This is a genomic window from Corallococcus terminator (genome assembly GCF_049194865.1).
Taxonomy (GTDB): domain Bacteria; phylum Myxococcota; class Myxococcia; order Myxococcales; family Myxococcaceae; genus Myxococcus; species Myxococcus terminator_A.
Genome location: NZ_JBLZWL010000063.1, coordinates 57,672 through 115,342 on the forward strand (window position 1 = coordinate 57,672; position 57,671 = coordinate 115,342).

Consider the following 57,671-nt stretch of genomic DNA (forward strand, 5'->3'; position numbering starts at 1 on the left):
CAGTCCGGTGAGTCGACACCTCGATCGAAACCCCATGACCCCATTCCGAAGTCTGTGGCTCGCGGCCGCCCTACTGATGGCCGCCTGTGGAACGACTGAGCTCGCGCCGCCCGACGACGTACAGGATGCGACGACGGCCCAGGACCTCTCCACGCTCTCCGTGCGAGGAACCACCAGCGCGAGCGGCCTGGCCACCACCACCCTCTCTATCCCCACCCCCGTCGGTACCGCCGCCGGAGATGTGCTGGTGGTGCAGCTGAGCAATCGCGAGGCCGTCACCGCCGTCGCCACCCCACCCGCTGGCTGGACGCTGCTGCGCTCCGAGCAGAGCGCCTCGGCCATCAAGTCCTGGCTCTTCCTGCGCGTAGCCAGCGCGGCCGAGCCGAGCAGTCACACCTTCACCCTCGACCTCGCCAGCTCCATGGCGGCCACCCTGGTCGCGGTGTCGGGCGCGGATCCGCTCCAGCCGATCGACGTGCACGTGGGCCAGAAGAATGGCAACAGCGCGAGCCTCGCGCTGCCCGTCGCCACCACGTCGTCCGCGAACGGCCTCGCGGTGTGGTTCTCGGCCCAGGTCTGGGGAGGCGCCGCGTGCCCCGCGGTCCACACCCCTCCGACGGGCTTCACCGAGCAGCTCGACACCTGCCTCGTCTCGTCGTCGCGCGGCGTGCTGCACAGCGCCGCCACCTCGGAGCTCGGGGCCGCAGGTCCCCAGCCCGCCTTCACCGGCAGCTCCACGCTCCCCAACACCAACATCACGTACGCGGTGGTGCTGCGTCCCCTCCAGCCGCCGTCCACCGGGGAGATCACCCTCGTCGGCACCACGCACGCGAGCGGCAAGACGGTCACCAGCCTGACCCTCTCGACCCCTCCGGGCGTCGCCGCCGGTAACGTGCTGCTGGCGCACCTTGCGAACCGGAACCAGATCGGCGCCGAGCTCACCCCGCCCGCGGGTTGGACGCTGGTGCGCACCGACATGAGCACCTGGAGCATCCGCGGCTGGGTCTTCGTCCGCGTCGCCACCGCCAGCGAGCCCGCGAGCCACACGTTCCAGAGCTCCATCGCGAGCTACCTCGTCGGCAACCTCGTGGCGTATGCCGGCGTCAATCCGGCCAACCCGATCGACACGCACGCCGGCAAGAGCAACAGCGGTTCGACGGCCTTCACGACGCCGCAGCTGAGCACCTCGACCGCGGGCGGGGCCGCCGTCTGGTTCGGCGCGCAGACGTGGACCGGCGCCGCGTGTCCGACCCCGGCGATCGAGCCCCCCCTGGGCTTCGCCGAGACCTACGACACCTGCCTGGTGTCCTCGTCCCAGGGCCTCGTCTTCAACGCCGCCTTCATGCCCCTCGCCGGCGCCGGCCTCCAGGGACCGTTCAACGGGAGCTCGACGTTCGCCGAGACCAACGTCGCGCAGGTCGTCGCCCTTCGCCGCGCCGAGGTCGCGCCGTCCTCGGGGATCGCGTTGCGTGGGAGCTCGCGTCACAGCGGCCTGTCGCTCGCCTCGCTGTCGATCCCCAAGCCGTCGGGGACCGCGGCCAACGACGCGCTCATCGCGCGGGTGACCGTGCGCAACAACATCTCCGCGACCGTCACGCCGCCCGCCGGCTGGACGTTCCTGCGCTCGGAGCAGAGCGCCTTTGCCATCCGCACCTGGATCTTCTACCGCGTCGCGGGCGCCTCCGAGCCTGCCAGCTACACGTTCGGACTGGACGCGACCACCCACATGGCGGGGAGCGTGGAGGCCTTCAGCGGCGTCGATCCGATCCAGCCAATCGACGTGCACGCAGGCCAGAAGAACGGCGACTCCGCGTCGTTCACCGTGCCCGACGTGGTGACCGGCAGCGCGGGTGGACTCGCCGTCTGGTACGGCTCACAGGTCTGGCCGGACGCCACCTGCCCTGCCACCGGCATCGAGCCGCCGCTCGGCTTCACCGAGGCCTTCGACGCGTGCCTGGGTCACACCAATGGACTGCTCTTCAATGCGGCCTACCGGTCGCTCACCGCGCCGGGCCTCCAGACGGGCCTCTCCGGCAGCTCCGCGTTCGTGCAGACCAACACCGCGCACGTGATCGTCCTGCGCGCCGCCAACGCCCCCAGCTGCATGGTCGGCGACACGTACGCGAGCACCTTCACGCTCCAGGGCACCGTGACCGCGACGGAAATCGTGGAGCCCTCGGGCTTGGCCGCGAGCCGCGTGGTCGGCAACGCGCTCTACGTGCACAACGAAGACACCACCGCGATCGTCGCGATCAACACGCTCAACGCGAGCACGATCGGCACGTTCAACGTGACCAACGTGACGCCGGCCGACTGGGAGGACCTCGCGACCGGGCCCTGCCCGAGCGGCTCGTGCATCTTCATTGGTGACATCGGGAAGTGGAGCGCCAACTTCCCTCCGGGTGGCAGCCCCACGTCGTTCACGATCTACCGCGTGCCCGAGCCGGATCTCGCCAACGGCCAGACCTCGGGGGGGCTCGTCGCCGAGGCCTTCCCGTTCGTCTATCCGGACGGCTCGAAGGACGCGGAGTCGCTGATGGTGCACCCCACCACCGGGGACATCTACGTCGTCACCAAGGACGGGGGCACGGGGAAGAGCGGCGTGTACAAGTTCCCCCAGCCGCTGACGCCGGGCGTGCAGGCCACGCTGATCCACGTCCACACGATCCAGCTGCCGCTGAACGGAGACGCCAACTTCTCGTCCGCGACCGCGGCGGCGATCCACCCATGCGCGGATCGCTTCCTCCTTCGCACCTACCGCACTGTCTACGAGTTCCGTGCGACGCCGGGACTTGGCTTCGAGTCGGCCGTCTTCGCGACGCCCGTCACGCTGACCGACACCACCGAGGGCCAGGGTGAGGCGATCGAGTACGAGGCCAACGGCGCGAGCTACTTCACGATGAGCGAGAGCCCCTCGCCCTTCAGGCTCAAGCGCGTGCCCCTGCGGTAGGACCGCGTCGACACGCCGAGGAGCAAGGCCGGTCGTGGGGCACGTCCCCATGGCCGGCCTTGCTGTTCCGAGCTGGGAGCTCGCGCTCGGCGCCGCCGTTCACACGGCGTCCCGCCTGAAGCCCAGGCACACCCGCGGACCGGAGCATGAGCACCGGTCCCCGCGCGCATCGCCGGGCCTGATGCCTCTCCTCGGAAGCGACGTGCGGCACGGAGGTCTCCGCGTCAGACGTAAGCGACCGACGGCCGACGTCCTGAACGTGGGTGGACCTGCCGCGATGACCCAATCCGGATGAGTGGAAGCAGTTTGTGGAAGAGTTCAAGGCGAGCGGGCTGACGCAGCAGCAGTTCGCGGACAGGCAAGAGGTCTCGCTCAGCGCCTTCCAGTACAGGCTGTGGAGGTGTCCGTCCTGCGGTGGCACGGCGTTGAAGCCGCTGGGCCCTGGCAAGCGAACAGACCTCATCGAGTATGTGCCCGCGCACGTGGAGCGGCAGGTCCATCTTCAGGAGACGCTCGTCTGCCCCTGCGGCGCGGGCATCGTCACCGCCCCCGCGCCAAAGGCCATTGAGCAAGGCCAGTACGGCCCGGGCTTCCTGGCGCACGTGGTGACGGCGAAGTGCTGCGACTCGATTCCGCTGTATCGCCAGGCCAAGACCCTGGCCCGCGCGGGCATGCCCGTGGCGCGCACCACGCTCTGCGATGTCTTCCACGAGGTGGGCCGGGCCACCTCGCCGCTCTCCGAGCGCCTCTTGGCCCTGGTGAGAGAGGCCCGCCTGGTGCACGCCGACGAGACACCCCAACGCGTACTGGATGAAGGCAAGACGCGCCGGGCCTACGTCTGGACATTCCGCACCGATGAGCTCGTCGCCTACGTCCACAGCGCCAGTCGCTCCGGCGTGACGCCTCTGGAAGTGCTCGGGGGCACCCAGGGCTTCCTGCTGGTGGATGGCTACACCGGCTACAACCGAGTGACTTTGCCAGAGGGGCGCGTGCGCGTGGGGTGCTGGGCCCACGTGCGCCGCAAATTCTTCGACGCGCTCACCACCGCGCCCGAGTCCAAGACGGCGCTCGACTTCATCCTCGCGTTGTACCGCGTCGAGCATGCCGCCCAAGACTCCAGGACGCGAAGATGTCGCGGCGTCATGCCCAGGTCCGCTTCGATGGGCGGAGCTTCTGGGTCACCGACCTGGGCAGTCAGAATGGCACGTTCGTGGACGGTGAGGCTTCTCCCAAGGGGACGGTCCATGAGGCGAGGCGTGTGGTGCGCATGGGGGACTCGCTCTTCGTTCCCTGCCAGGACCTACGGCCGTTCCAAGCCGAGGGGGTCCAACTCGTGGAGGGGTTCGTGCGGGGGCCGGCGATGCAAGGTCTGCTCGCGCGTGGCGCGCACCTTCCACTTCCACTCTCACCGGCGAAGTGGCCCTTTCATCGCCGTCAACTGCGCGGCCATTCCCCTGAGCATCGCGGAGCGACTGCTGTTCGGCGCTCGGCGGGGAGCGTACCCAGGGGCCGACGTGGACGCCCCCGGTTACCTCCAGTCCGCGGATGGAGGCACCTTGTTCCTCGACGAGGTCGTGGAACTGGACCTGTCGGTCCAGGCCAAGCTCCTGCGGGTACTCGAGAGCAGGGAGGTGCTCCCGTTGGGGCTTGGAAGGCACAGCCGATAGACTTGCGAGTCTGCTGCTCCAGCAACAAGGACCTGCGCGCCCTGGTGGCCAACGGGCAGTTGCGCGAGGACCTGTACTTCCGCATCGGCCGACCGGAGGTCACGCTGCCGCCGTTGCGCCAGCGCCCCGAGGAGATTCCCCTGCTGCTCGAGCAGGAACTCCAGCGGATCTCGCCCGGGATGGGCCTGCACGTCTCGCTGGTCGAGGAGTGTCTGCGGAGGCCCTGGCCCGGCAACGTCCGCGAGTTGCTGGACGAGCTGCGCAGCGCGGTACAAGCCGCGCTCATGCAAGGCGCGTCTCGTGTCGAGGCACGTCATCTCGGTCCTGGCGCCGGAGCGAGCTTCGGGCCGGCCTTGTCACGGGCTCCCGAAGCGCAGCGAGAACCTCCTCGGCAGCGGGCGCCATCGAAGGCGATGCCCCTGCCTCCCGACGAGCGTGTCCGCATCGAGCAGGCCCTGCTCCAGAACGGAGGTAACGTGACCGCCACGGCGCGAGCGCTCGGCATCCATCGCACGCAGCTCCGGAGGCTGCTCGAGCGCCACGCACTCACCCCTCCCGATGCGGACGAACAGGAGTGAGTCAGGGAGACGGCCGCCCACCTCGAAGGCTCTATCAACGGAGGGGCGCTGGGGCCGGATGCGTCCTCCTCTGCTCATGAAGAGGCTTCGGCTGAAGCCGAAGCGGCAGGACGCTGGGAGCGCTCCTCTTCGCAGCATGAGGGAGGCTGCTCTTCCGTAGGGCTGCTGGGGGGCCAGGGAAGATGTCGCCTCGGCTGACGTGCCGAGCTGACCACCCGATGGGGGCGATGCAGAGATGAAGCGCGGCCCCGCGTCCCACTCCGGGCTCCGGCGCTCGCGGCGGGCTTTCGTCCAGGGTGCTTGGGGTTCTCGTCCTTCATTCGAGTGGGAGCATCGATGAACATGTCCACGGACATGTCCGGACATGTCCACGGGACCGCCCGGAGGCCCCCTGGAAATACGAATGCCCGGCCCGCCCCCTTGAGCGGGAGCGGAGCCGGGCATGACCAGGACAGCCCATCCTGCGCCCTGGGTGTTACGGGCTGATGTAGGACGCGATGCCCTGGAACTGATCGACGACACCGCCAGCACGCACGTTGAGCGACGTCACCACGTAGGCTTGCGGCGCGATCTCGCTGTAGGAGTAACCACCGCTGCCGCCCACCTCCGGAGAGAAATACTGCACCGCCGTCGAGGCCCGCCAACTGGCGATGGTGGAGCAGTAGAGACCCACACGATCCACGTACCTGTCGGCTCTGCCGCGGAAGCCCACCACGGCCTGGTTGGCGAGGCACATCAATGAGAACGCCTCGCCGCCGCCGCCGCCCACGGCGCCCGTGGTCACGTACTGGGCGCCCAGGTTTCCATCCGAGCCCATGTACGCACAGACGAGCGCCAACTGGTCGAGGGTCCCCCCTGCGCGGCCGGAGAGCCCGACGGCGACGTAGCTCGGAGGGCAGCGCAGGACATGCGGGTTGCCACCGTCTTTACCGTGAGTGGCGAGCGCGAACGTATCCCCCGACACATGGAGTTCGGATTGCGAGGCGCCAATCGAGTCACCCTCCGGCTCCACCGGAGTGCTGGAGGTCTCATTGGCCATCCCCTGGGACAACTCATCCTCGGGGCCGCAGGCGGACAGCAAGGCGAGGCTGGTGACACACATGGCCAACAGAAACGGGGACTTCTTCATGGTGCTTTCCTCTAGCGAGACTGCGGTGGGTGTCTGCGTCCCGGATGAGACGCTGCGCGGTCCTTGAGCACGTGCCGTGCCAGCGTGACCAAAACCCCACGTGTGCCTACCCAAAACTCGGTCGCTGCGTCATGAGTGCGTCAAAGCTGCGTCAAAACGCGCGTCATGACGTGAGCGCTGCGCATGACGAGCCGCTCGGGGGCGGGCCATGTCTCCCAGGCCAGTCGTACGGAGGGCGCTCACCGGGCCTGGATACGCATCTCCTTGACTGGAATCCGGCGACCCCTTCACGCGCATGGCGTTCCTCCACGTCTGGATTCAAGCGCAGGCTCGACAGTCAAGGCATCTTCCCAGGTCCGCAAGGCCTGTAAAAATACGGCAAACCCAGCTCTTTCCGGAAGACCATCACTTGACATATGACAGGCATCGGCCCCGATGACCGACGACACCCTCAGCGCCGAACACGCCCCTTCGTTTGAAAGTGGAACCGGTGCGGCGACGCTCTTCCTTGCCTATACGCGCAACGCGTTCATCGAGGATGAGCGTCATGGACTTGGCAGCGGCGCGACGCTCCTGGGGCGTGGCGCCCCCCTCTTCCCCCGGGTCGCCCTGGACGACGCCCGGCTCTCCCGGGGCCATGCGCGCATCGAACACGCCGGGGGGACCTGGTTCGTGGAGGATTTGGGAAGCCACAATGGCACCCATCTCAATGGACGACCGCTCACGGGACGCGCTCCCCTCGCGTGGGGGGATGTCCTGCGAATGGGGGACACGTTGTTTGTCTTCGCCGAGGCCTCGGAGGCCCCCCATGACGAACACCCGGTTGACGGACTGGTGGGCAGGAGCGCCGCGCTGACGCGGCTCCACCGCGACCTCGAGCGGGCGGCGCGGCAGGTGCAATCCGTGCTCATCCTGGGGGAGACCGGGACGGGCAAGGAAGTCGCCGCGCGCGCTCTCCATGAACGAAGCGGCCGACAGGGGCCCTTCATCGCGCTCAACTGCGGAGGGGTCGCGGAGAGCGTGCTGGACAGCGAGCTGTTCGGGCATGTGCGCGGCGCGTTCACGGGCGCGGCATCCGCCCGGGACGGTCTTCTGCGCGAAGCCCATGGGGGCACGCTGTTCCTGGACGAGCTGGGTGAGATGCCGCCCATGCTCCAGGTCAAACTGCTCCGCGTGCTGGAGACGCGGCGGGTCCGCGCCCTGGGAGGAACGCAGGAGGTCCCCATCGACGTGCGGGTGCTCGCGGCCACGCACCGGGACCTCGTCTCCCAGGTGAATGAGGCCGCCTTCCGCGCGGACCTCTACGCGAGGCTCGTGCAATGGCGCCTCCTGATGCCCCCCTTGCGCGAGCGCCGCGAGGACATCGCGCCCATCGCGCGCCACCTGCTCGGACGCATGAAGGCCGAATCCCGGCCCATCGACGTGAGCCTCGCCGAGCCGCTGCTCCTGCACGACTGGCCGCTCAACGTGCGAGGCCTGCTCAACGTGCTCTCCATCGCGGTCATCGCTTCAGATGGCGGGCCGTTGAAGTGGGGAGTGCAGGTGGAGCATGAGCTGGAGGCGGAGCGGCGGATGCGGACAGCCCGGCCCTCCACGCAGCCGTCAGTGGCGGAGGTCTCCTCCCAGCCTCCTGCTCCGCGTTCGGCGCGCGCCTTCGATTCCACCCCCCAGGAGTTGGAGACCCACCTGCGCGCGCACCAGGGGAAGGTCGCCGAAGTGGCCCGGCACCTCGGGTGCTCGCGGCAGCAGGTGTATCGGTGGATCGAGGACTTCGGACTCGAACTGGACCATTACCGCGCGCCCCCGCCGCGCCTCAGCTGAGACGTCCCAGAGGGTCCCATGCGTTCTCTCCTCCCCCTGACGCTGATGGCCTGGATGGCGACGCTGAGCGCCAGGGACTGCGTTGCGCCCATGGCCTTCGAGCCGCGGGCCCAGGAGTCCCGCGAGGCTCCGCTCCCCCAGCCCGAGCACGTCAATCCTCAGGCACCCAGCCTGACCGGATGGACCAGCGTCAATGGCGGCAGTGTCTTCTTCGAGAGACAGTTCGACGGAGGCGCCGGCCCCTGGGTGGGAAGCGATGGCAGGGCCTATCAAATCCGCGAGAGCCCTCCCTCGGACCCGTGCCTGCCCGCCCTCCTGAAAGACGCGGGCGCCCAACTCAAGCTCTATACCGTCACCGATGTCGACCTGAACCACAACGTCTGCGCGGACCAGGGCTACGTCACGCGGAACCCCCAGGAATGCTCAACCCCCACGAGCCACTTCTATGAAGGGAAGGCGGTCGTCATTCCCGGCTGCTGGATGCCGGATGGAAGCTTCAACGACGGAAGGGGCGACACGCCCTGCTTCACGGTGAGCTGCACGACGGGCGCGGTCGGCGTCTGCGCGCACTGGGGCTACCTCCCCCACCAGGAGTGGGCTGGCGGGCCCCCGTTCACGCGGCTGTTCCAGGCGTGTGTGCGGGCCGCGCGCGCCGACTACAACGGCGACGGAGAGCCCTTCACGTGCCAGGGCACCTACGTCGACTTCGTCGATGGGTATGGCATCCAGACCCAGGACACCTTCTCCGGAGGGCTTCCGCCGTTGCTCTTCGAGGCCGCCTGGAATGAGCACGGCGCCCTGCCCTTCGGCGTGACGCCGCACGGGGAGAGCTGCGTGCGGCCGCGTTACTTCCCCACCCCCCGCTGGAAAATCCGAGGGGAGCCAGGAGCCCCGGTGAGGGCCAGCTACGACTGCCGCCAACCCGGTGACCCGGAGACCCCCTTGAAGGATTACTTCGACGGGGGCGTGCCCTTCCTGCTGCTGACCCAGACCTGGCAGAACGAGTACTGCCCCTCTGACGATGGACCGGGTGGCGAGCTCTGCACCCAGTGCCCAGTGGGCACGGGGGAGCCCCTGGGGCCAAGGACCTGTCCTGGGGGGCGCTGCGTGTGCCCTCCGTTGCCTTGAGCGCCCCCACGCCAGAGGGTTGGGAGCCGCCCCCGGCCTTCGACGAGTACCGCCTCATCCGCCTGCTGGGCCAGGGGGGGATGGGCCGCGTCTACCTGGCCGAGGACACGGCGCTCCAGCGGCGAGTCGCCATCAAGTTCATCGGCGCGGAGCGGTCCGGCCCGGGACAGCGGGACCGGCTCTTCGCCGAGGCCCGGGCGCTCGCCCGCCTCCGCCACCCGAACGTGGTGACGGTGTACCGGGTCTCGGAGGTGGGCGCCCAGCCCTATCTGGTGCAGGAGTTCCTCCCCGGCGTCTCCCTGCGGGACCTGGACACGCCGCTCCCACCGGACCGGGTCCTGGCCATCGCGCTGGGACTGGGACGGGGACTGGCCGCCGCGCACCGCGCACATGTGCTCCACCGCGACATCAAACCGGACAACGTCATGGTGCTCCCGGAGGGCGAGGTGAAGCTCGTCGACTTCGGGCTCGCGCTCTCCTGGGCGGCGGAGCAGGCAGACGCCGCGGCCAGGGCCACGGGCCCCATCGCCGGCACCCGTGGGTACATGGCGCCGGAGGCGCTGCGTGGCGAACCGCCCGGCCCCCGGGGAGATGTCTATGGGTTGGGAATGGTGCTTCACGAGTTGCTGGAGGGCCATCGCCCCGTCGACACACCCACCGCGAGCGGCGCGGTGGACGAACCGAGGACGCCAGAAGCGCGTCCTCCCCGTCTGGAACCCTCCGGAAGCGGGCTCGGCGTCCGCCTGCGCGCCGTCATCCTCCGGTGTCTCGAATACGATCCGGCGCGGCGCTTCGCCTCCGCCGACGCGCTGTGCGCGGAGCTCGAGCGCCTGAACGAGGACAGCGATGCGGCGCCGGTTCCTCCCGGCAATCCCTATCGCGGGCTGCAGTCCTTCGACGCGGAGCACCGGGCCGTCTTCTTCGGACGTGGCGCGGAGGTCCGCGCCATCCATGAGCGGCTTCGCGCCCAGGCGCTGGTGCTCGTCGCGGGGGACTCGGGCGTGGGCAAGTCCTCGTTGTGCCGGGCGGGCGTGTCGCCGCTCGTCATGCTCGCGGGGCTCGACGACGGCTGTGCGTACACCGTGCTGTCGCTCATGCCCGGGCGCCGGCCCTTCACGGCGTTGGTCGCCGCGGTGGCGGGACGGCTCGGGCTGTCCGAGCAGACACTGGCGGCCCAGGTGCGGCAAGAGCCCGCGGCGATGGCCCGGACGCTGCGCGCCGCCGGGCCCACGCGAGGCACCCTGCTGTTCATCGATCAGCTCGAGGAGCTGTTCACCCAGAGCGAGTCGGACGAAGCCGCCGCCTTCACGCAGGTGCTCGGGCACCTGGCCATCCTGGCCCCAGGTGTGCGCACGCTGGCCACGGTGCGAGGCGACTTTTTCACCCGGCTGGCGGCGCTGCCAGGGCTGGAGGATGAAGTGGCGCGCGCCCTCTTCCTCATCAAGCCGCTGGGCCCGGAAGGGACGCGCGAGGCCGTGGTCGGTCCGGCGCGCGTGACAGGCGTCGCGTTCGAGACAGAGGCCCTGGTGGACACGCTCGTGGCGTCCTCCGCCCACGCTCCGGGAGGACTGCCGCTCCTCCAGTTCACGCTCGCCGAGCTGTGGGATGCCCGCGACCGGGCGAACCAGCGCATCCGAGAGGCGTCGCTGGAGGCGCTCGGGGGCGTGGCCGGGGCCCTGGGTCGTCACGCCGACGGAGCGCTGGCGGCGCTGGCACCCGAGGCGCGCCGGGCGGCTCGCGACCTGCTTTCGCGCCTCATCAGCCCGGAAGGCGCCCGGGTCCGACGGACCACCGGGGAGCTGGGTGCCGAGACCTCCGCGAATCGCATCGCGCTGGAGGCCCTGGTCCGGGCGCGGCTCGTCGTGGTGAGGCAGGACGGTGAGGCGCACGTCCACGAGGTGGCGCACGAGGCGCTGCTCGAGGGGTGGTCCACCCTGCGCGGATGGCTCGAAGCGGCCCGGCAGGAGCGGCAGGTGCTCGAACGGGTGAGGCTCGCCTCGGCAGGATGGGAGCGCGCGGACCGCGCCACCTCGGCGCTGTGGAGCCGGCGTGAGCTCGACGCGGTGACCGCGGCGGGCGAGCTCGCGCTGACGCGGCAAGAAGTGGCTTTCCTCAAGGCCTCGCGGAGGGCGCTCCGGCGCACCTTCGCGCGGCGCCTGGGGCTGGTGCTGGCCCTGCCCCTCACCGCGCTGGTGGCGGGGGGCGCGGCTTGGATGAAGGGCCGCCACGCGCTGGAGCGCACCGTGCAGGAGCACCTGGATGAAGCCCGGGTGTCTCTCACCGAAGCCCGCGTCCACCATGCCGAAGCGAAGGCAGCGCGCGCGGACACCTTCCAACGCCTGGACGCGCGCGGGGAGCGCGTCCTCACCGGCGCGCTGGCCAAGGCAGACGCAGGGGAACCCGAGCAGGCCTGGACCCAGGCACGAACGAGCGATGGCCACGCGGACGAGGCCTACCAGCGCGCCACGCAGGCACTCGACACCGCCCTGCTGCTGGACGGCTCGCGGAGGGAGGCCCGCGGACTCCTCGCGGAGGTCCTGACCGGGCGCATGGAGTTGGCGGAGTGGTTCTTCCGTCCCGGACAGCGACGCGAAGCCCTGCGCAGGCTGGCGAGCCTCGATGACGACGGTGACGGGCGACGCAGGCTCCTCGCTCCGCCGGTCCTGGAGCTCGCCACGGAGCCCCCGGGAGTGGAGGTGCTGCTTCAGCGTGACACAGGCCTGCCCGGAGCACCCCGACTGTCCGCAGGCATCTCCCTGGGCCCGACGCCCATCGCGTCGCATGCACTCGATACGGGCCCGGGGTCCTATGTCCTCACCTTCCAGGCACCGGGCCTGACGCGCGCCGTCCTGCCGGTGGTGTTGTCATCGGGAGAGCGCCTCCAGGCGCGCATCCCCCTGCCGCGGTCGGCCGACATCCCGGAGGGCTTCGTCTACATCCCGCCGGGCCGTTTCCTCTTTGGCAGCAGCGACGACGAAGCCCTGCGACGCGAATTCCTCCAGGCTCCCCCGCTCCGGCCGGTGATGACGGAGGGTTACCTCATCGCCCGCCATGAGGTGACGTTCGCCGAGTGGCTCGCGTTCCTCGATGCATTGCCACCGGACGAGCAGCGGCGACGGACGCCCGGCGTGAGGTCCACGGCCGGCGCGCTGGCGCTCACGCGGGAGAAGACGGGCTGGCGGCTCATGCTCCAGCCCACGCAGCATCCCCTCTCCGCGCGCGGCGGCGAGCCCATCCACTACCCAGGCCGCACGCACAGGGCCGTGCAGGACTGGTTGCGGTTTCCCGTCTCGGCCATCTCGCTGGAGGACGCGCGGGCGTACCTCGCGTGGCTGGACCGCTCCGGGCGCGTTCCGGGAGCCCGGCTGTGTTCCGAATACGAATGGGAGCGCGCGGCACGTGGCGCGGACGCCCGCCTGTTTCCCATGGGCGACCTGCTCGCGCCGGACGACGCGAACTTCGATGAGACCTATGGTCGCCAACCGCTGGGCTTCGGTCCCGACGAGGTGGGTGCCCACCCTGCTTCCGCCAGCCCCTTCGGGGTGATGGACCTGGCCGGCAACGCCATCGAATGGGTGCAATCGGTCCGCGCGCCCGGAGAGGCAGTGGCCCGCGGAGGGTCCTGGTACTACGACCGCATCTCCAACCGCTCCAACACGCGAATGCCCAACGAGCCCTGGCTGAGGGACATCCGCGTGGGCCTCCGCGTCTGCGCGCCCGACACGGGTTCGCGTCACGCCCCGTGATGTGGAGTGACACCCATCTCGTGGCTCCCCCGCACATCGTGTGGAGCCAGTCGGGCGGGCCACGAACCCGACGCCACTCCAAATGAGGCGTGAGCCAGCGATTCACAGCCTCGCTGGCTCCAGGGGTGACACGACTTCTAGGGGCTGTAGACCAGCAGCAGGTGGCCGCCTCGCTGGTTGTAGGGGTCGTCGCTGTCGACGAGCGAGTTCCAGCCGCAGTAACCGCCACCCAGAAGATCGACCCATTGCCCGTCAGGGCTGTCGTACGTCTCTCCGACCGGGTAATAGCCCATCACACGGAACTGGTCAGGCGCTACAGCGAAGGGGGTGCCGCTCAGGTCGATATTGGCCTTTCCATCGGGGTTCCAGTCGCAGGACATGGCCGAAGCGTATGGCATTGAGGTGACCGTGGTGGGGCCGTGGATGAGCTGTCCCGAGGACGTGGAGAAGGTCTGGTCGGCCGTATCCACCCGCAGGGTGACCGGGTCGAAGCGCAGCCTGGCGTAGTAGGTGATCACGTCGGTGCCAGGCGAGGCACCGCCCGCGGTGTACTGAGAGAAGTTGATGGAGTCCGCCTGCCTCAGCGTCAGGTACTCGGTGGGGATGCGGGCCATACCGTGGCACCAGGCACTCCAAGGCAAGCTTTCCTTGTTGTCGAGGTAAAGGGTGTACTCGCCATCCTTCAGCCCAGGGTAGAGTTTCTTGAGTTCCTCGCAGGTGGCCGGGGCGAGTTGCTGGAACGCCTGCTGCTGGTTGGGCAGGGGACCGATGTGACGGGGGTCCACCAGCGCCTTCACCTGCTCGGCGCGCGTGCCCTGGCGCTGAGGCACGTCGTGGTTGACGCTTTCTGCTTCGCCGCAACTGGTGCTCAGCGCGACGAGGCCCATGAAGAGGGCGCCCATTCCGGCGCTGCGGACAGGGCGAGGGGAGACGACGGGAGACGCGAGCGGGTTTCTTCTTGGGCTCATTCGGGGGGCTCCTCGGCGAGACATCCGACCGCGGAACGCGGTCGGGCGTCCCTTGAGCAAGGCAAATGCCAGAGGCGGGCCCCGGTATCTCAGACGCATGGGCTCACGTGCGCTGCGCTGTCTCCGAGCGTGTCACGGCGCCATCCTCACCACGGCCCACGCAGTGTCCTGAACGCCGTCCGGACATGTCCGGACATGTCCGAAGTGGGCGTGGTCCGCTTCAGTACACCAACGAAGAGGCAGGTACGGTGTCCGACATGAAGGAAGTGAAGAAGCCACGACGCCCCCGGCGTAGCGACCCGGAGGAGTTCAAGACCGGGGCAGGGAGGCTGGTGCTGGAGGAGGGAAAGACGACGTCCCAGGTGGCGAGGGACTTGGACTTGACGCTGTCGGCGTTGAGGACGTGGGTGGACCTCTCCCGGGCCAGCCCGGAGGGGTTCGGGGGAGGAAGGCTCCTTGGCGGCATCAGGCAGCGGCGGTGTCTGGGGTTGATTTCAGCGGAGACATGTCGAGGTAGCGGCGGTCGTCCCAGACGCCGGTGGTTTCGAGAGCGACGGCGGTGATGAGGCGCAGGGCGCTGGCGCGGTCCGGGAAGGCGCCCACTGAGCGGATGCGGCGCTTCACCTCGCCGTGGAGACGCTCCAGGCCGTTGGTGCTGCGCAGGCGCTTCCAGTGGGCCTTGGGGAAGACGAAGAAGCAGGGGGCGGCGGCGAAGCCCTGACGCAGGCACTCCATGGCCTCGGGCACCTGGCGTCCCAGTCCCTCCTGAGGGCCTCCATTCGCTTCCTGGCACCCTGGAGATTGGGGGCTTCGAAGGTGGCCGACGTCTGCTTGCCCAGCCGTCCTCGCAGCCGCCAGGGGGCCTTGGCGAGGACATTCCGGGTGAGGTGCACCGTGCAGCGCTGCAACCCGGCAGGCGGCCGACCTTCTTCCCTACCGAAATAGGTGCCAAGATCGCGCCTGGCAACCAACCAACACCAAGAGTCAAATGAGTTCCACCGACCAAGAGATGTATCGACAGGAAGGATTGCACAACACCGCGACGACAATTGCCATTGAGATGGAGGCACTGGAGCGATGTGAGAATTGCGATGAAGTGAGAAACAATCACTCAGGAATGAAGGACATGGTGCGCGACGAGGCACTCAAGCGTTTCCGCGCCAAGAATCCCAGAATGGAGGACTTCCGCGACGAGCAGGAAGTTGAAGACGCCGTCAAGGGCGCATTCAAAAACGCGGGAGAGGAGTGTAGTTGCGCCAATCAGGGAGATGACTAACGCTGTGACGGATCGGGGTAATGGATCGCAGGCGGGTCACCCAAGCTGCTCGTAGCGGGGGGCTCTCACTCTGCCCGCGTGTGGACTGTGCCTACCCCAGATTCGGTCGCTGCGTCATGGACGCGTCAAGGCCGCCTTCGGCAGTGCGTCAATGCGAACGAGCGAGGCGCGCACGGTCATCGCTCTTCCTGGGTCGGCAATGCGCGAGGCGGGCTCGTGGCACTCGACTGCGGCTCAGTGAACCAGACGCTGGCCGGTTCCCGAGTGGAGCAGGACCCGCGCCATTGCCGCGGCGACCAGGTTTCCCCCAGGCTCCATGGCCTCGTGGAGCATCCTGTCCCGGTCCGCCGAAGGCGCGGCATCGGCCGCGGACTCGATCAGCAGACGTGAGCGGATGTCTGGCTCCTCCGCCTGTGCCAACCCCACCTCGAGCGCCGCCCGTGCCTCGTCGTTCCGGTCGAGCGCCGTGAGCTGCCGGCCCAGGTGCAGTTGAAGCTCGGGCACTCCCGGTGCCTCTCCGATAGCCTGGCGCGTGAGTCGCAACCGGTCCTCCGCGCCCAGGTTCGGAAGCTCGAGCGTACGCATCACGGTGAAGGCCAGGTACGGAATCCTTCCGGCGGCGATTCCAGCGGCCAGCCAGCGCTCGGCGCGACACCGGTACCAGCCCGGCGCAAGCGCCTCCACCTCGTCGTACCAGGACACGGCCTCGCTCGCGCGCTGGAGGTGGAGGAGCGTGACGGCCCCTTCATAGCGGGGCTCGGGCGAGTAGGAGTCGATACGCCGTGCCTCCTGGAAGAGCGCGAGCGCCTCCCCGTAGCGGCCCTCCCCGCCCAGCTCACGGCCTCGCTCGACCAGGGCAGTGGTGCGCGCGAGGTCGAGTCGATTGCGGCGGAAGATGAATTGCAGCCTCCCCTCAATGAGCGCGGGCAGTTCGTCCAGTTCGAGGGTGACGCTGTCGAGTTGCGCCACCACCCGATTGAGCGGCTCACCGGCCCGGACGATTCCGGCGACCTTCCGGATGCGGCGGGCCCGCGAATCCTGGCCCACCTGCTCCAGCGCCACCGCGAGCTCCATGGCCACGCCTGCGGCATCCACTCCCTGTCCCAGGTAGCGGTGCGCCTCGAAGCTGTTTTCCAGGTAGACGACGACGCCCTCGTCGTCACGGGCCCTCCGGCACAGGTCAATCGCCTGCCGGAAGAGCGGAAGCGCGGTCTCCGCCCGGCCCTCCTGGAAATGACACGCAGCCATCTGCCCGAGGGTCATGGCCTTCATGGACTCGGCATTTCCTCCCGACAGGCCCTGGATTCGCTCCGCCTCGGGAGTGAGCAGCGATAGAGCACCTTCGAAGTCCAGCTCGCGCATGAGCGTGTTGGCGCGCTCCCGTGCCTCCTGCCAGCGCACGATGGGGTTGTCGGCGGGAGTCCCCATCATCCGTTGGAGCATTTCGGGCCGGTTCCGAGTCTGCGCGAGGCACTGAGCGATGCCGATGAGCCCCTGGCCATAGCGCTGGAGGTGTGTCGGCTCCTTGCGGACGCTCTCGGGAACCGTCAACCAGGCAGGGTAGTGCTCGAGGAGCAGGGCTTCGTGCTCGGCACACAACCGGATGAGCGCGGCGTCATCCTGTGATTGCACAGCATCGAAGAGGAGCTCGCGCACAGCCTCGGGCGAGGTGGGTGCCGGCCTGCCCGCGCGACCGAAGAGACGATTGAAGAGGCCCATGAAGCAAGGATACGCGAGCGAGACCGTCTCACGACACTCCGATGCACTTCTTTCCGACCCGTGCCGACCCAACCTCGGCCGCTGCGTCCTGAGCGCGTCACGGCCTTGTCGAACCGTGCGTCAATGCGAGCGAGGCGCGCACGGCAGAGGCGACAAACTCCCTGCCACAGGAGGTCTTCCGCCGCCCTGCTCCGCCGACGTCCGGGCCCAAGAAGTAGCGCGGCCTCCCCGGTCTATTTCCTCTCATTACGAGGTTCCGCGTATTGAGTCGCTCCCCTGCCAACCATGACAATGGCGGTCCTCACCCGCAGTCGTCATTGGAAAGGCTGGCCGATGCCCTTCGTGTCGCGGAGTCGAGTCGCTCTTGCCGTAGCGGTGTTTGGATTCCTGGGCGCGGTCCCCTCCACGCGAGCAGCGCCCACCGCCGACCCGGCGGACAACATGAGTTCCTCCACGCTCGCGTCAGCGCTGGATGAGGCTCGCATCCTCGCCTACTGGACTCCGGAACGGATGGCCTCGGCAATTCCCGCGGAGCCCCCCACGACGTCCGGCAAGGCGCCCATCAGCCTCAAGCCCATCGCGCCGGAGAACGTGAGCCGCACCGTGGACGGCGCCGAGCCGCGAGGCGGCCTCGCGCCGCTGGCCGACATCCATACGATGAGCGGGAAAGTCTTCTATACGGACGGCGGGCAGAACTACGTGTGTTCGGGCAGCACGGTGTACAGCAATGGCAGACGGGTCGTCTTCACCGCGGGACACTGCGTGCATGGTGGCGGCTCCGGTCGCAACTGGTTCAGCAACTGGGCCTTCGTCCCCAACTACCACTCGGGCTCCCCCCACGGCACCTGGACGTCCACCAGCCTTTGGTCGAAGCACGGGTGGACCAACAACGGGGACCGGGCCTACGACGTGGGGGCCGCTGTGATGAACGACCGTAATGGCACGCGCATCATCGATGCCGTGGGGGGACAAGGCATCAAGTGGGGCGCTCCCTACGGCGCGTACATCTACCAGTTCGGCTACCCCGCGGCCCCGCCCTTCAACGGCTCCCAACTGCTCTTCTGCCAGGGCGGCACGTGGAACGAGGACGGCTTTCCCTCCATCTCCTGCAACATGACCGGCGGCGCCAGCGGCGGGCCCTGGTTGGAGAGCTATGGTCAGAACTACTGGGCCTATCTGTACTCGGTGAACAGCTGGATGTTCTGGGACTCGGACCCCACCAAGGTCCACAAGTGGCAGGGCCCGTACTTCAGCTACGACACGGCGGGCAGCCTGTATGACGCCGTGAAGGACCTGTAACGAGCCCCCGGCGGGCGTCAAGGCAGTTGTCGCGTGAGAGGGTTCAGCCGATGCGCTTCAGCTCCTGCACCGCTGGGGTGAGGTTCGGAGCGCAAGCCGGTCTTCACCTTCGAGGTGGACGACGCTCACACGTATTTCGTGGGCGAGTCCACCGCGCGGGTTCACAACATCTCGTCGATTGCGAGACGACTGTTCATCATGGAGGCGAGCGCTCGTGGTTTCCGAGCGCTTGTCGACAGTGGTGAGCAGATAAAGTTCGGAGTGACGGGGTCTGGTCAGCGCCTCGTCGCCCCTCACACCTACCTGGGAGCGGAGATCAAGCACGCAGTGCTCTCCGGTGGGCGCGCGGTTCCAACCGCGGGCGAGGCTCAAATTGCCCGTGCCGGCCGCACGTACTTTGGCCTCAGAATCAACGGCCGAAGCGGCCATTTCATGCCGACTGAGGAGAGCGTGGCGTATGCTCGGGCTGCGTTCGCCAGGATTGGCATCACCTTCCCGCAACCGAAATGAGGTGCATGATGGAACCCAAGCAGCTCACGGTGCGACGCTGGTCCGAACTCTCCAGCAAACCACTCTCGGAAGAGAGTGTGCGTGCTCTGCACTTACCCGCGAGGAAGTATCGGGTGAGCGTTGATCGGTATTCGCCGGGGGCAGATGTCGGTGGCGAAATGCGGGCCGGTACGTGCTACGTGTTGGCTGGGCACTGCCAGATTGAATTCGGCACGCAGGTCGCCCAGCTCGCCGCTGGGGATGTCGCAGAGTTTCCTGAAGGCGGGTATCGCGTGGTGGTGAGTCGCGAAGCTGGGTGTGTTGTTGTTTTTGCTTGGGAGCTTCCAGAGGAGTTTGCTCGATAGGAGAAGGTCGGACTCTGCGTTGCGGAGTCCTTCCACCTCAGTGCCCAGGTGTCAGCCTGGGCACCAGCAATCCCTGACATCCCTTCTGGAACCATTGCCCATTCCCAGGACTGGAATGCATGGGCAAGCCTCACCCCAGATTCGTCCCCATGGCAACACGGGCGATATCCGAGCCCGTCGAGGACGGTCAGGCGACCGGGCTGAACAACCTCAAAGCGGCGTCAGGGACTCGGCTTCACGCCCCAGACGCCCACCTTGCCGTCGTCCATGCCCCAGCTCACGAAGCGTCCGTCGGGGGAGAAGTTCGCGGTGCTTCCCTGCTCGTCGTCCCGGTCCGAATAGGAGAAGACGCCGCGTCCCTCACGAACGTCGATGACCTCGAACGCGCTCGTGTCCGGCCCCGCCGCCAGCAAGGTGCCCTCCCGATTGAACTCAAACTGCAGGGCCCCGGAAGCCGGAGCCCTGATGATCCGAGTGGTTTCAAGTCCGGGAAGGTCCAGGAACAACAACTGGCCAGCGGAATCCGCGGCGACCAGCGACGCTCCGGACGGCGTGAACGCCACGGTCCAGATCCGCTGTGAGTCGAACGTGCGGGTCCCCACGGGCTTACCGGTCCTCGCATCCCAGAGGCGAACCGAGCCATGTGTCGCGGCGCCGTCCTGCTCCTCGGCGACGCCCGCTGCCGCGAACCGGCCATCCGGCGACAATGCGCAGCCGTAGAGGAAGGCCGGGTCCTCCAGTCGCCACACGAGCCAGCTGCGCTCCAGGCCCCAGAGCAGGACGCGTCCCTGGCTGGCCGTGAGCAGCAGGCGCGTGCCGTCCGACGACAGGCTCCCATGGGCGACGGACCCGCCAGTCTCCACCGAGGACAACAGCTTGCCATCGGTGACGGACCAGGTCTGGAGGGTGCCGCCTGCCGTCACGGACAGAAGCCGCTGGGCGTCGGGCAGGAACCACGCGCCCACGCATCGGGAGACGGGGTGCGCGACAAGCGGAGCCGACTCTTCCGAGTGCAGGTCCCACCAACGCAGCGGCGTACCGCCCTGCTTCTGGACCGACAACAGATAGGGCGACGACGCATCCCAGGCCAACCGCTGCCACCGCGAGTACGGCGAAGGTTCCGGCGGCCCCAGCATCCGCAGCAGGGACAAGTGCCTCGCGGTGTCAGGGGTCAGCGGAAGGGAGGGCATGAGCATGGTGCGGATCCGGGGAGCGCGCCTGGCCTCTCAGCGGCGCGGCTTGAAGGGCTTTCAGAAATGGGGGCTGCGATGACTCGCTTCGCACGCTGCGTCAAGCCAGACCGCGCACGGGGGGCTTGAGCCGGACCGAGTTGGCGACTTCGGTCGCTGCGTCACCGGTGCGCCAGGTCGGTTCGGCAGCGCGACAAGACCCGTGAGCGAGGCGCGCACGGCAGAGGCGACAAACTCCCTGACACGGGGGGGTTGTGGCGAGCGCGGCGTCTGCACCTGCTTGGGATAACTGCTCGAGGCGCCCGCGGCCCTTCCCCATGCGCATCGTAATCGGCGCCGAAGAAATCACCCGTACTGCCGGTGCGTAGATGATGGGCTTCGTTGGAAGGCTTCAGCGCGGAGTGCACGGTTCCGGCGAGTTCCCCGAGACACCGCCCACGCCGTCTCGCTGACTCATGAGGCTGAGCGGCTCGTCGCGAAGGGAGTGCCAGGCCAGCGCTGCGGTACTCTCGGCCAACGATTCGCCCCCGAGCCCACACGCACCGCGAAACCGTGCGAGTTCCACCCACCTTCATGACTGTGGGTGGAAAGCTGACAACGGCCCTTCGTCACGACATCCGGGCGCGACGGGGCCGCCCCAGGCGGAACGTGCGCATGCGTTCCGTGGCGGGGCAATCCACCACGGGACGCCGCTGGCGCGAGGTGGCCCGGTTTCTACATGTGCCCAGGCTGACACCTGGGCACTGAGTTGGAAGGACTTCGCAACGCAGAGTCCGACCGTCTCCTATCGAGCAAACTCCTCCGGAAGCTCCCAAGCAAAAACAGCAACACACTCAGCTTCGCGACTCATCATCACGCGATACCTGCCTTCAGGAAACTCTACGACATCCCCAGCGGCGAGCTGGGCGACCTGCGTGCCGAATTCAATCTGGCAGTGCCCAGCCAACACGTAGCACGTACCGGCCCGCAGTACGCCAGCGAAATCTTCCCCCGGAGAATACCGATCAACGCTCACCCGATACTTCCTCGCGGGCAAGTGCAGAGCACGCACACTCTCTTCCGAGAGTGGTTTGCTGGAGAGTTCGGACCAGCGTCGCACCGTGAGTTCTTTGGGTTCCATCATGCATCTCATTGCGGGAAGGTAATTTCAATCTTGGCGAACGCAGCCCGAGCATACGCCACGCCCTCCGCAGTCGGCATGAAGTGGCCGCTTGTGTTGTCGATAGTGACGCCAAAGTACGTGCAGCCGGCACGGGCAATTTGAGCCTCGCCCGCGGTAAGAACCGCGCGCCCACCAGATAGAACCGCGTGCTTGATCTCCACTCCCAGGGACGCGCGCATTCGGCGGCAGCCTGGGGCTGCTCACCCGAACGACACCTGCGCACTCACCCGAGAGCAACGGGATGGCCGGAACCTTCGTGAAGACCTTCAAGCGCGACTACGTCTACCTCGCCCGCCTGGACAGCGCGGAGGCCGTCCTCCGACAACTGCCCGCGTGGTTCGACGACTACAACCACGTGCATCATCACAAGGGCCTGAAGATGCGTTCCCCTATCGAGTACCGCCACGCAGCATCCCCCCTCTGACCATGTCCGATTTGACGGGGGCAACTCCAGAGTGCTGCTCACCGTCTGAACCTACAGTCCACACGAAGTGCGGGAGAGTCACGGAACCAGGCGACTCCCAGCCCGGAATTGGGCCGCCTCCAGACTCGCCAACTCCCACCTCAGCGCCATCCAGAAACAGCCGAGCCCCGTCCCGAGGCGCGGACAGGTACTTTGGCGCACAACCACCGTACCTTGAGAGATCGACCACCTCCTGAAGCACCGGCACACCCCCTGCACACGTCGAGCGGACTCGCGCGAATCCCGTTCCCCACCACGCCCATGTCCCGCTCCGTCCTTCTTGTCTTCCTGCTCTGCGCCTCTCCCTCCGCCTTCGCCAGCTCCCTCCAGTGCAGCCACAGTGCTGGGCCGTGTCATACGAATGCGGACTGCTGCTCATCGGCGAATGTCTGCTCCCAGGGCACCTGCCGATCCGCATATGGCACCACTCTCCACTGCAGTCGTGGCGGTGGCCGCTGTGCCACCTCCTACACGTGCTGCCCAGGCTTCACCTGTGAGAACATCAATACCGACGCATCCTTTCCCACCGGGGTCTGCACGCCGTCCTCTTCATGCATTCCCATGGACTCGCCATGCGGTGCTGGAGGTGCCTGCTGCGACGGACTCGTGTGTCGCGAAGGAACGTGTGTCCACCCCACGCTCGCGGGCCCCCTCACGTGTGGCTCAGCAAAGGCATCGTGCGAGAGCACCACGGAGTGCTGCCTCGGACTCACCTGCTCGCTGGGACGGTGTGCGGAGCCCGTCACCCACTACCGCGACGTTGGAGAGTCCTGCGGGCCGCAGGCCCCGTGCTTCCTCGGCAATACCTGCGTCAGCGGCGTCTGCATCTACAACGGCGCCCTCCGCACAGCCTCCTCCCGCACACCAACCCCGTCCGAGGCAGGTGCTGACGTCCTCCCACCGACTCCTCAAGCCAAGCTGCGAGGCGCGGCCGCCATCTGGCGTGACGTCCACTGGGGGGAGGACGCCAAGAAGCAGGAGGCGGAGCGCCTCGAGCAGAAAGAGGACGCACGACGAGAGGACTCGCGACGCGAAGAAACGAGGCAAGAGGAGCGCCGTCGCCAGCAGCGTGAAGACGACCGGCGCGAGGAGGAGAGGCGTCGACAGCAGCGCGAGGACGCTCGGCGGGAGGATGAACGGCGTCGCCAGCAGGCAGACGACGCACGGAGGGAAGAGGCACGCCGAGCAGCGAGTCGCAATGGCTGGTAGGCGCTGTAGGTAGTGAAGGGAAGCACTTCTCAATCACCAAGAGTGCGCCTGTCTCTCATGACTTTCGTCGAAGCGAGTCTCCCTGAAGCTCGGCGGTGTCGTCGCGTCACCCCTTGTCGCGATAAGCCATCGGGTGGGGGCTTGTTCCTCCGCCCGTCGCGCGGTCCCCGGGCGCCCCGGGGTACCATCTCCCAAATCCACGGAAGAGCATCCAGGCCTCATGAATTCAACCATCCAACACCCGTTCCGTCTCACGCCGTCCCTCCAGCGACTCGCCTTCTGGGCTCTCGTCCCGTTGCTGCTCACAGGCTGCGGGGAGAAGGATGACGGCCTGAAGTCCACCATCCGCGTGCGCTATGCCGACGAGTGGCTTTCCCTCAACGAGGTGGGACTCATCACTTTCGGCATTGAACCGGGATTCAGTCGGTACCGTGTCCACTTCTGCGGAGACTTCGAGCCCGACGACGATGTCCGCGGTGACAGGGTCCACGCCTGCATGTCGCTCTTCTACGCAGCAGGGGAACTCCCCGTGGGGCCTTGGTCCCTGGACATCGCGGGAATTGGCGCCCCTCCAACTGGATTCCTTGGCTCGGGACCGGGAGAGTTCACCCCAGACGAGCAACACTCTCCGCGCATCATCTCAGCGTGGTCAGCGATGGGCTGCGAGTCTGACCGGACCTTCCTCCAGCCGCCCCATCGAGTTGAAGGCAAGTTCGTGATGGAGAGCGAAACGCCCGACCACCTCAAGGGGTGGCTTGAGTTGACGGCCACCGTCGACGACGCGGCGAGCGTAAGCCCCTGTCAGGCGGATGAGATTGTAGGCCGCCTCGAATTCGACTTTTCCCCCAAGAAACCACGGCAGGTGTACCCGCGTAGCCCCTGAGCGGGCGCACATCCCTGTCTCGGGGAATGCCGTAGGCTCACGAAGCCACGCCCAAGGTACGTCGGCTGGCAAAAGAGTTCTGCTTCACTCTTCACGCACCTCGACAAGGTAAAGGAGTGCGCATCAAGACGAGCCGCGCTCGACAGAAGGCGCGACGGTGGAGCGCGGGCACTCTTGGCTGAATCGCTTCCGACGACTGCTGATGCGATGGGAGAAGCGCGAAGACACCTCTCTGGGAATGCCGCACCTCGCGGTGGGCATCATCCCCTGGTTCCACGCGCTCCTACCGAGATAAGCTCCGGGATGTTGGCCCCTCAATTGCCTTGGGCCGAGGCAGCCCCCGTCTCGTCACTGGAAGCCGAGCACCCATGCGTTCCCGACCCTTCGTCCCTGTCCTCCCGGCCTCGTCCACCTCGTCTGTCCGCTCCAAGGAGGTGGCCCTGTGAGCCGCATCGCGGGATGGGTGGTGCTGGTGCTGGCGCTGGTCGTGTCGTCCCCCCCGGCCGAGGCCGCGCAGGCGAAGAAGACCCAGGCGCAGAAGACCCGGGTGGCGGTGCTGCGCCCGGAGGGCCCCCAGGCGGATGCGCTGCGCAGGGTGCTGACTCAGGAGCTGGGCAAGAAGGGACGCGGGCGAGAGGTGCTGCCCGCGAAGAAGGTGGATGCCCAGGTGAAGCTCATCCGCGGCGGTCCGAAGTCGGATGAGCAGCGGCAGGCGCTGGCGAAAAAGCTCGGCGCGGACGTGCTCATCCTCGCCTCGGTGAAGGGGACGAAGCGCTGGGACGTGGAGGTCCGCGCCTACTCCGGCAAGGACGGCACCCTCCTCACGGAGGAGCGCTGGGACGTCCGCACCAACCGCGCCTTCCCCGACGTGCGGCGCGAGCTCGAGCCCAAGCTGGGCGCGGCCCTGAAGGCGGGCCCGGAGCAGCGCCCCCCGCCCGCCTCCGTCACGCCTCCCACTCCTGTCTCCGAGCCGGAGGTCGCGCCCCCGGCCCCCATCGCGGAGGCACCGCGCCCGGCGGTGGTGAAGCCTCCTCCGCCCACCGTGAAGCAGGAGGAGCCGCCGGTGAAGTCCGAGCCGAAGGCCGCCGGCCCTCGCGACCTGGACGGCCCCATCCTGGAGGCGCTGCTGTCCGGACAGGGGCTGTTCCGCCGCTTCAACTTCTCTGGCAACAACGCCGACGAGCTGCCCGACTACAGCCTCAACAGCGCCGCGATGGCGAGCCTCGCGGTGAGCTACTTCCCGCTCTCCCACTTCACGGATGGGCTGGTGCACAACCTGGGTATCGTGGCGCGGGGCTCACGCTCCTTCGGGCTGTCCACGCGGCTCCCGGATGGCTCCAGCTACGGCACCACCGCGCAGCTCCTGGAGGGAGGCCTGCGCTTCCGCCTGCCGCTGCGGTGGCTGGAGGTCTCGGTGGGCGCGCTGTACGGCACCCACTCCTTCGCGGTGGAACTCCCGCCGGAGAGCACCTTCGCCCTGCCCGACGTGGACTACCGCTTCGCGCACGTGGAGCTGGGCCTGCGCAAGGCGCTCACCGAGCGATGGGCCATCGCCGCGCGCGTGGGCTACCAGCACGTGCTGAGCGGCGGCGAGCTGTCCTCGGACGACTACCTCCCGGAGCTGAGCGGCTCCGGACTCGATGGCGAGCTCGCCGTGGAGTTCGCCCTGACGCGCATGCTGGGCCTGCGGATGGGCGGAGAGCTGCGAAGCTACTCCTTCACCGCCGACGCCGCGGAGGGGGCCCCGGTCTTCGCCGGCGGCGCCAAGGACCTGTACTTCAGTGGTCAGCTCGGCGTGTACCTGCGGCTGTAGCACCCGCACACTGAGGGGGGCTGTCCCCCACGCCTGTGGCGCCCCCTCCACACTTTTGCGCGAGGCCCTCACGAAAAGTCGGGTCTGATGAAACACGCATGCACGTGTGACACGAGTTTTTCAGTATCCGTGTCATCGGGCCATTTGACCGATGCGCGTGCGAGTCGCGGCTACATTGACAGGAACGCGCAATCCATCCGATTGGTATGTCTCCCAATGATGGAGGCGCTCGTGCCGAGGATGCGTTCACAACGGTTGTCACGAGAGCCAGCGGAGCGGGGACGGTGGTGGCGCCCGGTGGTGCTCGGGCTGTTCTTGAGCGGGGCTGCTGGCTGCGAAGGAACCATCTCCAACCCGGAGGGCCCCGGTGGAGGGCCCGGCCCCGGTACGCCCCCGCCCACCGTCATCGAGAAGCCAGCCCCGTCCGTGCGGATGGCGCGCCTGACGCACGTGCAGTGGACCCACAGCGTGCAGGAGCTGCTCAGGCTGGACGCGCCGCCCACCACGCTGGCGGGCACCTTCCGCGCGGACCCCGCCCAGAGCGGCTTCCTCTTCGACAACGATGCGCGCTCCCTCTCCGTCGACGAGGCCCTCTGGGGCGCCTACCAGCGCGCCGCCGCGGAGCTCGCCGGCCAGGTGACGACGGACGCGACGAAGCTCGCGCGCCTGCTGCCTCCGTCGACCGCCACCGGCGAAGCGCGCGCCCGCGCCTTCGTGGAGTCCTTCGGCCTGCGCGCGCACCGGCGCCCGCTGACGTCCGAAGAGGTGGAGAGCTACCTCGGGCTGTACCGCAAGGGGCCCCAGGCCTACGCGGACATGGCGGCCTTCGAGGGTGGCATCCGGCTGGTGATTGAAGCCTTCCTCCAGTCGCCCCACTTCCTCTACCGCGTGGAGCGCAGCACCCAGGCCGTGCAGGACCGGGTGCCGCTCGACGACTACGAAGTGGCTTCGCGGCTGAGCTACGGCCTCTGGAGCGTCATGCCGGACGACGCCCTGTTCGCCGCCGCGAGCGAGGGCACCCTGCACTCCCGCGAGGGCGTCGCCGCACAGGCACGGCGCATGCTCCAGGACGCGCGCTCGAACAAGGTGGTGGAGGCCTTCCACCGCACCCTCTTCGACGTGCCCCGCTTTGCCGCCATCCGGCCCTCCCTCACGCGCTACCCGCAGGTGACCGAGCGCCTCGGGGAGCACGCGGCCCGGGAGACGACCCTCTTCGTCCAGGACGTCGTCTTCTCCCGCAAGGGCGGCTACAGCGACCTGCTCACCTCGCCGGCCACCTTCGTCAACGACGAGCTGGCGCGCGTCTACGGGCTGAGTGGCACGTTCACCGCCGACTTCGTCCCCGTGACGCTGGACTCGCGCGAGCGCAAGGGCGTGCTCACCCAGGTGGGCTTCCTGGCCTCGCACGCGACGTCGGTGGACCCGGACCCCATCCACCGCGGCGTCTTCGTGTCCGAGCGCATCCTCTGCCGGAAGATTGGCGCGCCGCCGGCCAACATCCCACCGCTCCCCGCCCCCCAGGGCCGCACCAATCGCGAGGTCGTCGCCTCGCACACCGAAGCGCCCGGGTCCGCGTGCGCCAGCTGCCACTCGCACCTCATCAACCCGCTCGGCTTCCCCTTCGAGAACTTCGACGCCATCGGCGGCTACCGCACCACGGACAACGGACATCCGGTGGACGCCAGCTCGACTCCCACCATCAACGGCGAGAAGGTGCCGGTGCGCGACGCGCTCGACCTGGCGGACGCACTCGCGGCCAATGAGGGGGTGCATGCCTGCTACGCGCAGCACTGGGTGGAGTACCTCCACGGGCGCCCGTTCGCCCACGAGGATGGGCCGCTGGTGGAGCGGCTCGGAAAGCTGTCGAAGGCGGGCAACCTGTCCATCGTCGACCTCGTCGTGGAGGTCGTCACCAGCGAGGGCTTCGTGAATCGCCACCCGGAGGAGCTGCCATGAAGCTGAGTCGCCGGATGGTGTTGAAGGGCCTGGGCGGGACGATGCTGAGCCTGCCGTTTCTCGAGGGGCTGGTGCCGAGGACCGCCCGCGCGGCGGACTCGGGGGCGCTGCCGTACGCCATCTTCTTCCGTCAGGCCAACGGCGTCGCCTCGGCCCAGACGACGTCGGAGCTCGGCGCGGAGCCGGAGCGCTTCTGGCCTCGCACCCTGGGGGCGCTCACCGCGGACAGCATCGCCGGGCGGGCCGTGGGCGTGCTCAATGACCACCGCGCGCACCTGCTGCTGGTGCGCAACGTCAACATGAGGGACTACAACTACGGGGACGGCCACGCCCGCGGCGCCATGCAGGGGCTGACCGCGCGGGGCCCCGTGGTGGAGGGCGCGGGCGGCGGCTCCGAGTCCGGAGGCGAGTCCATCGACCACCGCATCGGCCGCGAGCTCAACCCGCAGCAGCGTGACTCGCTCGTCTTCTACGCGGGCCGGCGTGGCGGCTGGCTCGGGGGGCCCTGCCTCTCCTACCGGAGCAGCAACGTGCGCCGGGCCGCGCTCCATGACCCGTGGAATGCGTACCAGACGATGATTGGCGGCCCGGGAGGACTGACTCCCGAGGCTCGCGAGCAGCTCCTCGTCCGGCAGCGCAGCGTGAATGACTTGGTGAAGGCCCAGCTCCAGGCGCTCCAGCAGCGTCCCGAGCTGAGCGCGTCAGACCTTGAGCGCCTGGACCTGCACCTGTCCAACGTCCGGGACCTGGAGGTCTCCCTGAGCTGCCGCATGCGCGCGGACCAGGAGCTCATCCTCCAGCAGCAGGCGCCCGGCTATGACAGCACGGACGGCACCGAGGTGCTCGCCACCGCCAGGCTGCACATGGACATCGCCGTGATGGCGATGGCGTGCGGCACCAACCGCGCGGCCGTCATCCAGGTGGGCAACGGCAACGACGGCGACACGCGCTACCGCGACCCGGGCACGGGGCAGTTGATGGAGAACTTCCATTACGTGTCCCACCGTCGCACGTCGCACGACGCCAGCGGCGGCATCATCACCGGCTCGGACCTGCTGCACCACCACGTGGACGTGCAGTTCGCGAGCGCGTTCAAGCACCTCCTGGACCGGCTGGTGGCCTACCAGATGCCGGACGGGAAGCGGCTCATCGAGCACGGCGTGGCGGTCTGGTACAATGATTTGGGCAACGGGCCGGCTCACTCGGCGCGCGATGTGCCCTTCGTGCTGGCGGGGAGCTGCAATGGCTTCCTCAAGCAGGGCGTCTACGTCGCGGCGTCGGGCGGCGGCAATCCCAACCACAACCGGATGCTGAACACGATTGGCACCGCCGTGGGGCTGAAGAACGCGGCCGGTGGGAACCTGGATGACTTCGGTGACCCGGCGCTGACCAAGGGCGTGCTCTCCGAGCTCATCGCCTGAGTGGCCGAGTGCGGCCTGCTCCAGCGTTCGGCGCTGGAGCAGGCCCTCCCCCGTCCCTCAGTAGAAGGTGATGGTGAACTGCTCCCATTGCCCCACGGAGGCGCCAGCGGCATACACCCCGCCGTCGCCACCGTTATCGGCATACAGGTAGCGGGGGGTGAGGAGACTGTTCGTCGACAGGGCCACGGTGTCTCCGGTGCCGATGGTGAGCAGACCCGTGCCGGAGATCTTCGTGATGCGGAAGGTTTCATAGCTGCCAGGCGCCGTGGGGGTGGCTGTCACCTCCGAGCCGCCACCGTTCACGGCCATGACATAGTTGCCGTTGACCGTCTGCAGGTGGATGAGGTCGCCGGTCTGCAGCTCGAAGCCGTTGCGGTCCACCAGCTGGAACTTCTCCCAGGGCCCCACGGCGCCGCGATTGGCGTTCACCGCGCCGCCGCCGCCGCCCTCGGCCACCACGTAGTGGCCGCGCAAGGCACGCAGGGAGATGGTTCTCGAGTAGAGACGCGCCACGGTGGCCGCGTCCGTGATGCTCAGCGAATCGCGCTGTCCGATGGCCTGCCCCCCCAGTGGCTCGATGGTGGGCAGCCCATTCTTCGAGAACGCCGTCCTCGGGTAGTGCATGATGGAGCCGTAGTCATAGGCGAGGATGTCGTCACCGTCGGCGATCTGCTGGTTGAAGTTCTGCTCATAGCCCGCGAGGATGTTCTCGGGCCGGACGAGCACGTAGGTATTGCGGTCCTCGCGCGACTGCTCGTGCCAGAGGCCCAGGGCGTGTCCGATTTCATGGATGGTGTTGCCCGTGCTGCACCCGGCCTCCAGCGACACCGTCTGCCTGCCACCAATCCGTCCCACGTGGGCACTGCACCCGGTGCCCGTCTGGAAATTGATGTAGTTCGGATACAGCGCCGCGTTGAGCACATTGCGTTGCACGAAGCGCAGGTGCGTACGCTGTTGCCAGTGGTTGATGGCGTCCGTGATTCGCGCCTGGTTTGGTACCGCCGCGTCGATGGTGTAGGGCACCTCGGAGTTGGTCCAGCGGAAGTTTGCGCCGGTGATGGCCACGCCCTGGGCGTGGACTCCCGGGGCGTCGAGACCTCCCCGGGCCTTCACCTCGCGCACGCGCGCCTCCATCTCCTCCACCGTGCCGAGAATCATGTCTCCCTCGAAGAGGGCCAGTCCATCCACCTCGGCGTACTTCACTGGCACCAGCTTCCCTCTCGCGGCGTTCCAGGCGTAGCCCTCGCGAACCGGGGCGCCAGCCGGCACTCGGGCCATCTCCGGGTCCAGGGCGGGACGCGACTCCAGTCCCTCACCGCAGGCGGTGAGCAGCAGGCTGGGGATGAACAGTGCAACCAGCGCGGACTTCAATGTGTTTCGAAGCATGGTGCCTCCTTTCCGGAAGGCATTCCGGAAAGCAGGAGACAACCACATCACCCTGACATTTGTCGTTTGAAATGGAGGACCCCATCCATTCGTGACAAGCCCAGGCGCAAGGGCTCCAGCAGAAGGCATGGGAGGCATTTCAGCGCCCTTGGTGCTCCAAGCATCCGCGCTCCTGGGACCTACCGGCGCTGTCGGCGGTGCGCTGCCCTTTTCCATCACGGCCCGTCGATTACTGCGGGGGCGGCAAATGCATCTCATGGGCATCTTGTCTATGGCCCTCGAATGCTTGTCGGCTGGTCGCCGGAGAAATGTTGCGCATCCGTCTGTTGCGCGCCGAGCAATAGGGAGTAAGGGATGGTGTCGTTCATTCCATGGGGGGGACGTCCATTCCGGGCTTCAGCCTGCTCCTCGGAGAGAGACACTCGATGCAAAACCGTCCTGGTGCGCTGTGGTCGTGGGGACTCGGCGTGATGCTGGTCTTGTCGCTCGGAGCATGTGGTGTGGAGCCCCTTCCTCCCGCGGATGAGGTGTCGCAAGAAGACGACGGGGCGTTGACGAGTGAGCCGCTGCAAGCCTCGTTCACGTGGGACCCGTATGCGGACGCGGTGGCGTCGGGCACCAATGCGGCGGTGCTCAACGCGAGCGCGGCGCTGGGCGCTCCGGATGGACAGGTGGCGACGCTGCTGGGCCTGCTCAACGCGGCGCTGGTGCTGGACCTGGGTGCGGGCGAGGAAGGCACCGGCGACCTGCGCGTCTACTACAAGGGCCTGTCGTTGGCGCTGGTGGCTCAGGTGGACTTCCTGAAGGCGGATGGGACCTTCATCGGCTCCAGCTCGTTGCACCTGGTGGAGCTGGGCCTGGGGACGCATATCGCCGTGGCGACGTACCCGGGGAACGTCCCCTATCGCTACGTGCGCCTGAAGGGCGCGGTGGCGCTCTACCTGGTGGACGCGGTGGAGACGTCGCTGCGGGCCGTCTGTGGTGACGGAGTGCTGGGCGGATTCGAAGTCTGTGACGACGGCAATCAACTCTCGGGCGACGGCTGCAACAGCGTCTGCAAGTTGGAGCCGGGCTACACCTGCACGGGACAGCCGACAGTGTGTACCGACATCGACGAGTGCGCCGCCGGTACCGACAACTGCGACGACAACGCCACCTGCACCAACATCGGGGGCTCCTTCACCTGCGCCTGCACCGCGGGGTATGAGGGCGACGGCGTGACCTGCACCGACATCGACGAGTGCGCCGCCGGTACCGACAACTGCGACGACAACGCCACCTGCACCAACAGCGAGGGCTCCTTCACCTGCGCCTGCACCGCGGGGTACGAGGGCGACGGCGTGACCTGTACCGACATCGACGAGTGCGCCGCCGGCACCGACAACTGCAACGAAAACGCCACCTGCACCAACACCGGGGGCTCCTTCACCTGCGCCTGCAATGCGGGGTACGAGGGCGACGGCGTGACCTGCACCAACATCGACGAGTGCGCCGCAAACCCCTGCCTGAACGGCGGTACCTGCATCGACGGCGTGGGTAGCTACACCTGCAAGTGCGCGCCCACCTACGAGGGGCCCATCTGCCAGTCTTGCTCCGGCACCCTCGCGGACTGCAACGCGAACTCGTCCGACGGCTGCGAGGTGAACCTCCAGAGCGACGCCGAGAGTTGCGGCGCCTGCGGCATCGTGTGCTCGACGGGTCAGATCTGCTCGAACGCCACCTGCCAGGCCATCCCACCCGGCCAGGTCCCCGGCACGCCGGTCAGCTCCCCCGCGAACCACAGCCCGCTGGCCCCGGCGGTCGCCGATGTGAATGGCGACGGCAAGCTCGACATCCTGGTGGCCAATGCCGAATCCGGGTCGACCCAGACGCCCTCTGGCTCGCTCTCCGTCTTCCTGGGGAATGGCGACGCCAGCGTCCAGTCGGAGGTCAACTACGGGAGCGCCTCGCTCTCCAGCAACGCGGTCGTGGCCGTGGACGTGGACGGCGACGGGTGGCTCGACGCCGTCACTGTCGACGGCCAGACCAACCTGCCCCTCATCAACGGAACCATCAGCGTCTACAAGAACCTGGGCTCGAGCGCGCCCGGGACCTTCGGCGCGCCGACGAGCTTCACCACCGGCACTCCGGGCTCCGTCCACCTCTGCACCGGGGACTTCGATAACAACGGGGTGGCTGACATCGCCACGACCAGCGTGACCCAGAACCAGGTGAGCGTGCTCTTCGGCACCGGCGCGGGCAACTTCGGCGCGCCCACGTTCATCGGCATCCAGAGCACCGGCGGCGCGCAGTCGAGCATCGCCTGCCGTGACCTGAACAGCGATGGCTTCTCCGATATCGTGGTGACGAGCCCCTCCAGCGCACGCCTGTCGGTCCTCATCAACCAGGGCGACGGCTCGTTCGCCGCCCCCGTCGCCTACAGCAATTCCGCCAGCGGCCAGACAGCGGGCATCGCCTTCGGCGACGCCAACGGCGACGGCACGCTCGACATCCTCTCGAACGGCGCGGCCGGCCGGTTCCTCTTCTTCTTCAGAGGGAACGGCAACGGCACCTTCGCGAGCGGCGCTCAGTCCACCGCCGCGACCAATACGGCCGCCAACTCGGCGCTGGGCGTCGTGGCCGGTGACTTCAACGGCGATGGCAAGCTTGACGCCTACATCCTCGTGACAGCGGCCTCGGGCGGCGTCCGCCCGATGACCGGCAACGGCAACGGAGGCTTCACCGCGGGCACCGTCGTCACGACCGGCGCCTCGCCTGGCCTCAATGCCATCGCCACCGCGGACATGGACGCGGATGGGTACCCCGATCTCATCCTGACCAACAGGGGCTCCGGCACCGTGACCGTGGTCCCCAACGGACTCTAGGTCGCTGTCCGCGAGGCCGAGATGGGGTGGTGTGCCCTGATTTCAGCGCGGTCTCGGTAGGAGAATCGGTGCGCCGCGTGCTTCGCGCGCGGCGCACCGAAAGACGCGCAGGCGCCTGACGGGCATTGCATCGCTAGCTCGGGCTGCTGCGCGCCAGGCGCGCTTTTCGTAGAGTCCCACGCCATGAACCTCCTCACCTTCGGTCTCAACGTCACTTTGGACGGGTGCATCGACCACACCCAGGGCATCGCGGACGACGAGCTGCACGACTATTGGACGCAGCTCATGGACCAGAGCGGGGCGATGCTCTTCGGTCGCAACACCTACGAGCTGATGGAGGGAGCCTGGCCCGCGGTGGCACGCGATGAAAAGGCGCCGCGCGCGATGCGCGAGTGGGCACAGAAGCTCGAGGCGAAGGCAAAGTACGTCGTGTCGGGCTCGCGGAGCGACTTTCCGTGGCGGAACACCATCAAGGTGGAGGGTGACCTTCGCGAGGCGATCTCAGCGCTGAAAGCGAACACCGAGCAGGGTGTCCTCGTCGGCGCGCCCAAGCTCGCGACCGCGCTCGAGGAGTGGGGGCTCATCGACGAGTACCGCATCGTCATTCATCCCGTCATCAGTGGCCACGGGCCGACGTTGTTTCAGGGCCTGTCGAGTGCGCGGCAGCTCGAACTCCTATCGACGCAGCGGTTCAAGTCCGGCGTACAGGCGCTCCACTTCCGTCGCAAAGCGGGATGAGCGTGGAAGGACCCCGAGCGCGTCACCGGCGACTGCCCGTGCGGCAGCGTCGGCTGGGCGAGCGTGTGACCGAACACTGCTGACACACCCTGTCAGCACACCTCGGGCACAACCTTGGGATGCACAAACGCACGATGAGCCCATTCACCCTTGCCATCTCCGATTCCGAGCTCGCCGACCTTCGGGCGCGGCTGAAGGCCACTCGCTTCCCCGCGGCGGTCGAAGGCGTCGGCTGGGACGATGGCACCGACGCTGAGCTGCTCAGGCAGTTGGTCACCCACTGGGCGGAGCGCTTCGACTGGCGCACCGCCGAGCAGCGCCTCAACGCGATTCCGCAATTCATCGAGGAGATCGATGGCGAGCGGGTTCATTTCGTCCATGCGCCGGGTCAGGGCGCAACCCGCGTTCCCATCGTCCTTGCCAATGGCTGGCCCTCGAACTTCGTCGAGTTCCTGCCGCTCATCCCGCTGCTCACCGCCGAGCGAAACGGGGTGTCGTTCGACGTCATCATTCCCTCGCTGCAGGGCTTCGGCTTCTCGGGCCGGCCGACGAAGAAGGGCATGAACATGAGTCGCATGGGCCATCTCTGGGCCGAGCTGATGACCCGGCTGGGCTACGAGAAGTTCCTCGTTGCGTGCTCGGACCTGGGCTCCGGGGTCTGCTTCAGCCTGGTCCGCAACCATCCCGGCCGTCTCATGGGTGCGCACTACCTCAACGTCTTTTCGGGGTACCCGCGGCCGGAGGCGCCGACGCCCGAAGAAGTGGACTACTTCCGGCGCGTCGACCTGTGGACCTTCACGCAGGGCGCCTACGTCATGCTTCACGGAACCAAGCCGCAGACGCTCGCCGTCGGCCTCAACGACTCACCCGCGGGCCTGGCGTCGTGGATCATCGAGAAGTTTCACGGCGGGAGCCGGCTGCGGGACGGCCGCCTCGAGTCGGTCTATTCGCTCGACGACCTCTGCACCCTGCTCTCGGTCTACTGGTTCACCCAGACGATTGGTTCATCGGTTCGGCTGTACAAAGAGGCCTTCGCCGATCAAGAGCTGCTGGCACCGATGCCCCGCCACGACGTGAAGCATGGCGTGCTGGTGCCCGCCGACGTCGACAATCCCGCGCCGCGCGCCTGGGGCGAACGGCACTTGCAGAACCTTGTCCACTGGACCGAGGCGCGGCAGACAGGGCACTTCCCAGCACTCGAGACTCCGGAGCACTACGCGGCCGATATCCGGGCGTTCCATGGCACCCTGAGGTGAGCCGCGCGCACGCATGGACAAGACCGAACGCCTCTTCGCAGTCATGGACGCACTTCGCCGGCACCGCCGCCCCGTCACCGCGGCGGCGCTGGCCGAGGAGCAGGGGGTTTCCGTGCGCACGCTCTATCGCGACGTGCGGACGCTCATCGGTCTTGGCGCGCCCATCGTTGGCGAGGCGGGCGTGGGCTATATGCTGAAGCCGGGCTTCTTCCTGCCGCCGCTGATGTTCACGGCCGAGGAGCTCGAGGCGCTGGTGCTCGGCTCCCGCTGGGTCGAGGCCCAGCCGGATGCCGGCCTTGCCGGGGCGGCGCGCAATGCGCTGGGAAAGATCGCCACCGCCTCGCCCGACGACCTGCGCGACCGGATGAAGGACACCGGGCTCTGGCCCATCCTGATGCGCGGCGGGGCCGCGTCCGTCCCGGTGCTCGGCCTCGTGCGCCGGGCCATTCGCGAAGAGAAGGCCCTCCTCATCGTGTATGCCGACGAGAAGGGCCAGCCGAGCCAGCGCGACATCTGGCCGGTGCAGCTCGCGTTTCACGAGGGCAAACAGCTCATTGCCGCCTGGTGCTGCTTGCGCCAGGCCTTCCGCCATTTCCGCGTCGACCGCATCACCGCGGCCTCGGCGACCGAGGCCCGCTACGGCCGCCAGCGGTCCGTGCTGGCGCGGGAATGGAGGGAGGAATGGGAACGCCTGTATCCCGACTGAGTGCAGCCTGGGCCTGAATCAGCGCGGCTTCAATCCCAGCCGCATTGCCAGGAATGAAATCATCACGTCGGCCGCGGCCTGGGTGTATTCGTTCGTCATGCGGCCATGAAGGTAGAAGGACATACGCAGGCTCGCGGTGCCGAACTCCACCGCCAGCGCTGCGATGTCCGGCGAGCCCCGCGGGATGTCGATGCCGTGCGTCGCGAGCAGGTTGCGCGCGAGCGTGCCGAGGCGCGCGATGGTGGATTCGAGCGCGCGAAAGCTCACATCCGAGACCGGTCCGGTCAACAGGACGACCTGCGCCGCCGGATGCGTGCGGTAGAAATCCGCCGCCTCCTGAACCATGCGCGTGAGCGGTTCCTGCCAGTCCTTGGCCCCCAGGAGGCTTTGGGCATAGTTCGTCAGGTGCGCTTCCAGCGCCGCCAGTTGGCGCTCCGCGAGCTCGTTGAGCAGGGCTTGGGGGGTCGGAAAGAACTTGTAGATTGTCGACCGCGGGTACTCGAGACGCTCCGCCAGCGTCGGAATCGAGAAGGCCGAGAGCCCTGATTCGAGCAGCAACTCCTCCGCCGCCTGGAGCACGGCATCGACCCGGACCTTGGCGCGCTGCTGCTGCGGCTTGCGCGCCACGAAATCTGGGTTGGGGGCGGATTGACGCGCATCGTCAGCCATGGCGCTTGACTCCATTGCGTTCGTCGCGGACTCGAAGTCGGCGGAGCTGGTTCTTCCACGCCAGGGTTCGCTCGACAACCTGGCCGGCGGCGGCCGAGTCGTTCCTTGGACTCGACGCCCGGACGGGCACCCGCCTGGCCCTGATTTTCGCTTGAGGCGACTAGGCGACAAATGTCGCTTACGGCACTTTCGCGACAAATGTCCCTTTTCAGGGTAAACGTGAAGTGAGCTCATACCGCGCGTGCGGCTCGGCAACTGGCGTCTTGGAGCACGCGCCCACCCGGTCGGACTGAGGTCCCATCCGACCGACCCACAGGCTGTCAGGAGGAGGGACGTCATGGCGGCACGTCTGACTCGAAGCGTTCTCGTCGCGATGTGTTTTCTGAGCGCCGGCATCACACCGTCACCGGCGGCAGCACAATCGGACCTGCTCGGCAGCAAACGTGGCGGGCACTACTGGTTCGATTTCTGTACGGGCAAGTCCGATGCGACGCTCCTACCGCCCGACCCACGGTCACTCGTGACGCCGACGGCGAACAAGAACGTCGTCTTCAACGTGGGATGGAACTCGTGCATGAACCGGGCTCCGCTGACGTGTGGCGAGCTGCGGTCGACCAATGCGGCTGGAGGGCGGCTGCTCGGCGGAAATGGAAATCCCGATGCCGGCTGGGAGTTCAGCGGCCATTCCGCCTGGAGTCTCTGGTCGATGTCGGCGTCTCAGTACAACGCGCTGTGGCTGAGGTGGGGCCTGCCGTTCCGCCCTTCCGACTTCGACAACCTCGTCGCCGAGCGCTACGGCACTCCGCTCAGCTCGCAGCGCAATCCGTATCCTCTCCCGTTCGAGGATCCGAACCGCACGAACGGTGGCTCCGGCCAACTGCCGATGGCCCTGACCCAGACACGCAACGCCGACGGCTCGTGGAGCGGACAGATTGGCGTCACGTGTTCTGTCTGTCACAGCGGCCAGATTGGCAAGGCGAGCGACGGCGCGGGCCTGGGGGCGTTACACGGCACCAACGGCCTCACCGACGCGTCCCTGTTCCTGGGCGAGCTCGGAGGCCTCAACCCCGCCTTCACGATTGCCTCCCTGAATCGCATCCGCGGCACGGGGAACATCACCAACTTCCAGCTCTTCGCCCTGCTCACCATCTTCGACCCGGACGGGACGATCCCCGGCGTCATCCTCAATCCGGCGATCTGGGCGGCCGGCTCGACCGGCACGGAAGACCCGCCGAACTGGTGGAACCTCGGGCACCGGCCGGTGAAGTTCTTCGACGCCGGGATGAGCAGCGACGCCACGCGCATCGAGCTCTCGTGGTACATGCCGGGCGCCGCACTGCCGAACTACGAGGGCGGCTACGACTGGATCCTCGAGAACGAGTACGAGGCGAACACCTGGATGCTCGGCCTGAAGTCGCCGGCATACCCTCTACCGGTCAACACGACGCTCGCGCAGCAGGGGTCGCTCCTGTTCCACACGCTCGATCTGTGGGCAGCGAACCGCAACAACCCGGTCGTGAAGCCGCAGCAGGCCGGCAACGGCTCGTGCGCGAGCTGCCATGGAGCCTACGCGCCGCGCTACGTGAACGATCCGAGCTTCCTCGCCAATCCCTTGTTCGAGGGCATGGCGGCCAACGTCACGCCGATCAACATCATCGACACCGATGAAGCCCGACTGCTCGCCAACGACGGAGCCGTCGAGACCCAGGCCAGGAACAGCTTCTTCGGGTACAACGGCAAGGACGGGTGCGCCGAAAAGTACAACATGATCGGCTATCTCGCGCAGCCGCTCTACGGTGTCTGGGCGTCCGGTCCGTACTTCCACAACGGCTCGGTGCCCGACCTCTGGAGCTTGCTCAAGTCGTCGGACCGCCCGCGGATCTGGCGTCGCAAGTCGAAGCCGGCGAGGTTCGGCGTCGTGATGGGATTCGAGACCGACCTCGCGAAGGCGTATGACCCAACCAAGGTCGGGTGGAAGTACGACACGATTCCGTGCAGCTATCTGACCTTCTCGCCGTTCAACCACTGCAATCCGTGGGATCCGAACGAGACGCCGCTCATCGAAGGCGGACTGTCGCTGCTGTACGGCAACGGCGCGCTGGCCTGGAACCTCCTCGGCAGCATCACGGCCCCGAGCTTCTCGAACTCGGATATCGAGGACCGCAAGATCTACAACACCCGGATGTTCAGCCAGTCGAACTCGGGCCACACGTTCACCGACGTGCTGACCGATGCGGAGCGCACGGCGCTGATCGAGTACATGAAGACGCTGTGAGCCCTACGCTGGAGCGTGGCGGGGATTCGATCGCCACGCTCCGGCGCTGCGGCGGCCCACCCGCGCAGCGCCTCCAACCGACGGGCGGGTCTTCGTAACGCGGCTTCAACGACGCGGCGCGGCGACACGGGAAGTGCGCGACGAGGGGCCCGTGGCGGTTCCGTCACGCTGACCCTCGTCCAATTTCAACCATTTCCGCAAAACTCCAGCCCAGGCGAAATCAGACCACACGTACCCCTCGACTGCGACTCAGACGCAGACTCACGCCCAATTCAAGGCATGCTAGACACTACCTGGGCTGGAGCCTCGATTCCTGGAGGGGCATGGCAACCCAGCCTTGAACACTTGCCAGGAGATGCGCCCGTGGCGACGAGGGCAACTGTATTTGCATTGGTCTGTAGTGCGTGGCTGTTCGGCTGCAGTGCCAATCCAGGAACCTCGGATGATACGCAGGAGACCATCGACAACCTCGTGGAGGCTGGGTTCCCGGCCACCGACATCGCGGTCGTCGATGGCGTCGTCTACGTTGGAGGTGACGCGGCCGTAAGCCTTCAGGCCTCCCGCGAGATGCTCCAGACGGGCAAGGGCAGCCAGGAGCAGTATCGCACGACCAACCTCATCAGCCCCTCCGTGAGGAAAATCTGCGTCAACCCCACCTCCTCGTTCAACAGCTACTCCCGGCTGAGCCAAGGCCTTGACCTGGCCATCCAGAACTACAACGAGTTGGGCCTCACCTTCACCCTGGCACGTGGCCCCACCACCGGCTGCAACGCCAACATCACCGCGGCCACCACCTCGGGCGCCGGTGGCTCCTCGGGATTCCCTTCCGGCGGCAACCCCTACGGCACCCTCAACATCAGCACCTCGCTGGCGTCCTCCAGCGTCGACGTGAACGAGCACGTCATCACCCACGAGATTGGCCACACCATCGGCCTCCGCCACTCGGACTACTACAACCGCGCCATCAGCTGCGGCGGCACCGCCTCCAACGAGGGCTCTGCCGGCGTGGGCGCCATCCTCATCCCCGGCACGCCATCCACTGCCACCGTGGGCGGCTCCCTCATGAACACCTGCTTCCCGTCGAATACGACGGGCGAATTCACGAAGAGCGATGTCGCGGCAGTACGCGGTCTGTACTTCGGACCGCATCCTGAGCCTTGGCTGTCGATGACTGAACTTTCGGGTGCTGCGGGCGCCTTCCAGTACTGGAGTCTCCAGGTCCCCGCTGGCAAGTCGCAGGTGACGTTCAAGCTCAGCGCCGGCACGGGTGACGTGGACCTCTATGCCAGGTTCGGCACGCCGCCGACCACGACGACCTACGACTGTCGTCCCAACCTCAGCGGCAACAACGAGACCTGCACGTTCACTCTGCCTCAGGAAGGCACGTACCATGTTGGCCTTTACGGGAACTCTTCGTACTCCGGAGTCAGCCTGACCGGCACGTACGACGATCCGCCCCTTTGCCCGCCCTGGCCCTTTCCCTGGCGTTGGCCCATTCCCGTGGGCCCTCCTCCTCCGCCCCCGCCTCCCTGGGACCCGATCATCAACATCGCTGACAGCATCGTCGGCCACTTCAACTACTGGACGCTCGACGTCCCCTCAGGCCAATCGGTGGTGACCTTCACGCTCAGCGGCGGCAGAGGTGACGCGGACCTCTACGTCAATTTCGGCACCGTCCCGACGACGACGGCTTTCCAATGCCGTCCGTACCTCGGCGGAAACAACGAGACCTGCACGCTGACAGTGCCGTCGGCGGGCAGGTACTACGTCGGCCTCCACGCGTACTCGGCCTATTCGGGCGCTACTTTGACGACGACGTACTCGGCCGGGCCGTAGGCTCGAGACGCGGTGTTCCTTAAGACGGCCTTGAACATTTGCCAGGAGATGCACCCATGGCTACAAGGGCAACTGCATTTGCATTGGTCTGTAGTGTATGGCTGCTCGACTGCAGTGCCAATCCTGGGACCTCGGATGATACGCAGGAGACCATCGACAACCTCATGGAGGCTGGATTCCCGGCCACTGACATCGAAGTCGTCGATGGCGTCGTCTACGTTGGAGGGGACGCGGCTGTGAGCCTTCAGGCCTCCCGCGAGATGCTCCAGACGGACAAGGGTAGCCAGGAGCAGTATCGCACAACCAACCTCATCAGCTCCTCCATCAGAAAAATCTGCGTCAACCCCACCTCCACGTTCAACAGCTACAGCCGGCTGAGTCAGGGCCTTGACCTGGCCATCCAGAACTACAACCAGTTGGGCCTCACCTTCACTCTGGCACGTGGCCCCACCACTGGATGCAACGCCAACATCACCGCGACCACCACCTCAGGCGCCGGTGGCTCCTCGGGATTCCCCTCCGGCGGCAACCCCTACGGCACCCTCAACATCGGCACCGGCCTGAACACCTACAGCGTGGACGTGAACAAACACGTCTTAACGCACGAGCTCGGCCACACCATCGGATTCCGTCACTCGGACTACTACAACCGCGCCATCAGCTGCGGCGGCGCCGCCGTCAACGAGGGCAGCGGGGGCGTGGGCGCCATCCTCATCCCCGGCACGCCATCCACTGCCACCGTGGGCGGCTCCCTCATGAACAGCTGCTTCCCGTCGAGCACGACGGGGGAATTCACGAAGAGCGATGTCGCGGCATTGCGCGGTCTGTACTTCGGACCGCTGCCTGACCCCTGGCTGTCGATCACTGACGTTTCGAGTGCTGCTGGCTCCTTCAAGTACTGGAATCTTCAGGTCCCCGCTGGCAAGTCGCAGGTGACGTTCAAGCTCAGCGCCGGCACGGGTGACGTGGACCTCTATGCCAGGTTCGGCGCGCCGCCGACCACGACGACCTACGACTGTCGTCCCAACCTCAGCGGCAACAACGAGACCTGCACGTTCACTCTGCCTCAGGAAGGCACGTACCATGTCGGCCTTTACGGAGCCTCTTCGTACTCTGGAGTCAGCCTGACCGGCACGTACGACGATCCGCCCCTTTGCCCGCCCTGGCCCTTTCCCTGGCGTTGGCCCATTCCCGTGGGCCCTCCTCCTCCGCCCCCGCCTCCCTGGGACCCGATCATCAACATCGCTGACAGCATCGTCGGCCACTTCAACTACTGGACGCTCGACGTCCCCTCGGGCCAATCCGTGGTGACGTTCACGCTCAGCGGCGGCAGAGGTGACGCGGACCTCTACGTCAACTTCGGCGCCGCCCCGACGGCGACAACCTACCAATGCCGTCCGTACCTCATCGGCAACGGCGAGACCTGCACGCTGACAGCGCCGTCGGCGGGCACGTACTACATCGGCCTCCACGCCTACTCGGCCTATTCGGGCGCCACTTTGACAACGACATACACGGCGGGGCCGTAGGCGGAAGCACGGAAAGAGGGACCGGGCGGCGGACGGGCTCAGCGAGTCGGCCGCCCGATATCTCCCAGGTAGACGCCGATATCGTGTGTCCGTCGAGGACTTCGCGTGTGTACCGCTCGGGGCAGTGGCTCTTCCAGAAGTAGAAGTCGATATCCGCGAGAGGCTCCGGCGTCCCCTCCAGGATGGAGGGCACCTTCGTGTTGAGCAGAGCCACGAGGCCCTTGGACAGGTCTCCGTAGAAAGTGAGGATGCGCTCCGGATTCTCTACGTCCGATAGAAGGGCGGCGGGGAGCCACTCCTCCAACTCCGGAGGCCAGCAGGCGTTGAGGCCCAGCTGCGTGCGCTCGCCGTCCTCTCCCAGCACGGCACTGAGGCGCCACGCCTGCGTGCTCAAGCCGTGCTGCTCCTCGTACACGCACGCGGCCCGCTGGCTGACGACGTTCGCGGCAACCAGCAGGCGGTAGGGAAGCAACGCATCGAGTCTCAGGCTCGCGGTGCGCGGTCGGGCCAGGAAACAGGTCACCAGGTCAGCGGCAGTTCGTGCACGCCGAGCAGGTTCTCGTCCTTCTCGAAGCGGACCTCCTCCAGCAGCACGGCCAGCCGCAACGTGGGGATGCGCTGGAACAGCGTCTTGAACACCACCTCGAACTCAATGAGGGCCAGCGCGCGCCCCGTGCACAGGTGGATGCCATGGCCGAAGGCGAAGTTGCGGTGCGCTTCCCGGTGGGGGTCCAAGCGGTCCGGCTCCTCAAAGACCATTCCGTCACGATTGGCGGAGTCCGGCTGCGCGAGGATGCCCTCCCCGGCGCGAATGAGCTGGCCGCCCACGGTGACGTCTACCGTGGCGACGCGCTGCCGGGCGAGATGGGAGACATTGACGAAGCGCAGGAGTTCCTGGACCGCCGCGGTTATGGCGGCGGGGTCCTCCAGCTCACGGAACTTCTTGAGCTGCTCGGGGTGGATGAGCAGCGCCAGCGTCCCAAGGCCGAACATGTACGCGGACGGTCCGTGCCCGGCGTAGTACAGCGCGTGGAACAGGGAGGCCGCGTCCGGAGGGCTCAGCCTTCCCATCGCCACCTGCTCCGTGACGACTCGACCGATGAGCGTGTCGCCAGGCTCACGCAGGTTCGCCTCCACCAACCGCAGGAAGAAGTCATCCAGGGCCATCAGGGCCGCTCTCGCCTCCTCGCGGGAGGACGCGCGGGAGCCGACCGTCCTACTGAGGACATGCAGCTCGTCAGCGCCGTCATGGGGCACCCCGAGCAGGTCGCCAATGACTTGCAGGGCCACGGGGAGCGCGAACGCCGCCATCAGGTCCACCGGTTTCGGGCCGGCCAGCATCGCGTCGAGCGCCGCGTCCACGGTGGCCTGGATGCGCGGCCTCAGGGCTTCCATCCGCCGGGGCATGAACTCCTGAACGAGCATGGCCCGCTGCGCCCGGTACTCCACATCAGGGCGAAGGAAGAAGGCCAGCGGCCTCCCCTGCCGTGCCGCCGCCGCGGGCGACAGGTGCGGGAACCCTGGCAGCGTGGAGTCCGCGACCAGCCGGGGATCTCCCAGGACGGTCAACACGTCGTTGTAGCGACTCACCAGCCACGGCGTGTTTCCGTCCCACAACCGCACGGGGCAGACCGGGGCGTCCTGCCGCAGCCGCTCGTATTCAGCGGGAGGCTCCAGTCCTTGGGGAAGGGATAGGAAGGAGGGCTCATCGGGGTGCTCCTGTTCGGTCGAGCCGGGCGGCAACGCCCGCCACGGTGGGATGCTGGTACAGCTCACGCAAGCTGAGGTCCTGGCCCATCTCGCTCCTGATGCGGACCGCGACTTCGACGAGCTGCAAGGAATGGCCGCCGCGCTGGAAGAAGTCGTCGTCCGGAGCGACCGAGGCGACCTTCAGCACGTCAGCGAAGATGCGGCGGAGGTGTTGTTCCCTCGCCCCAATCAGGGAGCGCGGAAGCGAGGTCCGCGCATGGGGGGTCGCGGTCCGCAAGACTTCCTCGTAGGCCGCGAGCACCCCCTCGATGAAGGCGGGGTCGAAGAGGCTCGCATCGAATTCGGCCCACACGGTGTACGCGCCGTCGGAGCGTTCCTCCACCCGAAGGGTGAGCTCGAACTTCGCGGAGGGGAGGTCCAGCAGAGGCTCCGTCACCTCGCAGCCGTGCAATGACAGGGCTCCCGCCGTGCCCGCCGGATGGTAGACGAAGTTGACCTGGACGACGGGAGACCGCGTCGGATCTCTCGGCGGGGCCAGGTCCGCGACGAGCTGCTCGAAGGGCAGGTCCTTGTGCGCGTATGCAGCCACCGTGGCCGCCGCCACCCGGGTGAGCAGCTCGCGAAAGTCGGGGTCGCCGCGCAGGTCCACCTGGAGCACGACGGTGTTGACGAAGAACCCGAGCACCCGCTCGACCTCGGGCAAGTCCCTGTTGGCCACGGCCAGTCCCAGCAGCACCTGCTCCCGTCCCGCCCGGTGCCCGAGCACCAGGCCGCAGGCGGCGGCCAGCACCGTGAACACCGTCTGACGCTCGGTGCTCGCGAGGGCACGCACGCCGTGAGCAACGGCGGCGGGCAGCACCCGGTGCATGCGCCGTCCCCGCCCCAGCACGGGACGCGGGGAGACGAGGTCCAGGAACAGGGGGACGCCCGACAGCTGCTCCCTCCACCAGCGCGACAGCGACTCGCGCCGCGCGGCGGTGAGCTGCTCGCGCTGCCATGCGGCCCAGTCCGCGTACTGCACGGGCAGCTCGGGCAGGCTGGTGGGTTCCCCCAGGAGCGCCGCCCGGTACGCGAGGGCCAGCTCCTCGGTGAAGACCTGGAGCGATGCGCCGTCCGCCACCAGCAAGTGCACGGCGAAGACGAGGACGTACGTCCGGGGCTCCAGCCGAATCACGGTGAGCCGCAGCAAGGGACCGTGATCCAGGTCGAACGGCCGGGCCGCCTCCTCGTGCGCGTGTCGCAGGGCCTCGGCCTCGGTCGCGACCTCCAGGAAGCGGACATGCCCGTGCCCTTCCGCGGACACCAGCTGCTGCGTCCCCAGCGGGAAGACGGTGCGCAGCGGCTCGTGCCGCGCCACCAGCACGTCCAGGGCCTTCCGCAGGGCCTGGGGGTCCAGGGGCCCCGTCACGCGGTGGCAGCGAACGGTGGCGTGGGCCGCCCCGGTGGAGTCCATCCGGTGCAGGAAGCACAGTCGCTGCTGGGCGAACGACATCGGGAACGCGGTCGTCATCCGCGGGGCAGCCTCTTGATGACGGGCTTTGCGGCCGGGGCCTCGGCGAGCGCGTGGGCCAGCTGCGCGATGGTCGGCCCGGTGAGGATGGTGGCGAGGCCGACTTCCCGTCCCACCATCCGGCTCAGCCGGGAGGCCAGCCGCATCGCATGCAATGAATGCATGCCGAGCGCGAGCAGACTTTCATGGACATCCACCTGGCTTGCGCCCAGGAGCTCGGAGACCACCGCCGCGACACGGACCTCGGTCTCGGTCCTCGGCGCAGTGTAGGGCGCGTCCAGGCGCCGGCCGGTCGCGGGCAGCCGCGAGCGGTCCACCTTCCCGTTCGGAGTCAGCGGCCAGGACTCCAGGACGATGACCTCCGAAGGCACCAGATGCGCCGGCACCCTGCGCGCCAGCTCCTCGCGCACGGCCTGCGCCGACACCGGAGTCGTAGACCCGGCCACGACATAGCCCACGAGGCAAGGCTCCCCTGCCCGCGAGTCGACGAGCGCGAGGGCATCCACCACGCCGGCATGCGCGGCCAGGGCGGCGCGCACCTCCGCCAGCTCCACCCGGACGCCACGGACCTTCACCTGCTCATCACGGCGGCCCAGGAACTCGATGACGCCTCCGGGCAACCACCGGGCCAGGTCCCCACTGCGATAGAGCCGCGCCCCCGGATGTGTGCCGAAGGGGTCCGGGACGAATCGCTCGGCGGTGAGGCTCGGCTGGTCGCGGTAGCCCCTCGCGACACCGTCGCCACCGATGCAGAGTTCCCCCACGGCGCCGGGCGGAGCCACCTGCCCGTGCGCGTCGAGCACCACGAGGTGCGCATTGAACAGCGGTCGCCCGATGGGCACCTGGGTGGCGTCGGCGTCGACCCCGTCGTCCAGCCTGTGTCCGCTGACCATGACGGTGGTCTCCGTGGGACCGTAGCCGTTCGTCACCTTCGTGAAGCCCTCGCGCTGAAGCGCGCGGAACGCCTCCACGGGGAAGACATCTCCGCCCACCACCAGGCGGTCCAGGGCGGCGAAGGACTCTGGAGCGTCGGCCGCCAACCGGGACAGCACCACGGGCGGCAGCACCGCATGCGTGATGCGCTGCTCGACGAGACAGCGCGCCACCCCCGGCACGTCCCAGCCCGGCGGCAGGAAGTGGACGGCCGCGCCGTTGAGCAGCGCGCCCCAGACCTCCAGCACCGACATGTCGAAGGTCACCGATGCCATCACCAGCATCGTCTTGCCGGGCCCCAGGTCCTCGGCCAGGGCCGTCCGGTGCAGCGAGGACACGACCGAGTGATGCTCGATTTGAACGCCCTTGGGTCTGCCCGTCGACCCGGAGGTGTAGAGCACGTAGGCGAGGTCCGACGGGCTCCCCTCCGGCAGCGGCCCGGAAGACGCCGGCGGAAGCGCCTGCAGCACGACGGTGGGCAGCCCCCTGAGCTGGCCCTCCAACGCCGCCGTGGTGACGAGGACGCGGGCCCCGGCCTCCTGCATGAGCGGCTCCAGCCAGGCCGAGGGAGCGCCTGGGTCCAGTGACAGGAAGGCCGCCCCCGCCATGAGGACTCCCAGTTGGGCCACGACCAGCTCCGTCGAGCGGGGGATGCACACCGCCACGAGCGCCCCACGAGCGACGCCCAGGTCGCGCAGGTGATGCGCCAGGTGCTCCGCTCGACGCGTCAGCTCGGCATAGGTCAGCACGTGGTCGCCGGACCTCACCGCGGGGGCGTCGGGCGCGCGGCGGGTCCAATGGGCGAACACGTCATGCACCCGATACGACGGAGCCTCCTGGCGAGGCCCCACGCTGACGAGCGCGCGCCGGTCCGCGTCGCTCAGCAGCGACAGCCTGGACACGCGCGTGTCCGGCGCGTCGGCGATGGAGCGCAGCAGCTGCTGATACGCGGACAGCATGCCGGTGATGAAGAAGTCTTCGAAGAGGTCGGAGTCGAACTCCCACGAGAGCAGGATGCCGCGCAGGGCAGCGCGGGGACTGGAGCGCACGGGAGCCTCCGAGCGCGGAATGCTCACCACGTCCCCGGCCAGCCGTTGGATGTGCCCCGGCTCGGCGTAGAGCGGCACCGCGACGACGGACAGCTCGAACTTGGCCGAGCCGTTGCCCAGCCCCTCCACGAAGGAGACATCGAGCGGTGACGCGTCGAGCGTGCCCACCGACGAGTCGTGGAAGCTGAACATCGTCTGTATCAACGGATTGAAGCCACCCTGATGCCGCGCGGGCGACTGCGCGAAGATCTGCTCATAGGGCAGCTCCTGGTGGTCGTAGACCTCCAGCGTGGTGCGCCGCACCCGCGCCAGGAACTCCTCGAACGAAGGGTCTCCCTCCAGCCGGCCCCGCAGGACGACGGTGTTGACGAACATGCCCAGCAGGCCCTCGGTGTCCTGCCAGCGCCGGTTGGCGACCCCGGAGCCGACGAGCACATCCTGGGAGCCGGTATACCGATGCAGCAGGACGAAGAACGCGGAGAGCAGCGTGGTGAAGAGGGACGCGTTGTCGCGGTCCGCCAGGGCCTGGAGGCGACGCGCGAGGTCACCGTCAATCTCCACCCGGGGCGCCACCCCACGAAACCGTCTTCCATGGGGAGCCACGCGACGGGGGAGCTGGAGCCGGGTCTCCGCGCCCTCCAATTCCTGACGCCAGAAGCGGCGCTGCGCCGCGGCGGCCTCGGTCTTCACCCACTCGCGCTGCCAGCGCGCGTAGTCGGAGTACTGCACCGCCAGCGCGGGGCGTCGCACCTGGCCGTGGCGGACATGTTCGGCATAGCCGTTGAGCAGCTCGCGCACGAAGACGTTGAAGGACCAGCCGTCGTGCACGATGTGGTGTTCGACGTGCACGAAGAGGTGCTCCTGCGCGCCCAGTCGCAGCAGCCGCCAGCGGAAGGGCCTGCCTTCGGCGAGCGCGAACGGGGCCTGCACCGCGTCCCGGACCGCCTCCGCCACCCGGGTGGCCAGCAGCGCTTCCTCCACGTCGCCGAAGTCCTGGAGGGGGAGCTCCACCTCCCACGGGGCCTCCAGCTCACACCGCAGCTCGCCATCCACCTCGGGGAAGCGCGAGCGCATCACGTCGTGGCGACGCACGATGTCGGTGAGGCTCGCCCGCAGCGCGGCGAGGTCCAGCGCGCCCTCGAGCCGGAACACCGCCTGCGTGTGATAGGCCCGCGCGTCCGGGTTGAGCTTGTGCATCAGCCACACCCGCTCCTGGCCGAACGAAGGCGTGAGCGCCATTCCCGCGCCACCGCTCCGAGGGCCCAGGTCCACCCCACCCCGCGCCTCCTGCAAGCGCGCCGCGAGCCGGGCCACCGTGGGGGTCTGGAGCACCTCGCTCAATTCCAGTTGCGCGCCCAGCACACGTCGCACCCGGGCCACAAGCTGGGTGGCGAACAGCGAGTGCCCTCCCAGCTCGAACAGGTTGTCATCGCGCCCCACCCGCTCCATCCCGAGCAGCGCCGCGGCGATGGCCGCCAGCGCCACTTCGCCGGGCGACTCCGGCGGCTGGTAGTCCGTCCGCTCCGCGCGTGGGGGGCGGGGCAGCCGCGAGCGGTCCACCTTGCCGCTGGTGTTCAGGGGCCAGGCCTCCACCACGACCACGACATCCGGCACCAGGTAGCCGGGCAGTCCGCGTTGAAGCTCCGCGCGCACCGCGTCGCCGGACAGCGCCGCTCCGGTGACGGGCATCACGTAGCCCAGCAGGCGCTCCCGCGTGTCGTCGATGAGGGCGACCGCGTCCCGCACGTCCGGAAGCGCGGCCAGGGCCGCTTCCACCTGACCCAGCTCGATGCGCGCGCCGCGAATCTTCACCTGGTCGTCGCGCCGGCCCAGGAACTCCAGCGTGCCGTCCGGCAACCACCGGCCCCAATCGCCGCTGCGGTACAGCCGCCCTCCCGGCACCGGACCGAACGCATCCGGGATGAACCGCTCGGCGGTCAGGACGGGCCGCCCCAGATATCCGCGCCCGACACCTTCCCCGCCAATGCACAGCTCGCCCGCAACCCCGTCGGGGACGAGGCGCAGGTGCTCATCCAGGATGACCACGTGGTCGTTGGAGAGAGGGCGGCCGATGGGCACACGCTCCCCTTCCACGTCCTGCACCGCATGGAGCGTGCTGGCCACCGTGACCTCCGTCGGGCCATAGCCGTTGACGAAGCGGTGGTGCGCGCTCCACTGCCGGGCCGTTTCCGGAAGGCACACGTCCCCGGTGCTCATCACCACCTGGAGGTCGGGGAAGCCGCCCGGTTGCAGCGTGCGAAGGACGGTCGCGGGCAGCACCGCGTGGGTGATGCGTCGGTCCACCAGCACCTGGGCCAGCAGCTCGCCAGAGAGCGGCGACGCATCCAGCGTCTCCAGCCGGCCTCCGTTGGGCAGCGCCATCAGCAGGTCGAACAGGGAGGCATCGAACGACGGGTGGAAGAACTGCAGCACCCGCGTGTCCGGCCCCAACGCGCCCAGGAAGTCCCGCTGCGCATGGAGGAGGTTGGCGACGCCGCGATGCTCGGTCATCACCAGCTTGGGCTCGCCCGTCGAACCTGACGTGCAGATGATGTACGCGAGGTCCTCCGGGAGGAGCGCCGTGTCCTCCACGGTCCCCACGCCCACGTCGGCCCCTGACTCCAGGAAGGGCACTCCCGGCACCTGGCTTTCGGACGCACCCACCACGAGCGCCGCGCCGACCCTGCGAACGATGTCCTCGCGCCACGCCTGGGGATGTGACGGCGCCAGGGGCAGATAGGCCGCGCCCACTCGCCAGACGGCGATGGCGAGCTCGACGAAGGCCGCGCCCCGCTCCAGCACCACCGCGACCACGTCTCCGCGTCCGAGGCCCCGGGCTCGCAGGCCGGCGGCCAGGGCACTCGTCCGAGCCCCCAGCCGCGCATACGTGGTCTCAAAGGTCCCCTCCGAGAGCGCGACACGATCGGCATGCCGCCGGCACTGCTCGACGATGACGTCCACCCCCGAGCGCCACGGTCCATGGTCGACCCTTCCGCCCTGCACACGGGCAGCCTGCGCCGCGCCGTCCAGCGCCCTGCGCACCTCTTCCGGGGTGTGCCCCTCAAGCGCCCAGGGACTCTTCAGACGGAGACTCGCGAGCAGGCGTTCATACTCGGTTCCTGTAACCAAAGCGGACGGGGGCGTGGAGGGCAAGGGAGCTCCTGGAAGCAATGACACACATCGCGGCCGCCACGCGGAGGGGGGTCCGACGCAGCTCGCGGCCCCGGACCTTTAACACGCGAAAATCCACTGCGACACCCAAGTCTGATACAAGGCGAGAGGAACGCATACCCGCAGGATGTAGGAGTGCACCGTGGCCTCGAACAACATCGCTCATGCGGATGGACCTGGGCTGTCGCTCTTCGCCGTGGGCGATGTCTTCGTGGACCGCGACGACCCGGCGACGGCCTTCTCCTCCGCCCGCGACGTCCTGAGCTCCGGTGATGTCGTCTTCGGCAACTGCGAGGGTGTCTTCAGCGACGACATCCATCGTGCCCCCAGCGCCGGCTCGGCCGTCACCGCGCCCGCGGCGAACGCCGCCCCCTTGGCCAGGGCGGGCTTCGACATCATGTCCCTGGCCAACAATCACAGTCTCGACGGGGGACACGCCGCGCTCCTGTCCATGCGCCGAACCCTGGCGGACCTGGACATCGCCACGGTGGGCGCGGGCGCGAACCTCGCGGAGGCCACCGCGCCCGTGTATCTCGAGCGCAATGGAAGACGGCTCGCCTTTCTGGCCTTCAGCTCCGTGTTCCCCTACGGCTATGAGGCGCGCCCGGCCATCCCGGGGCTCGCGCCCTTCCGTGCACACACCCGCTACACGCCCGTGGAGCTGACCTCATGGAGTCCGGGCATGGCCCCCGTGGTGAGCACCGAACCGCTGGTCGAGGACCAGAAGGTGTTCATCCGCAGCCTGACCGAAGCACGCGCGAAGGCAGACATCGTCTTCGTCAGCTTCCACTGGGGTGACGCCACCGTTCCGTTCTCGCTGACCGACCATGAACGACGGACGGCCAGACTCGCCATCGACCACGGGGCCGACATCGTCGTGGGTCACCATCATCACATGCTCCGCGGTGTCGAGTTCCATGCCGGCAAACCCATCTTCTACGGTCTGGGACACTATGTGTTCGACCTGCCGAACCTCCCCGAGCGCCTCGCGAAAGACGGGTACCTGGGCGTGGGACGGCCGGAGGAGATGGCTGCCTGGGCCCGCAGGTTCGGCGAGTACATGATTCGCCCGAGGGAAGGCTACCCACTGCTGCCGTTCCACCCGGATTCGAGGCTGACCGGCGCGGCGGTGATTCACATCGCGCCATCCGGGCGCATCTCCGCCGGCTTCCTGCCGGCCATCATCAATCCGGCCAACGAGCCGATACACGCGTCCGCGGACAACGACGAAGGCAGGCGGGTGGTCGCCTATCTCGAACGCTGCTGCGCGGCCGAACAGCTTCCGACAAGGCTGGTCACCCCTCGGCCCGACTCCGGACTGCCCACCTCGTGCATCGAGTTCGTCTCGACCTCAACCGACTGAGCCCTTGGGAGGTCGGGCATCTCTTTCCTACCCGTACTTCTCGCTCATGTGCGTCCACGAACGCGTGGCCAGCTCGCGCAGCACCTTCTGATCCACGTCAGCGAGTTTGTTGATGTAGAGGCAGCTCTTTCCGTTCTTGTACTTCCCCAGCTTTTCCATCAGCGGATCGGACGCGAGGAAGTCCGGCACGATGTAGAGCACGGTCGCGCCCTTGCGTGGGCTGAAGCCGATCTTCGGCCAATCCGCCTCGCCCATCGTGTTCGTGAGTTTGTATGAGCCATAGCCGATGATCGACGCCCCCCACATCGCGGGCTTCTCACCGGTGACCTCGCGCAGCAGCTTGTCGATCGCCTTGGCGTCCGCGCGCCTGGCATCGTCATCGACCGCGGCGATGAATTCGGCGACCGAGGCCTTGTTCTTCTGCGTTTTGACCGCCGCCTTCTTGGCTGCGACTTTCTTGACCATGAGCGTTCCTCCCGACTCGGGCACCTCACGCTACGCAATCGCGCGCGGGAGCGGAAGCGTCAGGCGCGCGGCACACCGGCCCGGTCGCGCCCCCACCATCGCGCGGGCAAGGCGTCGTTCTCCGGGGCGATTCTTGAAGACGAAACTCCGCTTGCACCGAGGGGAGTCGACACTGCCCACCGCTCCGCATCGGCTTTCTTCCGTCACCTCGCGCCGTGTACTCACTTCGTCCGCTTTCACGGCCCGCTGAGCGGGTGGCGGAGTTCAACTCAACTCGTCCCCCAGTTGCCCAGAAAGTCGCCCATGGTGAGCCGCACACCTTGGTTGCGCAAGATGCCGTAGGCGGTGGTCACGTGATAGTAGAAGTGGGGGATCGCGAATGCGATCAGAAACTGGTGGCCACTGGAGCGCATCGAGCCACGGCGGTGCTCGATCACGATCTCTCGTTCGAGGCCAGCTTCGAGGTCGCCTGGCGCAATCTCTCGGAGATACGAGATCGTCGCATCGAGCCGCTGGTGCAGCTCCGCGAAGCTCTTTGCATCGTTCGCGGCCGGCACCCGTGGCACACCCAGCAACTGCGCGATCGCCAACCTGGCTCCCTCCGCGGCCCAGTGGACTTGAGCGGCGAGCGTGTACATATGCAGGTCGGCTGGCGCGGCAAGCTCAACGCCGCGCATGCGCCCTTCCCCAGCGAGTTGGGCGTCCAGCAACGTCGCTTCACCGCTGCCATTGGCAGCGGCATGGGCTTCGGCCTTCGCCAACTGCGCTTTCAAGGTGGTCAGTCCGCGGACGAACATACCGGCAGATAGATCGTAGGCATTCAAAGACATGGCCCATCCTTCACCGCGTCATGCGCCAGTGCCAACCGGCGCGTATGGATGAAATGCGATACTTACCGCACCTTGTCCCTCGCAGCCAGCCGAGCGTACGTCCAACGGGTTTCATCAAGGGTCGAATCCCGAATCGTGCGCAGTCGGTTCGGAGAAGGAGCGGGGAGGCATCACCGCCGCTTCGTCGAGCGGTGTCGGGGAGGAGGAGGCTGTGCATGCCCCGCGTCGACCGCGGTCAAGGGAGCGATGTCCTTTCCCGAGGGGGCTGCCGAGAGTGTCTCCAGGTACGCGCAAAACATGTCGGCCAACGCATCGGAGTATGTGGCGATCTCCGCGGGCGTTCGAGGGCTCTCCGAGAAGGACTTACCCACCGCGCTGAGCGTCGTCATGAGGAGGTCTCCCGCGAGCCTGCGCGCCGGATTGGGAGCAGAAGGGAGGACCTCACGCATGAAGGCCTCGAACGTGGCCTTGCTCGATGCCCGCACCACGCGGGCTTCAGGCGCATCGCGATAGAGGGGCGCGGCGTCGCTCAGCGCGACACGTACCGCTGCCTCGTCGCACTCGGATTGGACAAAGGTGTGAACCAGTGCGCGGAGCCGTGCGAGCGGCGGCCGAGTCGTGTCCTCGAGCAGCTCGCGAGTGAGCGCTGTCATCTGTCGCCACTCGTCTGCCTGGAGTCGGAAGAGGACCGCCGCCTTGTTCGGGAAGTACTGGTACAGCGACCCGACGCTGACGCCGGCCTTCTCGGCCACGCGTGCCATCGTGAAGCGCGGTGCTCCCTCCTTCGCCAGAACCTGAATAGCCGCGCGCAGGACCGCCCCGACGAGCTCGTTCGAGCGCGCCTGTTGAGGCTCTTTTCTCGTGGAGATCCGGGGACTTCGTCGAGGGCTCACGCGCGCTCCAGTCAATGCGAATTGTGAACCTGAATGATTCGTCGCATTTTGTCCACCGTCACGACTTGATGCCGCACGGAACGGAGAACACGATGACCACGCTGACACGAAGCCCCCTCGCACCGCTGCTCGAGCGCCTGTTCCAAGAGGCCGAGGCGGTGTCGCCTCTCGCCATCCCGGAGGTGGCGGCGCTCTCGCGCGAGGAGCGGGAGCGCATGATGCGAAGCAAGACGGACTACCTCGACTTCTACGGGCGGCTCAAGGACGCCGCGCTGGCCGTATCGCGCGAGACGGGCCTCCTGCTCTACATGCTGGCACGCAGCTCGGGCGCGCGGACGGTCGTCGAGTTCGGGACGTCGTTCGGCATCTCGACGCTGCACCTGGCCGCCGCGCTCCGAGACAATGGTGGAGGCCACGTCATCACGAGTGAGTTCGAGCCGTCGAAGGTGGCTCGTGCTCGAAGCAACCTCGAAGCGGGAGGCCTCGCGGACCTGGTGGAGATCCGCGAAGGAGATGCGCTGAAGACGCTCGCGCTCGATCTCCCCCCGAGGATCGACCTGCTCCTGCTCGACGGGGCGAAGGCACTCTACCCGGACATCCTGCGAATGCTCGAAGGCCGGCTCCGCCCGGGGGCTCTCGTTGTCGCCGACAACGCCAACGACAGCCCTGACTACCTCACTCGGGTTCGGGACCCGAGGAGCGGCTATCTCTCGACGCCGTTCGCGGAGGACGTCGAGCTGTCCATGCGGCTCGGCTGAAGCGAGGGGGTTGGGGTGTGTCTACAGGCGCAGCCCGGTGAACAGGTCGCCACTCCGCTCGATGTCGAGCCGCAGCTGCGTGGCGACATCCGCGCAAGTGTTCCGTCCGGTCTCCAGCCTCAGAACGTCCCCGTCCAGGGTCAGGTCCCCTGCCTCCAGACAGCTCAAGATGTCGGTGTCCCTGAGCCAGCCGTCCATGTCCAGGCGTCCGCCGAAGGCGGCGGGATGGTCCGAGAACTCCTTGGGCAGTCCTATTGGAATGCCCCGGTATTCGAAGCGCATGGGCGCGTCCGACTGGAAGGCGAACTCCAGCACGCGGGGTCTTCCCTGGTAGGTGAAGCGCGCGCGAAGCTGGAAGCTGGGGCGCTCCGGTGTCCCCGGGTCCCACCGCGTGTCGATGCCGGGATAGTAGACGCGGGGGATGAAGACCTGCTCGCCCCCTACGGACAGTCGCTTGCCGGTGCCTACCTCCACGGGGCCCTGGAGGTGAAGCACGCCAGGGGACCCCGCCACAGAGTCCTGACAGGACATCGCCGGGGAGAGCACCTCTTCAGCGTCCTCGCAGCGCACTTCGGTCGGCAGGTCCATCCGCAGGTCCGCCAACCTGAAGGTCAGGGTCTCCACCTTGAAGAAGAGGCCGTCGTACGAGACGAAGGTGGGGGCCTGGTCGATGCTGTCATCCGGAGTCACCAGGGCCGTGTGCGAGCCGTAAACGAAGTCGAGCAGGTAGGTATTGTCGGGACCACCGCAAGCGCAAAGACCCAGTGTCGCGGTGAAGCCGAAGGCACGGTGCAAGGAACGTGATGGCATATTTGAAGGGAAGCACTGCTCGGAAGAAGGTGCGTGCACCGGAGCTGGACTCATCGATACAGCCCTCGGCAAGATTCACTCTATACCGGTGACGCGGGAAGGGGACAGACATCCCCCCTCGCGGCACTTGTCGGGCCAAACCAGGGTTCGTCATCGGCGTGCTCCTCGGAGGGGGCAACCGAGCGAGGGAGCGAGTGTAGGAGATGCTCGCCGGGGAAAAGGATCGGGTCTTCTCAGACCCAATGCCCCGCGCCACATGCGCGGCTCGTCCCCGCCAACCTCCGCGACATGGAAGTGTTTCCCGAGTGGTTCGGCGCATCGGACCGCGGCCTCCATGCCGGGCTTTATGGTGTTGATCTGATATTACGGATTGTTCTATATGTTCGCGGCCGAGATTGTCTTTTCACTTTATCGGCTCAGAAAACAAGAGGGGTCAGCATGAGGTCGTTCGCGAAGCCGGCAGTGATTGTCTGTTCCATCCTGGGGTTGATTGGGACCGCGCATGCCGGAGCCAAGTTCAGTTTCAATGTCACGGTCGATCCGGGAGTTCGCCTTGCGGCCGGCAACATGGGGGATGCCCGCGGCAGCGCGGATGTCCTGCAGTTCATTGGATGTCACACGTTTGCACGCCGCGCGATTGCGCCCTATCTGCTCTGCGAGGCGCGGGACGCCTGGGGTACTTATGGAACCTGCACCAGCATGGATGCCAACTTGATTGCGGCGATCCAGAGCATTGGCCCGGCCTCCTATATTCTCTTCAAGTGGGACACGGCGGGGGAGTGCACGGATATCGAGGTGCGCAATGACTCCCGCTACCCGCCCATGACGCCGTAGTTGTTTGTGTTTCCTTCAGCGGAGCGGTCCCCTCACGGCGGGCCGCTCTGTCTGTCGATGTGTATTCGGAGGTTCCGCGGTGGCCACTCCCTCTCGAAGCCGGTTCCTCATTCCCTTGCTGACCGGAATGCTCGGCTACGGCGTGGCGTGGATGAGGGTGCCGCCTCACCCGGGCAACGACGCGTTCGCGGAAGCCTTCGCGCGCCAGGACTCGAAGTTGGAGGCGCTCACGGCGCAGCTCGCTCGTGTCGAGGCGAGGCTGGCGGAGTCCCAGACCCGCGCTCCGCCTGAGCGCGGGCCGAGCAGCGCGATGCAAGCCGCCGTGCCCGAACCACTCCCTTCGTCACCCGAGAGCGTGGCGGCGTTGGCGCAGGGGCAACAGCTCATCCGCGATGCGGCCGACGCTCGCCGCTGGGGGCCGCACGAAGTGGCGGAGCTCCGGCGGCTGATGCAGGACATGACGGGCCACCAGCAGTTCGAAGTCATGCGGCAATTGTCGGTCGCCATCAACAGTGGTGCCATTCACGCCTCTGCTTCAGCCATCCTCCGCGAGTAGCGGCGTCGAACTGGAGAGTGTCTGCTTTCGCGCGGCGACACGCGCTCCAAGGCAGTTGCTCCGTATCCTGGTGGCTCCCACCGTTGCCCTCCTGGCTCTGGAGGGAGCGACATGCACTCGAAGTATGGCTTCGCCCTGGTATGTCTGGGGTTGATGGGGTGCGCGGAACTGGACCCAACACCTGAGGCGGTCAAGGCCCAGGCCTGCGCGCCGGGCGTGGCCCAGCGGGTGAAGGTCGTCATGCCTCCGGGCGACGACCCGCCCTGGGACGAGCCCGCTCCCGTGAATCTGGTGGACG

The 57,671-nt window shown here is 67.6% G+C and carries 37 protein-coding genes and 7 pseudogenes (1 of these 44 only partly in view); 30 read left to right on the forward strand and 14 right to left on the reverse strand.

All coding sequences use genetic code 11. The features are described from left to right. Positions 1-34: 34 nt before the first annotated feature. The 4 genes and pseudogenes from ACN469_RS20160 to ACN469_RS20175 all read left to right on the forward strand — a co-directional run. Positions 35-2,950, forward strand: a complete 2,916-nt coding sequence (locus ACN469_RS20160) for a cell wall anchor protein (RefSeq protein WP_498770286.1) — start codon at positions 35-37, stop codon at positions 2,948-2,950. Positions 2,951-3,252: 302 nt separating this feature from the next. Next, positions 3,253-4,014: pseudogene (gene tnpC, locus ACN469_RS20165) on the forward strand (IS66 family transposase); the annotation flags it as partial. A 65-nt stretch (positions 4,015-4,079) separates the two neighbouring features. Continuing rightward, positions 4,080-4,124 (forward strand): annotated as a pseudogene (locus tag ACN469_RS20170) (hypothetical protein); the annotation flags it as partial. A gap of 262 nt (positions 4,125-4,386) precedes the next feature. Then, positions 4,387-5,195: pseudogene (locus ACN469_RS20175) on the forward strand (sigma 54-interacting transcriptional regulator); the annotation flags it as partial. Positions 5,196-5,670: 475 nt separating this feature from the next. Here ACN469_RS20175 and ACN469_RS20180 read toward each other — a convergent pair. Further along, positions 5,671-6,324 carry a jacalin family lectin gene (locus ACN469_RS20180; RefSeq protein WP_498770288.1) on the reverse strand — a complete coding sequence of 218 codons (654 nt, stop codon included), beginning with the start codon at positions 6,322-6,324 and terminating at the stop codon, positions 5,671-5,673. A 435-nt stretch (positions 6,325-6,759) separates the two neighbouring features. Between ACN469_RS20180 and ACN469_RS20185 the strand changes: the two genes are divergently transcribed. The 3 genes from ACN469_RS20185 to ACN469_RS20195 are packed head-to-tail and all read left to right on the forward strand — an operon-like array spanning position 6,760 to position 13,019. After that, entirely contained in the window at positions 6,760-8,145 is a 1,386-nt protein-coding gene (locus tag ACN469_RS20185) for an FHA and sigma-54 interaction domain-containing protein (protein ID WP_498770290.1), read from the forward strand. 18 nt (positions 8,146-8,163) lie between these two features. After that, on the forward strand, positions 8,164-9,273 hold the full coding sequence (locus tag ACN469_RS20190; protein ID WP_498770292.1) for an ADYC domain-containing protein: 1,110 nt from the start codon (positions 8,164-8,166) through the stop codon (positions 9,271-9,273). Beyond that, entirely contained in the window at positions 9,255-13,019 is a 3,765-nt protein-coding gene (locus tag ACN469_RS20195; protein WP_498770294.1) for an nSTAND1 domain-containing NTPase, read from the forward strand. Before ACN469_RS20190 ends, ACN469_RS20195 begins: the two co-directional genes overlap by 19 nt. A gap of 137 nt (positions 13,020-13,156) precedes the next feature. Here the strand turns inward: ACN469_RS20195 and ACN469_RS20200 are convergent, their stop codons facing one another. Further along, complete coding sequence (locus ACN469_RS20200; RefSeq protein WP_498770296.1) at positions 13,157-13,921, reverse strand: GON domain-containing protein; 765 nt, start codon at positions 13,919-13,921, stop codon at positions 13,157-13,159. A gap of 323 nt (positions 13,922-14,244) precedes the next feature. Here ACN469_RS20200 and ACN469_RS20205 point away from each other — a divergent pair. Further along, a pseudogene (locus tag ACN469_RS20205) lies at positions 14,245-14,397 on the forward strand (transposase); the annotation flags it as partial. Positions 14,398-14,452: 55 nt separating this feature from the next. Here ACN469_RS20205 and ACN469_RS20210 read toward each other — a convergent pair. Further along, positions 14,453-15,057, reverse strand: a pseudogene (locus tag ACN469_RS20210) (transposase). Here ACN469_RS20210 and ACN469_RS20215 point away from each other — a divergent pair. Beyond that, complete coding sequence (locus tag ACN469_RS20215) at positions 14,976-15,263, forward strand: hypothetical protein (RefSeq protein ID WP_498770389.1); 288 nt, start codon at positions 14,976-14,978, stop codon at positions 15,261-15,263. The pseudogene ACN469_RS20210 and the gene ACN469_RS20215 sit on opposite strands and share 82 nt — an antisense overlap. Before the next feature lie 234 nt (positions 15,264-15,497). On the opposite strand, the gene ACN469_RS20220 is transcribed toward ACN469_RS20215, so the two are convergent. Continuing rightward, the gene (locus ACN469_RS20220) at positions 15,498-16,982 is read right to left on the reverse strand and encodes a tetratricopeptide repeat protein (protein WP_498770298.1); all 1,485 of its coding nucleotides are present in this window, start codon (positions 16,980-16,982) and stop codon (positions 15,498-15,500) included. 441 nt (positions 16,983-17,423) lie between these two features. On the opposite strand from ACN469_RS20220, the gene ACN469_RS20225 reads away from it, so the two are divergent. The 3 genes from ACN469_RS20225 to ACN469_RS20235 all read left to right on the forward strand — a co-directional run bounded on the left by ACN469_RS20225 (position 17,424) and on the right by ACN469_RS20235 (position 19,135). After that, positions 17,424-18,281, forward strand: a complete 858-nt coding sequence (locus ACN469_RS20225; RefSeq protein ID WP_498770300.1) for a trypsin-like serine peptidase — start codon at positions 17,424-17,426, stop codon at positions 18,279-18,281. 138 nt (positions 18,282-18,419) lie between these two features. Continuing rightward, on the forward strand, positions 18,420-18,791 hold the full coding sequence (locus ACN469_RS20230) for a hypothetical protein (protein WP_498770302.1): 372 nt from the start codon (positions 18,420-18,422) through the stop codon (positions 18,789-18,791). Positions 18,792-18,796: 5 nt separating this feature from the next. Then, entirely contained in the window at positions 18,797-19,135 is a 339-nt protein-coding gene (locus ACN469_RS20235; protein WP_498770303.1) for a hypothetical protein, read from the forward strand. Positions 19,136-19,356: 221 nt separating this feature from the next. Here ACN469_RS20235 and ACN469_RS20240 read toward each other — a convergent pair whose 3' ends face one another. Continuing rightward, positions 19,357-20,331, reverse strand: coding sequence for a WD40 repeat domain-containing protein (locus tag ACN469_RS20240; RefSeq protein ID WP_498770305.1), 975 nt, complete (start codon positions 20,329-20,331; stop codon positions 19,357-19,359). Between the two features lie 1,334 nt (positions 20,332-21,665). Between ACN469_RS20240 and ACN469_RS20245 the strand changes: the two are divergent. The 6 genes and pseudogenes from ACN469_RS20245 to ACN469_RS20270 form a co-directional block, all read left to right on the forward strand. Continuing rightward, a pseudogene (locus ACN469_RS20245) lies at positions 21,666-21,911 on the forward strand (integrase core domain-containing protein); the annotation flags it as partial. Positions 21,912-23,379: 1,468 nt separating this feature from the next. Next, positions 23,380-24,042 (forward strand): hypothetical protein, encoded by a 663-nt coding sequence (locus ACN469_RS20250; protein WP_498770307.1) that lies wholly within the window; start codon positions 23,380-23,382, stop codon positions 24,040-24,042. 157 nt (positions 24,043-24,199) lie between these two features. Continuing rightward, positions 24,200-24,337 (forward strand): annotated as a pseudogene (locus ACN469_RS20255) (IS5/IS1182 family transposase); the annotation flags it as partial. Between the two features lie 147 nt (positions 24,338-24,484). Beyond that, positions 24,485-25,855 carry a hypothetical protein gene (locus ACN469_RS20260; protein WP_498770309.1) on the forward strand — a complete coding sequence of 457 codons (1,371 nt, stop codon included), beginning with the start codon at positions 24,485-24,487 and terminating at the stop codon, positions 25,853-25,855. 240 nt (positions 25,856-26,095) lie between these two features. Next, entirely contained in the window at positions 26,096-27,811 is a 1,716-nt protein-coding gene (locus tag ACN469_RS20265) for a DUF1592 domain-containing protein (RefSeq protein ID WP_498770311.1), read from the forward strand. After that, positions 27,808-29,232: a DUF1552 domain-containing protein gene (locus ACN469_RS20270; RefSeq protein WP_498770313.1), complete on the forward strand. Its 1,425-nt coding sequence runs from the start codon at positions 27,808-27,810 to the stop codon at positions 29,230-29,232. Before ACN469_RS20265 ends, ACN469_RS20270 begins: the two co-directional genes overlap by 4 nt. Before the next feature lie 57 nt (positions 29,233-29,289). On the opposite strand, the gene ACN469_RS20275 is transcribed toward ACN469_RS20270, so the two are convergent. Beyond that, complete coding sequence (locus ACN469_RS20275) at positions 29,290-30,618, reverse strand: M12 family metallopeptidase (RefSeq protein ID WP_498770315.1); 1,329 nt, start codon at positions 30,616-30,618, stop codon at positions 29,290-29,292. 425 nt (positions 30,619-31,043) lie between these two features. On the opposite strand from ACN469_RS20275, the gene ACN469_RS20280 reads away from it, so the two are divergent. The 4 genes from ACN469_RS20280 (at position 31,044) to ACN469_RS20295 (ending at position 36,182) form a co-directional block, all read left to right on the forward strand. After that, positions 31,044-33,482, forward strand: coding sequence for an FG-GAP-like repeat-containing protein (locus ACN469_RS20280; RefSeq protein ID WP_498770317.1), 2,439 nt, complete (start codon positions 31,044-31,046; stop codon positions 33,480-33,482). 183 nt (positions 33,483-33,665) lie between these two features. After that, entirely contained in the window at positions 33,666-34,220 is a 555-nt protein-coding gene (locus ACN469_RS20285) for a dihydrofolate reductase family protein (RefSeq protein ID WP_498770319.1), read from the forward strand. Between the two features lie 134 nt (positions 34,221-34,354). Then, positions 34,355-35,476 carry an epoxide hydrolase family protein gene (locus tag ACN469_RS20290; RefSeq protein WP_498770321.1) on the forward strand — a complete coding sequence of 374 codons (1,122 nt, stop codon included), beginning with the start codon at positions 34,355-34,357 and terminating at the stop codon, positions 35,474-35,476. Between the two features lie 13 nt (positions 35,477-35,489). Further along, on the forward strand, positions 35,490-36,182 hold the full coding sequence (locus tag ACN469_RS20295; protein ID WP_498770323.1) for a helix-turn-helix transcriptional regulator: 693 nt from the start codon (positions 35,490-35,492) through the stop codon (positions 36,180-36,182). A gap of 18 nt (positions 36,183-36,200) precedes the next feature. Here ACN469_RS20295 and ACN469_RS20300 read toward each other — a convergent pair whose 3' ends face one another. Next, positions 36,201-36,851: a TetR/AcrR family transcriptional regulator gene (locus ACN469_RS20300; protein WP_498770325.1), complete on the reverse strand. Its 651-nt coding sequence runs from the start codon at positions 36,849-36,851 to the stop codon at positions 36,201-36,203. Between the two features lie 337 nt (positions 36,852-37,188). Here ACN469_RS20300 and ACN469_RS20305 point away from each other — a divergent pair, with 337 nt between their 5' ends. From ACN469_RS20305 to ACN469_RS20315, 3 genes are all read left to right on the forward strand, one after another. Continuing rightward, positions 37,189-39,126, forward strand: a complete 1,938-nt coding sequence (locus tag ACN469_RS20305; RefSeq protein WP_498770327.1) for a c-type cytochrome — start codon at positions 37,189-37,191, stop codon at positions 39,124-39,126. Positions 39,127-39,597: 471 nt separating this feature from the next. After that, a complete protein-coding gene (locus tag ACN469_RS20310) occupies positions 39,598-40,962 on the forward strand; it encodes a M57 family metalloprotease (RefSeq protein WP_498770329.1) in 1,365 nt (454 codons plus the stop codon). A gap of 164 nt (positions 40,963-41,126) precedes the next feature. Continuing rightward, positions 41,127-42,491, forward strand: a complete 1,365-nt coding sequence (locus ACN469_RS20315) for a M57 family metalloprotease (RefSeq protein ID WP_498770331.1) — start codon at positions 41,127-41,129, stop codon at positions 42,489-42,491. A gap of 519 nt (positions 42,492-43,010) precedes the next feature. Here ACN469_RS20315 and ACN469_RS20320 read toward each other — a convergent pair. The 3 genes from ACN469_RS20320 to ACN469_RS20330 are packed head-to-tail and all read right to left on the reverse strand — an operon-like array spanning position 43,011 to position 50,654. Further along, positions 43,011-44,267 carry a cytochrome P450 gene (locus ACN469_RS20320; RefSeq protein WP_498770333.1) on the reverse strand — a complete coding sequence of 419 codons (1,257 nt, stop codon included), beginning with the start codon at positions 44,265-44,267 and terminating at the stop codon, positions 43,011-43,013. Then, positions 44,197-45,711 (reverse strand): condensation domain-containing protein, encoded by a 1,515-nt coding sequence (locus ACN469_RS20325; RefSeq protein WP_498770335.1) that lies wholly within the window; start codon positions 45,709-45,711, stop codon positions 44,197-44,199. Before ACN469_RS20325 ends, ACN469_RS20320 begins: the two co-directional genes overlap by 71 nt. Continuing rightward, on the reverse strand, positions 45,708-50,654 hold the full coding sequence (locus tag ACN469_RS20330; RefSeq protein WP_498770337.1) for an amino acid adenylation domain-containing protein: 4,947 nt from the start codon (positions 50,652-50,654) through the stop codon (positions 45,708-45,710). The genes ACN469_RS20325 and ACN469_RS20330 overlap by 4 nt, the downstream gene beginning before the upstream one ends. Positions 50,655-51,006: 352 nt before the next feature. Between ACN469_RS20330 and ACN469_RS20335 the strand changes: the two genes are divergently transcribed. Beyond that, positions 51,007-52,227 carry a CapA family protein gene (locus ACN469_RS20335; RefSeq protein WP_498770339.1) on the forward strand — a complete coding sequence of 407 codons (1,221 nt, stop codon included), beginning with the start codon at positions 51,007-51,009 and terminating at the stop codon, positions 52,225-52,227. 27 nt (positions 52,228-52,254) lie between these two features. Here the strand turns inward: ACN469_RS20335 and ACN469_RS20340 are convergent, their stop codons facing one another. The 3 genes from ACN469_RS20340 to ACN469_RS20350 all read right to left on the reverse strand — a co-directional run bounded on the left by ACN469_RS20340 (position 52,255) and on the right by ACN469_RS20350 (position 54,538). Beyond that, positions 52,255-52,692, reverse strand: coding sequence for a DUF1801 domain-containing protein (locus ACN469_RS20340; RefSeq protein WP_498770341.1), 438 nt, complete (start codon positions 52,690-52,692; stop codon positions 52,255-52,257). Between the two features lie 269 nt (positions 52,693-52,961). Further along, positions 52,962-53,522: a DUF1993 family protein gene (locus tag ACN469_RS20345; RefSeq protein ID WP_498770343.1), complete on the reverse strand. Its 561-nt coding sequence runs from the start codon at positions 53,520-53,522 to the stop codon at positions 52,962-52,964. 170 nt (positions 53,523-53,692) lie between these two features. Further along, positions 53,693-54,538 carry a TetR/AcrR family transcriptional regulator gene (locus ACN469_RS20350; protein WP_498770345.1) on the reverse strand — a complete coding sequence of 282 codons (846 nt, stop codon included), beginning with the start codon at positions 54,536-54,538 and terminating at the stop codon, positions 53,693-53,695. Between ACN469_RS20350 and ACN469_RS20355 the strand changes: the two genes are divergently transcribed. After that, the gene (locus ACN469_RS20355; RefSeq protein ID WP_498770346.1) at positions 54,508-55,173 is read left to right on the forward strand and encodes an O-methyltransferase; all 666 of its coding nucleotides are present in this window, start codon (positions 54,508-54,510) and stop codon (positions 55,171-55,173) included. The genes ACN469_RS20350 and ACN469_RS20355 overlap by 31 nt on opposite strands. A 21-nt stretch (positions 55,174-55,194) precedes the next feature. Here ACN469_RS20355 and ACN469_RS20360 read toward each other — a convergent pair whose 3' ends face one another. Further along, positions 55,195-55,983: a hypothetical protein gene (locus ACN469_RS20360; protein WP_498770348.1), complete on the reverse strand. Its 789-nt coding sequence runs from the start codon at positions 55,981-55,983 to the stop codon at positions 55,195-55,197. A gap of 438 nt (positions 55,984-56,421) precedes the next feature. Here ACN469_RS20360 and ACN469_RS20365 point away from each other — a divergent pair, with 438 nt between their 5' ends. The 3 genes from ACN469_RS20365 to ACN469_RS20375 all read left to right on the forward strand — a co-directional run. Further along, positions 56,422-56,817 carry a hypothetical protein gene (locus ACN469_RS20365; RefSeq protein ID WP_498770350.1) on the forward strand — a complete coding sequence of 132 codons (396 nt, stop codon included), beginning with the start codon at positions 56,422-56,424 and terminating at the stop codon, positions 56,815-56,817. Between the two features lie 79 nt (positions 56,818-56,896). Further along, entirely contained in the window at positions 56,897-57,373 is a 477-nt protein-coding gene (locus tag ACN469_RS20370) for a hypothetical protein (protein ID WP_498770352.1), read from the forward strand. A 111-nt stretch (positions 57,374-57,484) separates the two neighbouring features. Further along, on the forward strand, positions 57,485-57,671 hold the beginning of the coding sequence (locus tag ACN469_RS20375) for a hypothetical protein (protein ID WP_498770354.1). It continues 1,280 nt past the right edge of the window; only the first 187 of its 1,467 coding nucleotides appear in the window; it begins with the start codon at positions 57,485-57,487; its stop codon lies beyond the right edge, outside the window.

Bases quoted from the DNA above. Each gene is read 5' to 3' on its own strand.
- ACN469_RS20340 (WP_498770341.1), bottom strand. From the start codon at position 52,692: ATGGTCAAGAAAGTCGCAGCCAAGAAGGCGGCGGTCAAAACGCAGAAG.
- ACN469_RS20300 (WP_498770325.1), bottom strand. From the start codon at position 36,851: ATGGCTGACGATGCGCGTCAATCCGCCCCCAACCCAGATTTCGTGGCG.
- ACN469_RS20365 (WP_498770350.1), top strand. From the start codon at position 56,422: ATGAGGTCGTTCGCGAAGCCGGCAGTGATTGTCTGTTCCATCCTGGGG.
- ACN469_RS20355 (WP_498770346.1), top strand. From the start codon at position 54,508: ATGACCACGCTGACACGAAGCCCCCTCGCACCGCTGCTCGAGCGCCTG.
- ACN469_RS20290 (WP_498770321.1), top strand. From the start codon at position 34,355: ATGAGCCCATTCACCCTTGCCATCTCCGATTCCGAGCTCGCCGACCTT.
- ACN469_RS20265 (WP_498770311.1), top strand. From the start codon at position 26,096: ATGCGTTCACAACGGTTGTCACGAGAGCCAGCGGAGCGGGGACGGTGG.
- ACN469_RS20225 (WP_498770300.1), top strand. From the start codon at position 17,424: ATGAGTTCCTCCACGCTCGCGTCAGCGCTGGATGAGGCTCGCATCCTC.
- ACN469_RS20215 (WP_498770389.1), top strand. From the start codon at position 14,976: ATGAGTTCCACCGACCAAGAGATGTATCGACAGGAAGGATTGCACAAC.
- ACN469_RS20190 (WP_498770292.1), top strand. From the start codon at position 8,164: ATGCGTTCTCTCCTCCCCCTGACGCTGATGGCCTGGATGGCGACGCTG.
- ACN469_RS20315 (WP_498770331.1), top strand. From the start codon at position 41,127: ATGGAGGCTGGATTCCCGGCCACTGACATCGAAGTCGTCGATGGCGTC.
- ACN469_RS20185 (WP_498770290.1), top strand. From the start codon at position 6,760: ATGACCGACGACACCCTCAGCGCCGAACACGCCCCTTCGTTTGAAAGT.
- ACN469_RS20345 (WP_498770343.1), bottom strand. From the start codon at position 53,522: ATGTCTTTGAATGCCTACGATCTATCTGCCGGTATGTTCGTCCGCGGA.
- ACN469_RS20360 (WP_498770348.1), bottom strand. From the start codon at position 55,983: ATGCCATCACGTTCCTTGCACCGTGCCTTCGGCTTCACCGCGACACTG.
- ACN469_RS20280 (WP_498770317.1), top strand. From the start codon at position 31,044: ATGCAAAACCGTCCTGGTGCGCTGTGGTCGTGGGGACTCGGCGTGATG.
- ACN469_RS20200 (WP_498770296.1), bottom strand. From the start codon at position 13,921: ATGGGCGCCCTCTTCATGGGCCTCGTCGCGCTGAGCACCAGTTGCGGC.
- ACN469_RS20275 (WP_498770315.1), bottom strand. From the start codon at position 30,618: ATGCTTCGAAACACATTGAAGTCCGCGCTGGTTGCACTGTTCATCCCC.
- ACN469_RS20220 (WP_498770298.1), bottom strand. From the start codon at position 16,982: ATGGGCCTCTTCAATCGTCTCTTCGGTCGCGCGGGCAGGCCGGCACCC.
- ACN469_RS20295 (WP_498770323.1), top strand. From the start codon at position 35,490: ATGGACAAGACCGAACGCCTCTTCGCAGTCATGGACGCACTTCGCCGG.
- ACN469_RS20325 (WP_498770335.1), bottom strand. From the start codon at position 45,711: ATGACGACCGCGTTCCCGATGTCGTTCGCCCAGCAGCGACTGTGCTTC.
- ACN469_RS20270 (WP_498770313.1), top strand. From the start codon at position 27,808: ATGAAGCTGAGTCGCCGGATGGTGTTGAAGGGCCTGGGCGGGACGATG.
- ACN469_RS20305 (WP_498770327.1), top strand. From the start codon at position 37,189: ATGGCGGCACGTCTGACTCGAAGCGTTCTCGTCGCGATGTGTTTTCTG.
- ACN469_RS20250 (WP_498770307.1), top strand. From the start codon at position 23,380: ATGAATTCAACCATCCAACACCCGTTCCGTCTCACGCCGTCCCTCCAG.
- ACN469_RS20285 (WP_498770319.1), top strand. From the start codon at position 33,666: ATGAACCTCCTCACCTTCGGTCTCAACGTCACTTTGGACGGGTGCATC.
- ACN469_RS20180 (WP_498770288.1), bottom strand. From the start codon at position 6,324: ATGAAGAAGTCCCCGTTTCTGTTGGCCATGTGTGTCACCAGCCTCGCC.
- ACN469_RS20240 (WP_498770305.1), bottom strand. From the start codon at position 20,331: ATGCTCATGCCCTCCCTTCCGCTGACCCCTGACACCGCGAGGCACTTG.
- ACN469_RS20235 (WP_498770303.1), top strand. From the start codon at position 18,797: ATGATGGAACCCAAGCAGCTCACGGTGCGACGCTGGTCCGAACTCTCC.
- ACN469_RS20160 (WP_498770286.1), top strand. From the start codon at position 35: ATGACCCCATTCCGAAGTCTGTGGCTCGCGGCCGCCCTACTGATGGCC.